This is a genomic window from Kurthia zopfii, from assembly GCF_003143955.1.
GTDB lineage: Bacteria > Bacillota > Bacilli > Bacillales_A > Planococcaceae > Kurthia > Kurthia zopfii.
In genome coordinates this window covers 1-57671 of the sequence record NZ_QFVS01000005.1, presented here as the reverse complement: position 1 = coordinate 57671, position 57671 = coordinate 1, and the positions used below count along the sequence as shown (strand labels likewise).

General features: G+C 37.1%; 58 protein-coding genes and 1 pseudogene (1 of these 59 running past the window's edge). 19 read left to right on the top strand and 40 right to left on the bottom strand.

What is annotated here, in order from left to right:
- A protein-coding gene (locus DF281_RS03320; RefSeq protein WP_109348826.1) for a manganese-dependent inorganic pyrophosphatase crosses the window boundary here: on the bottom strand, window positions 1–789 show its 5' portion. It extends 138 nt beyond the left edge of the window; 789 of the gene's 927 nt are visible here — the first part of the coding sequence; the start codon lies at window positions 787–789; the stop codon falls past the left edge of the window.
- Between the two features lie 270 nt (window positions 790–1059).
- Here DF281_RS03320 and DF281_RS03315 point away from each other — a divergent pair, with 270 nt between their 5' ends.
- Window positions 1060–1857, top strand: a complete 798-nt coding sequence (locus DF281_RS03315) for a GNAT family N-acetyltransferase (protein WP_109348825.1) — start codon at window positions 1060–1062, stop codon at window positions 1855–1857.
- A gap of 51 nt (window positions 1858–1908) precedes the next feature.
- Here DF281_RS03315 and DF281_RS03310 read toward each other — a convergent pair whose 3' ends face one another.
- The 3 genes from DF281_RS03310 to DF281_RS03300 are packed head-to-tail and all read right to left on the bottom strand — an operon-like array spanning window position 1909 to window position 4676.
- Window positions 1909–2382: a GyrI-like domain-containing protein gene (locus DF281_RS03310; RefSeq protein ID WP_109348824.1), complete on the bottom strand. Its 474-nt coding sequence runs from the start codon at window positions 2380–2382 to the stop codon at window positions 1909–1911.
- A 1-nt stretch (window position 2383) separates the two neighbouring features.
- The gene (menC, locus tag DF281_RS03305; RefSeq protein ID WP_109348823.1) at window positions 2384–3493 is read right to left on the bottom strand and encodes an o-succinylbenzoate synthase; all 1110 of its coding nucleotides are present in this window, start codon (window positions 3491–3493) and stop codon (window positions 2384–2386) included.
- A gap of 13 nt (window positions 3494–3506) precedes the next feature.
- Complete coding sequence (locus tag DF281_RS03300; protein WP_109348822.1) at window positions 3507–4676, bottom strand: amidohydrolase; 1170 nt, start codon at window positions 4674–4676, stop codon at window positions 3507–3509.
- A gap of 82 nt (window positions 4677–4758) precedes the next feature.
- On the opposite strand from DF281_RS03300, the gene DF281_RS15060 reads away from it, so the two are divergent.
- Both DF281_RS15060 and DF281_RS15055 read left to right on the top strand, forming a co-directional pair.
- Complete coding sequence (locus DF281_RS15060; RefSeq protein ID WP_370447845.1) at window positions 4759–4887, top strand: nucleoside triphosphate pyrophosphohydrolase family protein; 129 nt, start codon at window positions 4759–4761, stop codon at window positions 4885–4887.
- Between the two features lie 30 nt (window positions 4888–4917).
- Window positions 4918–5067, top strand: a pseudogene (locus tag DF281_RS15055) (MazG-like family protein); the annotation flags it as partial.
- A 119-nt stretch (window positions 5068–5186) separates the two neighbouring features.
- On the opposite strand, the gene DF281_RS03290 reads toward DF281_RS15055, so the two are convergent.
- Window positions 5187–6404 carry an MFS transporter gene (locus DF281_RS03290; RefSeq protein ID WP_109348821.1) on the bottom strand — a complete coding sequence of 406 codons (1218 nt, stop codon included), beginning with the start codon at window positions 6402–6404 and terminating at the stop codon, window positions 5187–5189.
- Window positions 6405–6624: 220 nt separating this feature from the next.
- On the opposite strand from DF281_RS03290, the gene thrC reads away from it, so the two are divergent.
- From thrC to DF281_RS03270, 4 genes are all read left to right on the top strand, one after another.
- Complete coding sequence (gene thrC, locus DF281_RS03285) at window positions 6625–7677, top strand: threonine synthase (protein ID WP_109348820.1); 1053 nt, start codon at window positions 6625–6627, stop codon at window positions 7675–7677.
- Window positions 7674–8576 (top strand): homoserine kinase, encoded by a 903-nt coding sequence (gene thrB / locus DF281_RS03280; RefSeq protein WP_109348819.1) that lies wholly within the window; start codon window positions 7674–7676, stop codon window positions 8574–8576. Before thrC ends, thrB begins: the two co-directional genes overlap by 4 nt.
- A gap of 94 nt (window positions 8577–8670) precedes the next feature.
- Window positions 8671–9087, top strand: a complete 417-nt coding sequence (locus DF281_RS03275; RefSeq protein ID WP_109348818.1) for an Rrf2 family transcriptional regulator — start codon at window positions 8671–8673, stop codon at window positions 9085–9087.
- Window positions 9088–9158: 71 nt separating this feature from the next.
- The gene (locus DF281_RS03270) at window positions 9159–9785 is read left to right on the top strand and encodes an NAD(P)-dependent oxidoreductase (RefSeq protein ID WP_109348817.1); all 627 of its coding nucleotides are present in this window, start codon (window positions 9159–9161) and stop codon (window positions 9783–9785) included.
- A 53-nt stretch (window positions 9786–9838) separates the two neighbouring features.
- Here DF281_RS03270 and DF281_RS14665 read toward each other — a convergent pair whose 3' ends face one another.
- The 3 genes from DF281_RS14665 to DF281_RS03260 are packed head-to-tail and all read right to left on the bottom strand — an operon-like array spanning window position 9839 to window position 11686.
- Window positions 9839–9976, bottom strand: coding sequence for a hypothetical protein (locus DF281_RS14665; protein ID WP_166636056.1), 138 nt, complete (start codon window positions 9974–9976; stop codon window positions 9839–9841).
- Window positions 9977–9986: 10 nt separating this feature from the next.
- On the bottom strand, window positions 9987–10796 hold the full coding sequence (gene zupT, locus DF281_RS03265) for a zinc transporter ZupT (protein WP_109348816.1): 810 nt from the start codon (window positions 10794–10796) through the stop codon (window positions 9987–9989).
- A gap of 11 nt (window positions 10797–10807) precedes the next feature.
- Window positions 10808–11686: a LysR family transcriptional regulator gene (locus DF281_RS03260; protein WP_166636055.1), complete on the bottom strand. Its 879-nt coding sequence runs from the start codon at window positions 11684–11686 to the stop codon at window positions 10808–10810.
- Between the two features lie 117 nt (window positions 11687–11803).
- On the opposite strand from DF281_RS03260, the gene DF281_RS03255 reads away from it, so the two are divergent.
- Complete coding sequence (locus DF281_RS03255; protein ID WP_109348877.1) at window positions 11804–13009, top strand: MFS transporter; 1206 nt, start codon at window positions 11804–11806, stop codon at window positions 13007–13009.
- 22 nt (window positions 13010–13031) lie between these two features.
- Here the strand turns inward: DF281_RS03255 and DF281_RS03250 are convergent, their stop codons facing one another.
- The 10 genes from DF281_RS03250 to putP form a co-directional block, all read right to left on the bottom strand.
- Window positions 13032–13637 carry a phosphatase PAP2 family protein gene (locus tag DF281_RS03250; RefSeq protein ID WP_109348814.1) on the bottom strand — a complete coding sequence of 202 codons (606 nt, stop codon included), beginning with the start codon at window positions 13635–13637 and terminating at the stop codon, window positions 13032–13034.
- Between the two features lie 128 nt (window positions 13638–13765).
- Window positions 13766–14749 (bottom strand): siderophore ABC transporter substrate-binding protein, encoded by a 984-nt coding sequence (locus DF281_RS03245; RefSeq protein WP_109348813.1) that lies wholly within the window; start codon window positions 14747–14749, stop codon window positions 13766–13768.
- A gap of 14 nt (window positions 14750–14763) precedes the next feature.
- Complete coding sequence (locus tag DF281_RS03240) at window positions 14764–15528, bottom strand: iron ABC transporter ATP-binding protein (protein WP_109348812.1); 765 nt, start codon at window positions 15526–15528, stop codon at window positions 14764–14766.
- Entirely contained in the window at window positions 15525–16478 is a 954-nt protein-coding gene (locus DF281_RS03235) for an iron chelate uptake ABC transporter family permease subunit (RefSeq protein WP_109348811.1), read from the bottom strand. Before DF281_RS03235 ends, DF281_RS03240 begins: the two co-directional genes overlap by 4 nt.
- Entirely contained in the window at window positions 16465–17421 is a 957-nt protein-coding gene (locus tag DF281_RS03230; RefSeq protein ID WP_109348810.1) for an ABC transporter permease, read from the bottom strand. Before DF281_RS03230 ends, DF281_RS03235 begins: the two co-directional genes overlap by 14 nt.
- A gap of 485 nt (window positions 17422–17906) precedes the next feature.
- Window positions 17907–18329 carry a hypothetical protein gene (locus DF281_RS03225; protein ID WP_109348809.1) on the bottom strand — a complete coding sequence of 141 codons (423 nt, stop codon included), beginning with the start codon at window positions 18327–18329 and terminating at the stop codon, window positions 17907–17909.
- Window positions 18330–18414: 85 nt separating this feature from the next.
- Complete coding sequence (locus DF281_RS03220) at window positions 18415–19902, bottom strand: peptide MFS transporter (RefSeq protein ID WP_109348808.1); 1488 nt, start codon at window positions 19900–19902, stop codon at window positions 18415–18417.
- A gap of 329 nt (window positions 19903–20231) precedes the next feature.
- Window positions 20232–21497: a GTPase HflX gene (hflX, locus tag DF281_RS03215; protein ID WP_109348807.1), complete on the bottom strand. Its 1266-nt coding sequence runs from the start codon at window positions 21495–21497 to the stop codon at window positions 20232–20234.
- A gap of 236 nt (window positions 21498–21733) precedes the next feature.
- Entirely contained in the window at window positions 21734–22438 is a 705-nt protein-coding gene (locus tag DF281_RS03210; protein ID WP_109348806.1) for a VOC family protein, read from the bottom strand.
- A gap of 71 nt (window positions 22439–22509) precedes the next feature.
- A complete protein-coding gene (gene putP / locus DF281_RS03205) occupies window positions 22510–23991 on the bottom strand; it encodes a sodium/proline symporter PutP (protein WP_109348805.1) in 1482 nt (493 codons plus the stop codon).
- 315 nt (window positions 23992–24306) lie between these two features.
- Here putP and nhaC point away from each other — a divergent pair, with 315 nt between their 5' ends.
- The 5 genes from nhaC (at window position 24307) to DF281_RS03180 (ending at window position 30975) form a co-directional block, all read left to right on the top strand.
- Complete coding sequence (gene nhaC, locus DF281_RS03200; RefSeq protein WP_109348804.1) at window positions 24307–25695, top strand: Na+/H+ antiporter NhaC; 1389 nt, start codon at window positions 24307–24309, stop codon at window positions 25693–25695.
- Window positions 25696–25775: 80 nt separating this feature from the next.
- Complete coding sequence (locus DF281_RS03195; RefSeq protein WP_109348803.1) at window positions 25776–26936, top strand: class I SAM-dependent methyltransferase; 1161 nt, start codon at window positions 25776–25778, stop codon at window positions 26934–26936.
- Window positions 26937–27123: 187 nt separating this feature from the next.
- The gene (gene efeO / locus DF281_RS03190) at window positions 27124–27996 is read left to right on the top strand and encodes an iron uptake system protein EfeO (protein WP_109348802.1); all 873 of its coding nucleotides are present in this window, start codon (window positions 27124–27126) and stop codon (window positions 27994–27996) included.
- Window positions 27997–28001: 5 nt separating this feature from the next.
- On the top strand, window positions 28002–29270 hold the full coding sequence (gene efeB, locus DF281_RS03185) for an iron uptake transporter deferrochelatase/peroxidase subunit (protein WP_109348801.1): 1269 nt from the start codon (window positions 28002–28004) through the stop codon (window positions 29268–29270).
- Complete coding sequence (locus tag DF281_RS03180; protein WP_109348800.1) at window positions 29245–30975, top strand: FTR1 family iron permease; 1731 nt, start codon at window positions 29245–29247, stop codon at window positions 30973–30975. The genes efeB and DF281_RS03180 overlap by 26 nt, the downstream gene beginning before the upstream one ends.
- A gap of 35 nt (window positions 30976–31010) precedes the next feature.
- On the opposite strand, the gene DF281_RS03175 is transcribed toward DF281_RS03180, so the two are convergent.
- Complete coding sequence (locus DF281_RS03175) at window positions 31011–31826, bottom strand: LysR family transcriptional regulator (protein WP_109348799.1); 816 nt, start codon at window positions 31824–31826, stop codon at window positions 31011–31013.
- Between the two features lie 116 nt (window positions 31827–31942).
- Here DF281_RS03175 and DF281_RS03170 point away from each other — a divergent pair, with 116 nt between their 5' ends.
- Window positions 31943–32890, top strand: coding sequence for a TDT family transporter (locus DF281_RS03170; protein WP_166636054.1), 948 nt, complete (start codon window positions 31943–31945; stop codon window positions 32888–32890).
- Window positions 32891–32950: 60 nt separating this feature from the next.
- Here DF281_RS03170 and fumC read toward each other — a convergent pair whose 3' ends face one another.
- Window positions 32951–34333 carry a class II fumarate hydratase gene (gene fumC, locus DF281_RS03165; protein ID WP_109348797.1) on the bottom strand — a complete coding sequence of 461 codons (1383 nt, stop codon included), beginning with the start codon at window positions 34331–34333 and terminating at the stop codon, window positions 32951–32953.
- A 406-nt stretch (window positions 34334–34739) separates the two neighbouring features.
- Here fumC and DF281_RS03160 point away from each other — a divergent pair, with 406 nt between their 5' ends.
- The 3 genes from DF281_RS03160 (at window position 34740) to DF281_RS03150 (ending at window position 38577) form a co-directional block, all read left to right on the top strand.
- Window positions 34740–35360, top strand: a complete 621-nt coding sequence (locus tag DF281_RS03160) for a DUF47 domain-containing protein (protein ID WP_109348796.1) — start codon at window positions 34740–34742, stop codon at window positions 35358–35360.
- A gap of 15 nt (window positions 35361–35375) precedes the next feature.
- The gene (locus tag DF281_RS03155; protein WP_109348795.1) at window positions 35376–36377 is read left to right on the top strand and encodes an inorganic phosphate transporter; all 1002 of its coding nucleotides are present in this window, start codon (window positions 35376–35378) and stop codon (window positions 36375–36377) included.
- A 100-nt stretch (window positions 36378–36477) separates the two neighbouring features.
- Window positions 36478–38577: an MMPL family transporter gene (locus DF281_RS03150; protein WP_109348794.1), complete on the top strand. Its 2100-nt coding sequence runs from the start codon at window positions 36478–36480 to the stop codon at window positions 38575–38577.
- A gap of 154 nt (window positions 38578–38731) precedes the next feature.
- On the opposite strand, the gene DF281_RS03145 is transcribed toward DF281_RS03150, so the two are convergent.
- From DF281_RS03145 to DF281_RS03125, 5 genes are all read right to left on the bottom strand, one after another.
- Window positions 38732–38980, bottom strand: a complete 249-nt coding sequence (locus DF281_RS03145) for a hypothetical protein (RefSeq protein WP_109348793.1) — start codon at window positions 38978–38980, stop codon at window positions 38732–38734.
- Window positions 38981–39324: 344 nt separating this feature from the next.
- A complete protein-coding gene (locus DF281_RS03140) occupies window positions 39325–39933 on the bottom strand; it encodes an alpha/beta hydrolase (protein ID WP_109348792.1) in 609 nt (202 codons plus the stop codon).
- 193 nt (window positions 39934–40126) lie between these two features.
- The gene (locus tag DF281_RS03135; protein WP_109348791.1) at window positions 40127–40591 is read right to left on the bottom strand and encodes a hypothetical protein; all 465 of its coding nucleotides are present in this window, start codon (window positions 40589–40591) and stop codon (window positions 40127–40129) included.
- A gap of 53 nt (window positions 40592–40644) precedes the next feature.
- Window positions 40645–41724 carry an AI-2E family transporter gene (locus DF281_RS03130; RefSeq protein ID WP_109348790.1) on the bottom strand — a complete coding sequence of 360 codons (1080 nt, stop codon included), beginning with the start codon at window positions 41722–41724 and terminating at the stop codon, window positions 40645–40647.
- A 95-nt stretch (window positions 41725–41819) separates the two neighbouring features.
- A complete protein-coding gene (locus tag DF281_RS03125) occupies window positions 41820–43517 on the bottom strand; it encodes a M3 family oligoendopeptidase (RefSeq protein WP_109348789.1) in 1698 nt (565 codons plus the stop codon).
- Window positions 43518–43710: 193 nt separating this feature from the next.
- Between DF281_RS03125 and DF281_RS03120 the strand changes: the two genes are divergently transcribed.
- Window positions 43711–44748: a YecA family protein gene (locus tag DF281_RS03120; RefSeq protein WP_178075284.1), complete on the top strand. Its 1038-nt coding sequence runs from the start codon at window positions 43711–43713 to the stop codon at window positions 44746–44748.
- 39 nt (window positions 44749–44787) lie between these two features.
- Here the strand turns inward: DF281_RS03120 and DF281_RS03115 are convergent, their stop codons facing one another.
- The 11 genes from DF281_RS03115 to DF281_RS03065 all read right to left on the bottom strand — a co-directional run bounded on the left by DF281_RS03115 (window position 44788) and on the right by DF281_RS03065 (window position 53043).
- The gene (locus DF281_RS03115) at window positions 44788–45360 is read right to left on the bottom strand and encodes a YdcF family protein (RefSeq protein ID WP_240605505.1); all 573 of its coding nucleotides are present in this window, start codon (window positions 45358–45360) and stop codon (window positions 44788–44790) included.
- A gap of 112 nt (window positions 45361–45472) precedes the next feature.
- A complete protein-coding gene (locus tag DF281_RS03110; RefSeq protein ID WP_109348787.1) occupies window positions 45473–46186 on the bottom strand; it encodes a YebC/PmpR family DNA-binding transcriptional regulator in 714 nt (237 codons plus the stop codon).
- A gap of 174 nt (window positions 46187–46360) precedes the next feature.
- Window positions 46361–47215: a KPN_02809 family neutral zinc metallopeptidase gene (gene ypfJ, locus DF281_RS03105; protein WP_109348786.1), complete on the bottom strand. Its 855-nt coding sequence runs from the start codon at window positions 47213–47215 to the stop codon at window positions 46361–46363.
- Window positions 47216–47277: 62 nt separating this feature from the next.
- Window positions 47278–47763 carry a low molecular weight protein-tyrosine-phosphatase gene (locus DF281_RS03100; protein ID WP_307725160.1) on the bottom strand — a complete coding sequence of 162 codons (486 nt, stop codon included), beginning with the start codon at window positions 47761–47763 and terminating at the stop codon, window positions 47278–47280.
- Window positions 47754–48302, bottom strand: coding sequence for a signal peptidase I (gene lepB, locus DF281_RS03095; RefSeq protein WP_109348874.1), 549 nt, complete (start codon window positions 48300–48302; stop codon window positions 47754–47756). Before lepB ends, DF281_RS03100 begins: the two co-directional genes overlap by 10 nt.
- A 153-nt stretch (window positions 48303–48455) precedes the next feature.
- Window positions 48456–48725 (bottom strand): helix-turn-helix domain-containing protein, encoded by a 270-nt coding sequence (locus DF281_RS03090; protein ID WP_109348785.1) that lies wholly within the window; start codon window positions 48723–48725, stop codon window positions 48456–48458.
- Window positions 48726–48810: 85 nt separating this feature from the next.
- Complete coding sequence (locus tag DF281_RS03085; RefSeq protein WP_109348784.1) at window positions 48811–49410, bottom strand: lysophospholipid acyltransferase family protein; 600 nt, start codon at window positions 49408–49410, stop codon at window positions 48811–48813.
- A 493-nt stretch (window positions 49411–49903) separates the two neighbouring features.
- A complete protein-coding gene (locus tag DF281_RS03080) occupies window positions 49904–50425 on the bottom strand; it encodes a DUF2179 domain-containing protein (protein ID WP_109348783.1) in 522 nt (173 codons plus the stop codon).
- Between the two features lie 108 nt (window positions 50426–50533).
- Complete coding sequence (locus DF281_RS03075; RefSeq protein WP_109348782.1) at window positions 50534–50863, bottom strand: DUF7662 domain-containing protein; 330 nt, start codon at window positions 50861–50863, stop codon at window positions 50534–50536.
- 112 nt (window positions 50864–50975) lie between these two features.
- Entirely contained in the window at window positions 50976–51983 is a 1008-nt protein-coding gene (locus DF281_RS03070) for a GTPase (RefSeq protein ID WP_109348781.1), read from the bottom strand.
- 85 nt (window positions 51984–52068) lie between these two features.
- Window positions 52069–53043 carry a YecA family protein gene (locus DF281_RS03065; protein WP_109348780.1) on the bottom strand — a complete coding sequence of 325 codons (975 nt, stop codon included), beginning with the start codon at window positions 53041–53043 and terminating at the stop codon, window positions 52069–52071.
- Window positions 53044–53147: 104 nt separating this feature from the next.
- On the opposite strand from DF281_RS03065, the gene DF281_RS03060 reads away from it, so the two are divergent.
- Complete coding sequence (locus tag DF281_RS03060) at window positions 53148–53618, top strand: VanZ family protein (protein ID WP_109348779.1); 471 nt, start codon at window positions 53148–53150, stop codon at window positions 53616–53618.
- A gap of 47 nt (window positions 53619–53665) precedes the next feature.
- Here the strand turns inward: DF281_RS03060 and DF281_RS03055 are convergent, their stop codons facing one another.
- The 4 genes from DF281_RS03055 to DF281_RS03040 form a co-directional block, all read right to left on the bottom strand.
- Complete coding sequence (locus tag DF281_RS03055; RefSeq protein WP_166636053.1) at window positions 53666–54172, bottom strand: GNAT family N-acetyltransferase; 507 nt, start codon at window positions 54170–54172, stop codon at window positions 53666–53668.
- 16 nt (window positions 54173–54188) lie between these two features.
- Window positions 54189–55517, bottom strand: coding sequence for an FAD-dependent oxidoreductase (locus DF281_RS03050; RefSeq protein ID WP_109348777.1), 1329 nt, complete (start codon window positions 55515–55517; stop codon window positions 54189–54191).
- 105 nt (window positions 55518–55622) lie between these two features.
- Window positions 55623–56465, bottom strand: a complete 843-nt coding sequence (locus DF281_RS03045) for a methyltransferase domain-containing protein (protein WP_109348776.1) — start codon at window positions 56463–56465, stop codon at window positions 55623–55625.
- Window positions 56466–56534: 69 nt separating this feature from the next.
- A complete protein-coding gene (locus DF281_RS03040) occupies window positions 56535–57464 on the bottom strand; it encodes a 1,4-dihydroxy-2-naphthoate polyprenyltransferase (protein ID WP_109348775.1) in 930 nt (309 codons plus the stop codon).
- Window positions 57465–57671 lie beyond the last annotated feature (207 nt).

Below are 57671 nucleotides of genomic sequence, written 5' to 3'. Positions count from 1 at the left end.
TACTGAATCATTATTTAAAATATCAGTTACTACGAAGAAGAATAAATCTAATCCTTTATCTGCAATTTCTTTATTTAATAATGCTTCTAGTTCTGATTGGCGACCAAGTACATCGTTTACGTCAACAGCATTTACTTGTGCGATGACAACTTTATTTGCACCCATTGCGAATTCTTTTGCATCAAGTGAAAGTAAGTCTTCTAAAGATTTATCAGAAAGGTCTGCACCTGCTTTAAGCATTGCTAAACCGTATTCTTCTAAGTTAACGCCAGCTTTTTCAGCTAATTCTTTTGCAGCTTTTACATCTTGATCTGTGCAAGTTGGTGATTTTAAAAGTAAAGTATCTGACACGATTGCAGAAAGCATTAATCCAGCATATTTAGCAGGAATTTCGATGTCATGTTCTTTGAAAATTTTATTTAAAATCGTTGCAGTACAACCAACTGGCTCTGCACGGTAGTAAAGTGGATTCGCTGTTTCGAAGTTAGCGATACGGTGGTGATCGATTACTTCCGTAACTGTTACTTCTTTAATATCTGCAGCTGATTGTTGGAATTCATTGTGGTCTACAAGAATTACTTCAGAAGCTTCATTCGCAACTGTTTCGACAAGACGAGGTGCATCAAAACCGAATTTTTCTAAAGCGAAAGCTGTTTCGTTATTTGGCTCTCCTAAACGAACTGCCTCTGCATCAACACCTTGTTGTTGTTTTAAATATGCATAAACTAATGATGATGTAATTGTATCTGTATCTGGATTTTTATGTCCGAAAACTAAAACTTTACTCATATTATAAATTCCTCCTGAAGAAATAGATTTACTTAATTATCGTAAATATTTTACCATATTTAACGCAGAAACAAAATTGAACAATTTTCGCCGAACCTTAAATCCACTTTAGAACAAACAAATGACTTTTTATTCCATTATCTATAGTTATTTGTATTATTTTTCATATTAATTTAATAATTTTTTATGTATATTATTGTTTTTTAGTCATTTAAGCATAGGAATTATGGTATTATTTTGATGAACTACAATCAATGAAGAGGGGTCCAAATGGAAAATAAAATCGAAAACAAATATATTCCTTTAGCCAATTACTTCGAAGCCTCTAAAGAAGGTACTTTAAAGCTTACTTTCGCTGAAGTCGAAACGATTATTGGCCAAAAACTACCGAATGCTGCTTACTTGAATAAGAGTTGGTGGACAAAAACAAAGCCACCATTACAACATTTCCTCTCTTGGACAAATAACGGCTACTTCGTTTCTAAAGTGCTACCTAGTTATTATGTACAGTTCGAAAAACCTCAATTTCAAATTGAGCAATCTGAATTTGCTGACCAAAAAACTAGCACCTATATTATTCGCCCTGCCGAATTAGATGATGCTCGTAACCTTGTAAAATTGGCTCAAAGAGTAAACATAGAAAAAGAAGCTACTCCCCCCTACTTTTTACATACAGCAGAAACAGCACCCATGCTACGAAAACGCATTTCAACTTGGCATGCTAAAAACATTGGACAAGTATTTGTCGCAATCGTAGAAGGTAATATTCAAGGTGCAGTTGAAATAAGCAAGGTTTCACCAAGTTATGCACAACATCGCGCTGAAGTTAAACTTACAATCGCACAAGATTATATTCCGCTAAATATTGATTTATTATTATTAGAATCTGCAAAACGTTGGGCATCTCTTAATAATATTCATCGAATCGAATTATCTGTTTCAGTATCAGATACTGCATTGATCAATCGCTTTGAGCAGTTCGGATTCTTAACTGAAGGAATCAAAAAAGATGCGATTCTATATGATAATCAATATTTTGATGAGCTATTCATGGGCATTATTCTTTAACAAATTTAAAAGGCTTACTTCGCATTTTCAAACGAAGTAGCCTTTCTTTTTTTATTCAATCATAATCCAAATTTGTGAATGCAAATCTTCTGCCATAGGATCTTCATCTGTATATACTTCGAGTTGGAATGCCCCTGACATTTTGATTTCACCCTTTGGCAAAACTTCAGTGAAAATAGATTCAAAACCCTTTTGCATCGTTTCTGGCATCGGTCCAATTAATTCAAATACAGCCCAATTCGAAGCAGGAATCACTTCAGATTCATACTCATCATAATCACCATCTGCAGTCACAGCAATCCAGTAATCCATATTCGTTGGTTGCTCCATCGTGCTTTTACATACACCTAGAATTCCCTCGATTTGACCATTGCTCACTTTCGCTAATTCCCCATCTAAACCAGAAGCATTTGCTGCTTCCCACATTTTCGGAATTTCTTGAAAGTTTTCACCATTCACCGTTGAAAAATTAGCTTTTTTCCCTACAATTTTAAACGAATCCAATGCGACTACTTTAAAATCCATACTACACCTCTATTTCTATTTTTTTAATCGTATACTTTTCATATGCTTCTTCATTGATTGAATAGCCGATTCCAGGCTGTGAAGGTAAGTGAATTTCGCCATTTACGACAACAACTTCAGGGGAAATAAGATCTTCATCAAAATAATGGCTAGAACCTGATGTATCTGCTGGTAATGTGAAGTTTTGTAATGTCGTCAGTGCTACACTATGCGCCCGTCCAATACCGGCTTCTAACATACCTCCACCCCAAAGTTGGAGATCCGCTCTGGAAGCTTCTTCGTGAATCAGTCGAGCTTCCTCAATACCGCCCACACGCGCAATTTTCACATTGAATATTTTACAAGCATTCAACGCAATCGCCGTTTGAGCATCTTTCAAACTGCAAATACTCTCATCCAAACAAATCGGTGTATTCAATTGTTTTTGTAGCATAGCATGATCTAAAATATCGTCCGCCCCTAATGGTTGTTCCATCATCAATAAATTGTACGGATCGAATTTTTTTAAATGCTCCATATCTTTCAAAGTATAGGCAGAGTTCGCATCCACCATTAATGGCAAGTCTGGGTAACGTTCACGAATAGTCGCGACTAACGCTAAGTCATTACCAGGTTTTATTTTCACTTTCACTCTTTTCGCACCATTGCCTAATGCAGCATCAATTTTTTGATAAAGCATTTCTGTCATTGGTTGAAGTCCGATACTAACACCGACATCAATCGCTTGTCGTACGCCACCGATCACTTCATAAAGTGGCTTCCCTACTCTTTTCGCATATAAATCCCAAATCGCCGTTTCGACGGCTGCTTTTGCCATAGAATTTCGACGATAAACTGCAAGTAGTTCGCGTACGTCACTTGGATGATGAATCGCTTCTGTCAATAAAGTCGGCAACATGAAATCTTGCAACATATGATGGCATGTCGCTACCGTTTCTTCCGTATACCACGGGGCTTCAAATGCATCGCACTCGCCATAGCCGCAATTCCCTTGATCGTCGTATGCTTCTACAATCAGAAAAAGCTTATCTTGTACGCTTCCGAAACTTGTTTTAAAAGGGGATTTCATACGCATATTCATCGTTCTTAGAATAAATTTCTTAATCTTCATCTATTTTGCCTCATCAACTAACTGTTGCCATCTCCATTTTCGCCTTTTTCATCGCATGAACGATTGCGCGCGATAAAATATCGACACCAACAATTAACTGCTCTCTATTAAAAGTCATATGTGGATGATGTAATCCAGGAACTACTCCACAGCCTAATCCTAGCATAGCAGCTTTCACATGAGGTCGTCTTTTCGTATAAAAATGGAAATCTTCGCCACCAGGTGTTACGACTTCCTCACCTAGATTCTCCTCACCAACCGCTTCGATAATCGATTGTTTTAAAAGGTCGCGTGCATCATCATCTACTTCCGCTGCTGCAATATCGACCAGCACCTTCTGTGAAATCCGCACACCATACATTTCCTCAATTGCACGAATTCCTCGATCAATCCCTGCGCTCAATTGATCCATCGCCTCATTCGTTTGGGCGCGTGCATCCATCGTCAAGATTGCCTTACCTGGGATGACATTCCCCGCCTCACCCCCTGCTTGGAAACGAGTGACTTTCACCGACCACGGAATCGTAGTGTCGACATGAATGGACTTCAATGCATCGACTAAACTACTACCGATTTCAATCGCATTTTTACCTAAATGAGGTCTTGCCGCATGGGCTTCTTCACCATATATTTCGCATGACAGCATCATAGAAGCGCCGTGGTGTAACGCCGGGCTGAACTCTCCATCCTTTAATTCTTGAATCGGTCTTACGTGAACGCCGAATAAATAATCAATATCATCAATAATTCCTCGGTCAATCATCGCAAGTGCGCCTTGGCCTTTTTCTTCAGCTGGTTGGAAAATGATGCGGTATGTGCCACCATTTTCATTTTGAAGTAGCTCTAGTTCTTCCAACTTTTTCAGCATCATACACGCACCGATTGCCATTGTCATATGTCCGTCATGACCGCATGAATGATTCGCTTTCATCGTGCCTTCAACATCTTGCCATAGTGCATCAATATCTGTTCTAAGACCGATCACAGGCTTCCCTTGACCGGTTTCAACATATAGACCAGGAATGCGATCGAATAAATGAACTTCATAACCTAGCTGCTCCAATAGTTCCGCTAAATATTTCGTCGTATTTACTTCATGCCAACTTTTCTCTGGGTGTTCATGTAAATATTGAAAAACATCATCTAACTTTGGTTTAATTGACTTCAACATATCACTATTCATACGTGATCCCATCCTTTTTGAAAATAACTATCAGTTTATAAATGTTATACTCATTTTAAATATATGGAAAGAAGTGGTCATTTTGCAAACAACAATCCAAGAAATTTTAGCTTTTCGAAAAGAACGTGGTTGGCATACTAACCAAGATGCCCGTAGTCTAGCCATTTCCATCTCACTTGAAGCAAACGAGTTACTTGAACCTTTTCAATGAGTAACAGGTGAAGTTGCACAAGAGAAATATCGACAAGAGATTAAAGAAGAGATGGCAGACGTATTAGTATATTTAGTTGCATTAGCCGATCATATGGAGATCGACTTAGAAAAAGCCATTTCCGAAAAACTAATAAAAAATGCGATTAAATATCCAGTACCCGAAAAAACTAGAGTTTAACGTATTAATCATCATATAGTAGAATTTTCAGATATTTTATATCAAAATAATACAGTTGGTCAACTGTGACACGTAAAAAAGCTGCCACCCTCTAATAAATGGGTCGCAGCTTTTACTATTTAATCGAGTTCAACTTGCTTCGTTTCTTTTCCTAAGAAAATAATCGCGATAATAGCAATCACAATCGCTACTGTAAAAATGGTAAAGATACTTCCTAACTCAATATTTTTAGCAGTTAATGTTCCTACTACTAATGGTCCGAAAATACCACCGATTCGCCCTACCGCAGCTGCCATACCAGCACCCGTTCCACGAATAATGGTCGGATAATTTTCTGGTGTGTATGCATATAATGCACCCCAAGCGCCTAAGTTGAAGAATGATAGGAACATCCCTGAAACAATTAATACAGTTGTTGAATCCGCAAATCCGAAAATTAATGCACTAAATGCCGTACCTAGTAAAAATACGGATAAAACGAATTTACGTCCGATTTTCTCGATGATCCAAGCTGCTAGGAAGTACCCTGGTAATTGCGCCAATGTCATAATCAATACGTATTCAAATGATTGAATCATACTGAAGCCTTTCATGACCATAACGCTCGGTAACCATAGGAACATACCATAGTATGAGAAGACGACCATGAACCATACAATCCATAGCATTAATGTACTTTTCGCATATTCCTTCTTCCATACAGAAGCAATGTTTTTTGCGATTGATTGGCGTTGATCCTTCATTTCTTCATATTTAGGTGAATCTGGCAAACTAATGCGTAAGTAAATTGCATAGAATGCTGGAATCGCCGTTAATAGTAATGCTACTCGCCAGCCATACGCTGGAATGACGAAGTATGAAATGATTGCTGCGATGATCCAACCGCCTGCCCAGAAGCTCTCTAATAGAACGACAACGCGTCCTCTTTCTTTCGGGGCAACACTTTCCGAAACTAATGTCGAAGCGACTGGTAACTCCCCGCCTAGCCCAAGTCCTACGAAAAATCTAAGAACCATAAATGCCGCTAAAGTTGTCGTCAACGCTGACAAACCACTTGCGACCGAGAATATTACTAATGTCCACATAAAAACAGATTTACGTCCGAATTTATCTGCTAGTAAACCAAATATTAATGCACCGAATGCCATACCGATCGAGTTAATACTCCCGATCCACCCCATCTCTTGAGGTGTTAAACTCCAATCAATTGCGAGTGCTGCTATTACAAAGGAAAGAATCCCTACGTCCAATGCATCGAATAACCAACCTAACCCTGCAATGCCGAGTAGACGGTTGCGTGATATAGGTTTCTTCTCTGTTGTTGTTTTAGTTGTCACTTTGAACCCTCCATGTGTCTTGTCACTAGTCTGTACAATACTATACAACTTTTCAAACGATGTGACAATATCTTTACAAATTCAAATTGTTCCGAAAATTTACCTTTTACTATAGATATATCTTCCAAAGTACGTTAAAATGTCTTTTATAGAAAAACAGTTGTCCTTTTAAGAAGAACAGCTGAAATGAAAAGAACGTACAAAAAAGGAGATCATTCATATGTGGAAAGGTTTAATCCAAGAATATAAAGAATTTTTACCAGTGAACGACAATACACCATTACTTACTTTACATGAGGGAAATACACCTCTTATTCATTTAGATACCCTATCAAAAGAGTTAGGAATCGACCTACATGTAAAATATGAGGGATTAAATCCAACCGGCTCATTTAAAGACCGCGGCATGGTTATGGCTGTTGCAAAAGCGATTGAAGAAGGTAGTAAATGTGTCATCTGTGCTTCTACAGGTAACACTTCTGCCGCTGCTGCTGCATACGCTGCTCGCGCAGGAATTCAATCACTTGTTGTTATTCCTAAAGGGAAAGTAGCTGCAGGTAAATTAGCACAAGCTTATATGTATGGCGCCAAAATCATTGAAATTGACGGAAACTTTGATGAAGCTTTACAAGCCGTTCGCGATATTTCTGAAACAACAGATGTTGCGCTTGTAAACTCGGTAAATCCATACCGTCTTGAAGGTCAAAAAACAGCTGCTTTCGAAATTTGCGATCAATTAGGCCAAGCGCCAGACGTATTGGCAATTCCTGTTGGTAATGCGGGTAATATTAGCGCATATTGGAAGGGCTTCAAAGAATATAACCAGAAAAAAGGTACTGCTTTACCGAAGATGTTCGGTTTTGAAGCGGAAGGTGCTGCTGCCATCGTACAAGGCGCACCAATTGCTCACCCAGAAACTGTCGCTACTGCAATCCGTATCGGTAACCCAGCAAGCTGGCATTTAGCTGAAGCTGCTCGTGACGAATCAAACGGTAAAATTGCTGCAGTAACGGATGAAGAAATTTTAAATGCTTACCGCTTAATCGCTTCAAAAGAAGGCGTATTTGCAGAACCAGGTTCAGCTGCTTCTGTTGCAGGTGTTATCCAATCTGTTGCAAACGGCTCTATTCCTAAAGGTAGTAAAGTTGTTGCGATTCTTACAGGTAATGGACTAAAAGATCCTGATACAGCTGTTTCTGCTTCAACTGTCGACATGGTATCTTTACCGAATGATGAATCGAAAATCCGCGAATATATCGAGGGTGTTCTGTGAGTAAAAAATGGTCCATTTCCGTTCCAGGAAGTACAGCAAATCTAGGACCGGGATTTGACTCGATTGGGCTTGCATTAGGTCTTTATTTAAAACTTGATGTACAAATTGCTGACAGTTGGTCTTTCAACCATCACTCTGTACATCTTCCTGAAGTCATTGAAGTGGAAGAACATTTAGTTTATACAGTTGCCAAACAAGTTGCAGAGCGCTATGAAGTAACTTTGCCAGCTTGTCAGGTAGATATGTATAGTGAGCTACCACTCGCTCGTGGATTAGGCAGTAGTGCATCTGCGATTGTCGCTGCGATCGAGTTAGTAAATGTTGTTTGCGATTTACAACTGACGGAACAAGATAAGTGTAATTTATCATCTGAAATTGAAGGGCATCCTGATAATGCTACTGCTTCTGTATGCGGTGGATTAACAATTGGTGCTACATTGCCCGATGGTGAACTTCATATTTTAAATGAGAAAAAATTGGATGCTGCATTTGCAGTTTTCATTCCAAATGTTGAGTTGAAAACGGCTGAAGCGCGAAAAGCATTACCTGATTCATACGAAAAAGGATACGCTGTTCACGCCAGTTCATATGGCAATTTATTAACTGCTTCCCTTTTAAAACACGACTATGCTACTGCCGGTAAATTTATGGAAGCAGATTTATTCCATGAACCATTCCGAGCAAAACTAATTCCAAATTACGAACTAATCCGTACGCTTACGAAAGACTACGGTGCATTCGGAACTTCGATTAGTGGTGCAGGTCCAACTGTCATCTCGCTTGTCGATCGTTCAAAAGTGGACGAACTTGTAACTAAAATGAAGCCTCATCTACCAGATTACGATATTAAAGCCGTATCAATTGATGATGCTGGCATCCAAGTTACAGTAACTGAATAACCTTTTAGAGAATCACGATTCATTCGTTGATTCTCTTTTTCTTGACTTCTTTTTCACCTGTAACTATAATGGTTACAAATAGGTGGTGTGGAAAATGGTTAATAGTCGTTTTTCAGTTGCAATTCATATTCTCTCTTTAGTCGCTACTACAAAGGATTCGAATATTTTAACGTCAGATTATATTGCTGGCAGTGTAAATACGAACCCCGTTGTCATCCGACGCATTAGTAGCCTTTTGAAGAAAGCAGGATTAATTCAATCTTCCCCAGGTATTGCAGGCTATTCTTTAACGAAAGAGCCGAAAGACATACAGCTACTAGACGTGTATCGTGCCATCAATGCACCGGAAGAACTTTTCGCCATTCATGAGCATCCCAATCCGGACTGTCCAGTCGGCAAAAGAATCGAGCATACATTAGAAGTTGTTTATGCAGATGTACAACAAGCGATGGAAAATGAATTGAAAAAGAAAACATTGGCTGATTTAGTCGAGCAACTCTTCTCAGAATGAATAATTTTTTGAGAAGATTTTTTTCACCACGCCTGTAACTAAATAAGTTACAACTACTAGGAGGAATTATTATGAAAATCGCAGTAATCGGAGCAACAGGTAAAGCAGGTCAAAAAATTGTCGCAGAAGCACTTTTAAATAAATTCGATGTTACAGCAATCGTACGTGACGCTTCAAAACTACAGGTTGAAATTCCAGCAATCGAGAAAGAAGTATTATCTTTAACAAGTGAAGATTTGAATCAATTTGATGTTGTCATCAATGCATTTGGCGCACCTTTTGGCCATGAAGAACTACATGTGGTTGTTGGTAAACATTTAATCGATATTTTAAACGGCTCATCAACTCGTTTAATCGTTGTTGGTGGTGCAGGTTCATTATTCGTTGACGAAGCGAAAACAATCAAAGTTGTGGATACACCTGACTTCCCAGCAGAATTCGTTCCAACAGCTTCTAATCAAGCAGCAAACCTTGAAGATTTAAAAGCTTCTTCGATCAATTGGACTTTCGTAAGTCCATCTGCATTCTTTGATGCGGAAGGCGCTCGTACTGGCGAATTCGTCTTAGGAGAAGACCACTTACTTGTGAACGCAAATGGCGATAGCTACATTTCTTACGCTGACTTCGCAATTGCCTTAATAAACGAAGCGATGAACGGTCAATTCATTCAAAAACGCTTCACAGTCGGCTCGAAATAATAAAAGAAATAGCCAAGTGATTCTTAACTTCGAATCACTTGGCTATTTTTTATTTAATCAAGTTGTTTTATTTTATTCGGGAGTAATTCAAACGCTTTATCTACTTTACCAGCTTCTTCACTTACTTCATCATGCCAATCCTTCTGTCCATAAATATGACACATTGGATATTTCTCATTTTTACTCATCATTATTTCCCTCCTACGCTAACAACACTAAACTCGCTGCCATGACCATCATACCGACGACGACACCGTAAATTGATGTATGTGTTTCATCATATTCTCTTGCTGCTGGGAGTAATTCATCGAGTGAGATGAATACCATAATCCCTGCTACCCCTGCAAAAATAATGCCGAACATTGTATCTGTTAAAAATGGCATTAATATTAAATAAGCGGCTACTGCACCAACTGGTTCGGACAATCCTGATAAGAATGATAGCTTAAACGCCTTTTTACGGTCGCCTGTCGCGTAATAGATTGGTACGGCAACTGCTATTCCCTCTGGTATGTTGTGGATGGCTACAGCGATTGCTATCGCTAATCCGAGTTGTGGGCTTTCAATCGCTGACATGAAAGTGGCGATTCCTTCTGGGAAATTATGAATCGCAATTGCCAACGCCGTAAAAACACCCATTTTTTTCAGTTTTGCAAACTCTGCTGCTGTTGGTTCCTGTTGTAATGCTTCAACTTTCTTCACTTCATGTGGATTTTCGCCTTTTGGAATTAATCGGTCAATCAATGCGATTAATAACATACCTCCGAAAAATCCAAGCACTGTGAATGCGTAACCTTTCGTATCACCCAGACTTGCTGTTAATGAATCTTTCGCTTTGACGAATATTTCAACGAGTGACACATAGATCATAACCCCCGCTGAAAATCCTAATGCGAAAGATAGAAATTTCGTATTCGTTCTCGATGTAAAAAATGCAACTAAACTTCCGACACCTGTTGCTAAACCTGCAAAGAGCGTTAGCAAAAGTGCATATATGACTGTTGAATCCACGAATTCACCTCTTATTTTTCTAAATGTTCATTTATAAACTGCATAAATTTCTTCGCTACTTCTGGTAAGTAACGATTTTTCATTGTAACGATTCCTAATTGTCTTTCACATTGAAAATCTTTGATTGAAAGTCGCTTCACATGATAGCCATCTAATTTATGAAGGCTTGGTAATAAACCTACCCCGAATCCAGCTTCTACAAAACTTGCGACCGTATGAAACTCCTCTCCTTCAAAAACAATATTCGGTGTGATCCCTGCATGCGCGAATGCTTTTGTTTGAATTTGTCGGAGCGAGTTTCCTTCTTTAATCGTTATGATTGGTTCTTCCGCAATTTCTTTAATAAAAATGGCTTCTTTCATCGCTAATGGATGATTTGCTGGCACGACGACATACACTTCTTCATTCCATAAACCTTGCCATTCGATATTTAATTCGGTATCTACTAAAGGCGTGAGGCAGAGATCGCACTTCCCTTCACTTAAATCTTCTAAAAGATGTTGGGAATTTCGCTGAATAAATTCAAATTGAATATTCGGATTTTTTTGCTGAAATAATCTTACCATTTTCGAAAGGATTTGTGTCCCCATTGAATGCGTAAATCCGACAAAAACCGTCCCTGAATTAGGTGATTGTAAATCTTGTATTTCTTGTTTTGCTTCTTCGAAAATCGTCGTAAGTGGCAATGTTCTCTCTAAAAATATCCGGCCAAAGCGGTTCAAACGGATAGACCTACCGACTCGATCAAATAGTGGCGCACCAATCTCTCCTTCTAATCGCTCAATCGCTTTACTCAATGCTGGTTGAGAAATATTCAATTTTTCAGAAGCCTTCGTCATATGTTCCATGCGCGCTACTGTTTGAAAATACTTCAATTGTTGTAAATCCAAATGAATCACTCCATTCATAACCAAATCGAATCAATTTTATCGATACAATAAATTGTTTTTATTAATTATACATCACTATACTAGAGTTACAATTACTTTCAATTGGAGGTCCTTCACATCGGTTCTATAAAAAGAGGAACGCGCGCATTTCGGTTCACAACTTTAGCTTTATTTGCGGGTGCATTTAGTACATACGCAAACTTATATATGACTCAACCAGTACTACCTGTTATTTCAGGAACATTTCATGTATCGCCAGCTACTGCTTCCCTTACACTATCACTTACTACTTTGGCATTAGCGGTCTGCATGTTAGTTGTTGGTTCACTTTCCGAAGCATGGGGACGTAAAAACATCATGACTTTCTCCATGGTTGCTGTTGCGATTTTATCGATTGCCATTGCTTTCGCTCCTTCATTCGAATCCCTTTTAACATTGCGCATAATTCAAGGTGTTGTATTTGCCGGGCTACCTGCAATTGCGATGGCGTATTTAGGAGAAGAAATCGAACCATCGAGTTTAGGCATTGCGATGGGGCTTTATATTAGCGGAAATTCCATTGGCGGACTTGCGGGGCGCGTCATAATGGGTTCTGTCAGTGACGTATTCAATTGGCATATCGCCATGTTAACGATTGGTGTATTGAGTTTAATCGTCGCTGTCGCATTCTATTTTTTACTACCTGCTTCGAAAAATTTCAAAGCAGAAAAGCTCGCTTTCAAACCTTTAGTAAATTCTCTATTCTCGCATTTAAAAGATCCTTTTCTATTACTATTATTCGGTATCGGTTTCACACTGATGGGTTCATTCGTCACATTGTATAACTATGTAAGCTTCTTGCTAATAGAGCCTCCATTTAATTTAAGTCAAACGGTTGTCGGCAGTATTTTCATCATCTACTTAGTCGGTACAGTTAGTTCCACTTGGATGGGCAAATTAGCGGATCAGTTTGGCAAATTCCCGATTCTATTCGGGGGTATTTTATTAATGACTTTCGGCGCTACGATTACATTAACGAATAATCTAGCTATCATTTTATTCGGCATCGCCTTATTTACTTTCGGATTTTTCGGCTCACACTCCATTGCGAGTAGCTGGGTTAGTACGCGTGCGACACATGATAAGGCACAAGCATCTTCCCTTTACCTCTTCTTTTATTACACGGGTTCAAGTATAGGTGGAACCTTGGGCGGTGTATTTTGGATGCAAAGTGGCTGGCACGGTGTCATCACTTTAATTCTCGGTTCATTAATCTTTGGGGCCGTATTAACATGGATTTTACACATGAAAGAAAGCAAACAAATAAAAGGTGGAATCGTATAAGTTTTTATACGACTCCACCTCTTTATTTTTGTAGTGATTCGAATGTTCTTTTTCTTCTTTCGTACCAGATGACCGCTACCATAAATACCGCTACGCCAAGCGACCAACCGCTAATGACATCGGAAATATAATGGCGCATGCCAGCAACTCTTGAAAGACCGACGCAAATCGTTAAACCAATCGCGATGAAGTATGCGAACACTTTTTGACCTGTTGAACGGAATTCTGTTAATAAATATGCCAATGTAAGCAAGTACAATGCACCTGTCATCGAATGTCCTGATGGAAAACTATAGCTCGTTAATTGATCTGGGATATCTGGTCGATCACGTTGAATAATTTTCTTCGCGGTCGTATTAATTAAATTCCCACCAGCAATCGTAATCAATGCAAAAATCATCGCTCGAAAATTTTGCGCTTTAAACCAAAGGAATACGAGTAAAATAATCGCCACAATCACGACGAAAATCGGCTCCCCAATATAATGAAACGGCTCTAAAAATGAGTTTCCTCTAAATGTATCAATTCCCAATTGGTCAAATGATTTAACCCAATCGGATTTCAAGTTGAATGCGAATGTTAGAAATATTGCCAGTCCAACAATTCCAATCAAACCTTTCTTTATCATGCCGTCACTTCCTTCTCTACCATGTAAACGATATTCAGTAATACTTGTTTCAATAGCGTACTATATTTGAAAGAATTAAAAAAGCAAGGACTACATATTTATGTAATCCTTGCTCTTATTAGAAATAATTATTTTAAACCTTTTGCTGCGTCATCAACCATTTTAGAAACTGATTCAATACCGCCACCTGCTAAATACCAAGTTGCTGCATCAAGGTAAACGATTTTACCGTTTTTATAAGCATTTGTTTTCTTAATTAATTCGTTTTCTAGATCTTTTTTAACTGAAGTTTTTTCGCCGATTGCTGAATCACGGTCAACTACGAAAAGGATGTCTGGGTTTTGCTCATAAACGTACTCAGATGTAACTGTTTGTCCGTGTGGTACAACTTCGATTTTCTTATCTGATTGAGCGAAGCCGAATACGTCATGGATTAAACCGAAACGAGAGCCTGCACCGAAAGCACCTAGACTACCTTGTGAACCAAGAACGATTAAAGCTTTTTCTTTAGAAGCTGTTGCTTTTTTGTTTAAATCAGCAATTTTCGTATCGATTGCTGCTAATTGAGTTTTTACTTCATCTTCTTTGTTGAAGATTTTACCCGCTAATTCAGTGTTTGCTTTGAAAGATTTCATATAATCTGTAGAATCTACACCTACGAATACTGTTGGAGCGATTTCGTTAAATTCTTTGAATAGTGAGGCTTGACGACCAGAGATGAAGATTACATCTGGGTTTAAAGCTGCTACTGCTTCGAAATCAGGCTCTTTTAAACCACCAAGATTTTTGTATTCAGAACTAGTGTATTTTTTTAAGTAAGCCGGTACTGCATTTTGAGGAATACCTACAACGCGATCTGAAAGACCAAGTGCATCAAGAGTATCTAAGAATCCCATATCGAAAGCTACTACTTTTTTAGCATCTTTTGGTACTTCCACTGTGTTTTTAACTGTTTCTGTTGAGCTACCATCTTTATTTGATACGCCGAAGTTATTTTCTACTTTGATTGTTTCGCCTTTTTTCTCGCCTGATTTTTCGTCCTTGTTAGAACCACAAGCTGCTAAAGCTAATACTAAACACATTAATACTGCTGCGAATGTCCACTTTTTCATTATTAAAAACTCCCTTATTTTGAATTAAAATATACGCAAATTCGACAATTGTCTAATTCCTGAATCGGAATGTCCATGTCGTAAATCTCTCTTAAAGCTTCTGTATTGATGATTTCGTTCGTCGGGCCATCTTTTACGATTCGTCCATCTTTCAATGCAACGATGTGATCTGAATAAACAGATGCAAAGTTAATATCATGAAGTACGATGACAACCGTTTTCCCTAGCTCATCTACAAGCTTACGTAAGATTTTCATAATCTGTACGGAATGTTTCATATCTAAGTTGTTCAATGGTTCATCAAGTAATACATACTCTGTATCTTGCGCGATTACCATTGCGATGAATGCACGTTGACGTTGACCGCCTGACAGTTCATCTAAAAACGAATCTTGCATTTCTACAAGGTTCATATATTCAATTGCTTGATCCACTTTCGCTTCATCTTCAGCCGTTAAACGACCTTTCGAGTAAGGAAAGCGACCAAATGCGACTAATTCACGAATCGTTAAACGAACATTCATGAAGTTGGATTGTTTTAAAATCGAAACTCTTTGTGCAAAGTCATTTGATTTAAACGTTTTTACATCAGATGCATCTAATAATACTTCACCAGAATCGGCATTCATTAATCGACTAACCATTGATAGAAGCGTCGATTTCCCTGCGCCATTCGGTCCAATGAAAGAAGTAATCTTCCCTGGTTGAATATCGACAGTGACCGCATCTACGACTTTTTTCTTGCCAAACACTTTAGATATTTCTTTGACTGAAATCATGATGAACGACTCTCCCTTAATAGTAAGTAAATAAAGTAAATTCCACCGACAAAGTTAATGATGACACTTAATGTAGTTGAGAACGTGAATACGCGTTCTACAATCCATTGACCACCGATTAAAGCAATCATACTGAATAACATTGCACCGGTTACTAAAACCGAGTGTTTATACGTATGGAAGAATTGATATGCTAAGTTCGCAACAATTAATCCGAAGAACGTAATCGGTCCAACAAGTGCAGTAGAAGTTGCAATTAGGATTGCTGATAAGATCAACATTGTTTTAACAACGCCGTCATAATTAACACCTAAGTTGCGGGCATTATCTCGACCAAGTGATAGCACATCTAATTCGCTCATCTTCGTCCAACCGTAAGCGATTGTAACTACTACAATTACTAATGCGATCCAGACAAGGCTGACGTCGACATTGTTGAAACTAGCGAACATTTTATCTTGTACATTCATGAATTCATTCGGATCAATTAATACTTGAAGGAATGTCGTTAAACTTCCTAAAAGTGTACCGACGATAATCCCTACGAGAAGTAGGAAGAAAATCGGCTGACCTTCTTTTCTAAACATGAAGCGATAAAGTATGAGTGCAAATCCAACCATTCCGACTAACGAGATAAAGAAGTTCACTGTCGAGTTAGCTGCTGCAATATGTGCAGAACCTAATGTGAAGATAATCAATGTTTGCAGAAGCATATACATCGAATCAATCCCCATAATACTCGGCGTTAAAATTCGGTTATGTGTAATCGTTTGGAATGTCACTGTTGCATAAGCGATTGCAATACCTGTAATAGCCATTGCTAGCACTTTCATCAGTCTTCTTGGAAGAGCGTAATGATAACTTCCGTTTAAATCTTGAAAAACATATAACAATGTTGCCACTACTACGAGTGCAAGCATTATAAGTAACTTAGTTTTATTGCTTCGCATATGCTCTCCCCCTCATTAATAAGTAAAGGAAGATGGCACTGCCAATCACGCCTACCATCAAGCTGATTGAAATTTCATAGGGATAAATAATTACCCTGCCGAGAATGTCACAGATTAATAGGAAAACTGCCCCCAGCATTGCTGTGTGTGGTAAAGTCTTAGCCAAATTATCTCCTTTATATAAAGAAACAATATTTGGTATGATCAGGCCAACAAAAGGAATAACTCCGACAGTTAGCACAACCGATGTTGAAATAAGCGCTACTAACACTAAACCGAAGTTCACAATACGTTTGTATTTGATCCCTAGGTTTTTAGCGAAGTCCTCACCCATACCTGCAACCGTAAAACGATTTGCATAAAAGTATGCGATGATTAGGATTGGAACACTTATGTACAATAATTCATAACGACCTTTTAAGATTGTTGAGAAGTCGCCTTGCAGCCATGTAGATAAGTTTTGAATGATGTCCATTTTATATGCGAAGAATGTCGTGATTGAGTTCAAGATGTTACCAAACATCATACCGATTAACGGAATGAAAATGGCATCTTTGAATTTAATACGATTTAAAATTTGCATGAACAGGAATGTACCTGCTAAAGCAAAAATAAATGCTACTACCATTCTTTCAAGCATTGTCGCATTGACGAAGATCATCATCGAAACAAGAATACCTAATTTCGTCGCATCAAGCGTACCTGCAGTAGTAGGTGATACGAATTTGTTTCGACTTAAGCTCTGCATAATTAAACCCGCTATACTCATACCAACTCCAGCGAGAATAATCGCTATAAGTCTAGGTACTCGACTAATTAAGAAGATTTGTGTCTTCTCTGAATTGAAGTCTAGTAAATCTACTGGTGATATGCGGCTAACTCCCACGAATAATGAAAGAACCGATAACAATATAAGCGCTATAAATAGATATCTTTTCTTCATCATAAATCCCCAATGCCGTCATAGATTTGAGTAAATTAGTAATTGATAACCAATATCATTTACTCACAATTTCCATTATAGCACGCACAAATAGCATTTCAAGGTTAAATGACAATGATTATCATTTATCGGACTTCTTTACTACGTGTAAAATTCATAATTTCTTACTTTAAACGTTGATATATCGGTATTTATTTATTTTTCCTTTTAAATCGTTTTTACTTAAAAAAATTTATTCTCTCAGTCGGAGGTGTAAAGAAGTTCATGTTTGTAACATATAGAAATAACGAAGGCTTTCCGCCGACAAGTGGCGCACTATTTATTGCCACTGTGAGTTGCAATAAAGGATTGCTTCTCACTTGTTTTTCGGCAGGAGTCCTCGTTATTTCGTTCATTCACGACAACATTTGATTCAAAACCAAAATCTCTTTTCTTCTATTTAAATGCAAAATAAGTCAGATGTGTTCACCTGACTTATTAAACAACTACTTATTTTTTTCAACAATGTGAAGAAGCTTTTCAAATTCATTTGATTCCGTCACTTTATAAAGATCGTCGTGCGTTTGTGTCGGGATTTTAATGTAACCTTGATCATAAAGAAAGATTTGGAATGAGCCACCGCCACCTGATGCTATTAAGATGGAATAATCCTTCAACCCTTCTACATGTTTCTTCTTCACATTCATCTTTTGTAGTAATTGCAAAATCTCTTTTGAATCATCCACACTTACTTCGGAAATATTGTCGGATTTTGAAATTTGCGCATTCACTTTTACTTTAGAAAAATCTACTTCACTTAATAAATCATGCGCCAATGATTTCTCCTTACTTCCTATTAAATAGAATGCAGCACCTAAAATAACAATGAGTGCTACGATACTGCTTATAACCATCGATTTTTTCTTCATTCCCATCCCCCTTTTACATTATTATACAATTTTTCCCACAAAAAAGAGAGAATCACTTTAAAAGTGATTCCCTCTATTAATTTTATTATTTAATCGTACCCATTTTTCTAGAAATCCATGGGCTAATTAAGATCATGATGAAGAATAATACAACTGCTGCTCCTCCAAGGTAACCGAAGTATTGAATTTCAGTTACTTTGTCGAATACTTTCGCAAATTGCGCATTCAATGCTTGTGCTGCAGTACTTGTTAAGAACCATAGTGACATTGTTTGTGCTGCGAATGCTTCTGGTGCAAGTTTTGTCGTTGCTGAAAGTCCTACTGGTGACATTAATAATTCACCGAATACAACTAACAGGAATGAACCAATCAACCAGAAAGGACTAACCAATGATTGACCATCTGATAATACTGCTGGAATGATCATTAGTAAGAATGATAGACCTGCGAATAATAATGAGAATGAGAATTTAATTGGTGTTGATGGTTGACGATCGCCCAATTTCAACCATAATGCAGCGAAAATCGGTGCAAAGATGATGATGAATAATGGGTTTAAAGATTGGAACCAAGCTGCTGGAATGTTATATGAACCAACTGATAAATCAGTACGACTCTCAGCATAACGCGCTAAAATTGTTGAACCTTGTTCTTGGATTACCCAGAACATTACCCCTGTAATGAACAGTGGAATATAAGCTAATAAGTGTGAACGTTCTTCTGATTTTGTCTTCTTAGATGTGAACATCCAAATGAATACGATAATTGGTGCTAATAGACCAACAACTGTGAAGAAGTTTACGACATTACCAATTGTAACCCAACCTTGTGAAGCTGCTGCTGCAACAAGAATCGCAATTATGACTAAAGCAATTAAGCCTTTTTTCAAGATGTTTGAGCGTTCTTCTGCTTTTAATGGGTTTGTAGGTTTAACACCTGCAAGACCTAAGTTTTTCTTCTCAGTTAATTTGTACATTACTAAACCGACTGCCATACCGAATGCAGCGATCCCGAAACCTGCGTGATAGTTATAGTTCTTTTGAACAGCACCTACCACTAATGGTGCAATGAATGAACCTAAGTTGATCCCCATGTAGAAAATACTGAAACCTGCATCACGACGATTATCTTCTGGTGCATAAATATCACCAACAACTGATGATACGTTTGGTTTAAGTAACCCTGTACCTAGAATGATGAATACCATTGATACGAATAGCATTGTTATGCCACCTGGTAATGCTAAGCATAGGTGACCGGTCATGATTAGAATACCACCCCAGAAAATCGTGCGGCGTGTACCTAATAGTCGGTCGGCTACCCAACCACCAATAATACCTGACATATAAACTAATGAACCGTAAATCGACATGATTGATGTTGCAGTAGTCTTATCAAGTCCTAGACCACCATTTGATACAGTATCATACATGAAGTAAAGCAAGATCGCTCTCATACCGTAGTAAGAGAAACGCTCCCAGAACTCTGTGAAGAATAGGCTGAATAAACCTTTAGGGTGTCCGAAGAAGCCCTTCTGGGGCACTGATTTAACAATTTCTTCTTTTGTTGCCATATTAACTCCCACTTTCAATTTCTTAAATAGTCAAAAAATTTTATTTGCATACCTTTTTTTAAAAAAGAGTATGTCCATTATATACACACAATTTCATTATGTCAAAAATTAGAAAATAGTAAATTTTCTGAAATTAATACTTAAATATTTTTAATGAAAACGCAACCATTATTGATATACATAGACTCAATAAAGTAATTTAAGTCTTATAATTATTGGGTTTTTCTTTTTGGAAATCTATAGTGTCCTCCTTAAAAATACATACCAGACAAAATAAAAAAGAAGCATTCTATAACATACCCTGCAATAGAATACTTCTAACATAATTTTTAAACGATAAATTCTTCGATTTTTTGTTTATGCTCAAGCTTCACTTCTGCTCTCACATATGTGCCTTCTTCTTCATATTTCGTCTCTTTAATCGCTGCTTTTTCATTTAAAAATGAAACTAAATCGCCGCGCTCATAAGGAATGCACATTTCTAATAACTCATAATCATCGAATACTTCTTTTTTGATCATTTCAAGTAATTCATCTAGACCTGCACCCTCTTTTGCGGAAATCCAAATGCTATTATTATTCACATGTGGATACGGGGCGTCTGCTCGGTCTGATTTATTGTATACATATATAGTAGGAACTTCTTTCACACCGACGTCTTGTAACGTTTTATTCGTTACTTCCATCATATAATCGCGATCTTCATTTGAAGCGTCTACAACATGAAGTAATAAATCTGCATCTCGCGCTTCTTCCAATGTAGAGCGGAATGCCTTCACAAGATGGTGAGGTAGTTTACTAACAAATCCAACTGTATCTGTTAATAGGAAGTTTTTATTATCTTCAAGGTCAATCTGTCTTACAGATGTTTCAAGCGTCGCGAATAACATATCTTTTTCAAAAACCTGTTTATGCTCCTCGTCACTTGTCTTCGCCAATAATTGATTCATGATTGTCGATTTACCAGCATTCGTATAACCAACTAATGATACGACCGGCACACTGTTTTTACGACGTTGTTTACGCTGTGTCTCACGTTGATCTTTAATCGCTTCTAAATCGCGACGAATTTTCGTAATTTGTTCTTCGATTTTACGACGATCTAATTCTAGTTTCGTCTCACCAGCACCACGGTTGGCAAAACCGCCGCCCGTGCCACCACCTTGACGTGATAATGAATTATACATACCGACAAGTCTCGGTAACATATATTGCAGCTGCGCAATCTCCACTTGCATTTGTGCTTCCTTCGTTTTAGCTCTTCTTGCGAAAATATCTAAAATTAACATCGTGCGGTCAATAATTTTACAATCTAAACCTTCTTCTAAATTACGAATTTGAGCAGGTGATAATTCCGCATCAAAAATGACTAAATTTGCATCCATTGCTGCATATAGATTTTTCACTTCTTCTGTTTTACCAGTTCCTATATAATGTGACGCTGTTACGCGGTCTAGATTTTGCGTAATCGTACCAACAACTTCTACATTTAACGCTTCTGCTAAATTTCCTAATTCTTCAATTGAATAGTCAAAATGAGGGTCATGTTTTACATTTACCCCTACTAATATTGCTTTTTCTAATAATTCGTCCAAAATACTTCCTCCTTTAATTCACCATTCGACAAAAGACATCCCTAAAAATTCCATAGAAAAAAGGACAGAGCAAACATAGGTCTACTCTCTCCTTTATAAAAAATGGCTCTCAAAATAATAGAAGACGTATTCCGCCGTTAATGATGGGTTATTTAATTTTTTCATCATTGTGTCGAATACGAATAATCATTTCGAAAGCCCCCCGTCCTATTAATTAAGGTAATCCTATCATATCGCTACTCAATTGTCCAAGACTTCACTACTTCCACCGTTTGTAGACGTTCTTTCTCATCATTCGATTCGATAAATTCGAACTTCGTATTCGAAAGCTTCAACTGATTGTCTTTGAAAGGTAGTGATAGTAATCTTGACCATTGCGTTAGCTTCTTCTCCACATCATGTACGTGGAATTTACATTTATTAATTGTTAGTTCTTCATTTGCTTCTTTCACAGCACCACTTTCACGTAAAGCGCTATAACGTTCTTCCGTATCCTTCTCCCATTCAATGAAAAAAGGATAAGGCAAACTTTCATCTACTTTTTGATCGATGAATAACATCTTCCAACGAATAACTTCACCATCCGCCGTCTTTCGTTCAGACGGTAATACGCCACTCGTTTTGTAGCCCATTTTTGAAAAATACTTATCCATTTGCTCCAAGTTGTCAGAACGTAAACAAATAGAAGCAAATCCATCGCGATCGTCCACATCATAAAGTAATTGTTTAATTAATGGATGATTCGTATGTCTCGCTTTTTCTAAATCTTCTATTGAAAGCCATTCAATATAACTCGACTTTGTATAAAATAATGCATTATGCGTTCCCCATTGCAAATGCTGTCCACCAATTACTGGATGAACTTTTTCAATTTCGACTTTCTCCACTACTTCTTCTGGACTTCTTTTTGTGAAATAAACAACATGATCTAATTCAAACATTTATGCCACCCCTTATTTGTGAAAAAGCCTGTAGCTCTATTAAAGTCTACAGGCCGTTATAGGTTATTACCCTATTTTTCTCTTTCTAGTGTTTCCAATGTTTCATCATACTCTTTTTCAATTTCAGCATTAAATTTATACGTAATTAAACTTACGACAATCGCTACTATTAGGCCTGTCGCAAATCCTGGTACGATTTCATAAAGTGCATCGTGGAGTGTTTTCACAGAACCCCATACGTAAGCTACAATTGCACCAGATGCCATCCCCGCTAATGCGCCCCAGTTCGTTAACTTTTTCCAATATAATGACAGAAGAATAACTGGACCAAATGCAGAACCAAAACCAGCCCATGCGAATGCTACTAATGTAAGAATTGTACTGTTTTGATTCCAAGCTACCCATAATGCGAATAATGATACGGCTAATACCGCTAATCTTCCCATTAATACATAGTGCTTGTCTGAAGCATTTTTATTAAATACTGATTTATAAATATCTTCAACTAGTGCAGATGAAGTAACGATTAATTGTGAAGAAATCGTACTCATAACCGCAGCTAAAATTGCAGCTAACATAATACCCGCTACTAAAGGATGGAATAAAATCTGACCTAAAGAGATGAATACGGTTTCAGGATTCTTTAGTTCTAACCCTTGTTGCTGATAATAAGCTACCCCTACTAATGCTGTACAAACTGCACCAAATAAACTTAAGAACATCCAACCGATTCCGATACGACGAGCTGATTTGGTCTCTTTCACGCTACTAATCGCCATGAAACGTACGATAATATGTGGCTGACCGAAGTAACCTAATCCCCATGCAAGTGAAGATACAACACCCGCTACTGTCGCTGTTGCGAAGAAGCTTAAGTGGTCTGGGTTTACTTCTTTGATTGATTCAACTGTCTCACCAATTCCGCCAGTTAAGAATAATCCTGCGATTGGCACAACAAGTAATGCTAAGAACATGATCAACCCTTGTAAAAAATCTGTATAACTTACGGCTAAGAATCCACCGAATAATGTATATGCTACAACTACTGCTGTAACGATTAATAAACCTGTATGATAGCTATAACCAAATGAACTTTCAAAGAATACGCCACCAGATACCATCCCTGATGAAACATAGAAAGTAAAGAATACTAAAATAATAATTCCAGATACAATTCGTAGTAGTTTTGAGTTATCTTTTAGACGACTGTCTAAATAACTTGGAATTGTAATTGAATTGCTTGAAATTTGTGTGTACACACGTAATCTTGGTGCTACTAAACGCCAGTTAAAGTAAGCCCCTAGTGTTAAACCTACTGCGATCCAACCTTCTACTAAACCTGAAGCGAATACAGCTCCTGGTAACCCCATTAATAACCATCCAGACATATCTGCAGCACCAGCACTTAATGCGGTAACAGCAGGTCCTAAAGAACGGCCACCTAACATATAATCTGTTAAATTAGATGTTTTTCTAAATGCATACCAGCCGATTGCCAGCATAGCAATCATATAAATAATGATCGCGATTAATTGATACGTATTTTCCGACATTTCTCTTCCCCCTTATCTTCTCTATTCACTGAATTTTACAATAACTAATCCTGTGATGACACCTATCCAAACCTTTATTGCAGTATATAAAAAATACTTTTATGGGTTAAATTGGTACGTAAAGAATAACATAGAATGACTTAAAATGCATGACTTCTTTTTACTTTTTTCTCGAAAAATAAACTATTTACTATTTTCCTCATACAATTTAGTTAATAACTATTGACTAACTAGCATAATGTCGTTAGTATTTAGGTAACTTCAATGCGTTGAAGCAAAAAAGTATTTAGCACACTAATTTAACGGAGGTACATTATGTTTAGAATTCAAGCGAAAATCGCTCCTTCTATTATAGAAGCTCTATTTATGATTGTTTTAATCATCGCAACAATGAGCTTAATGATTATGAAATTTGATGCTCCACCACATATACCAATCCTTTTCTCCATCTTAATCTTATTATTTTATGGACTTATAAAAAAAGTAAGTTTTAAAGATTTAGAAACCGGGATGATGGAAGGCTCAAAAGCTGGACTTGGAGCAATCTTCATTTTCTTCTTCATCGGTATTTTAATTAGTGCATTAATGATGGGTGGTACAATCCCCACATTAATCTACTATGGTTTTGAAACAATTACACCTCATTATTTCTTTGCGGTTGTGTTTTTAATCGCGTCACTTGTAGGTGTTGCGGTTGGTAGTTCACTTACGACTACAGCTACAGTCGGCGTTGCCTTCATCGGAATGGCTTCTGCGATGGATATTTCATTAGCGATTACAGCTGGTGCAATTGTATCCGGTGCATTCTTCGGTGATAAAATGTCACCATTATCAGATACGACGAATTTATCTTCATCCATTATGCAAGTCGATTTATTCGATCATATTAAAAATATGTCTTGGACAACAATTCCAGCGCTTGTCATCTCAACAATTCTGTTCGCCATCTTGTCTCCAAGCAAAGAATTAAAGCAAACAGATGCAATCGAAACATTCCAAACAGCATTAAATAGCACTGGTTTAATCCATTGGTACTCATTAATTCCACTTCTACTATTAGTAGTTATGGCGATTAAAAAAGTACCTGCAATTCCTACTTTAGCAATTACTTCATTCGTAGCAGTCGCAATTGGATTAATGATTCATAGTTACGCTTTCGCTGATGTTGTAAAAATCTTATTTGAAGGATTCGTCTCAACTACTGGCGTTGTAGATATCGACAAATTACTAACACGTGGAGGCCTTGCTAGTATGTTCCCGACAATCGTACTTGTTCTTCTAGCATTATCAATGGGCGGCTTACTATTCACTCTTGGGATCGTACAAGCGATTTTATTGAAAGTTGAACATATTTTCCGTAGCACAGGTTCTGTTATTACAGGTGCTGCCGGTACAGCGATCGGTATTAACACTTTAATCGGTGAGCAATACTTATCGATTTTATTAACTAGTGAAGCTTTCCAAGATCAATTCAAAAAAGTCGGGCTTCATAATAAAAACTTAGCTCGCGTTGTAGAGGATGCCGGTACAGTCGTAAACCCACTCGTACCTTGGAGCGTATGTGGTATTTTCATCACAACTGTTCTTGCGGTTCCTACTACTGAATACTTCATGTTTGCTTTCTTCTGTTTATTATCGCCAATCTTGACGATTTTATTCGGCTGGACAGGCAAAACATTAACTTACTTACAACCTAAAAAATAACGGTTCGCCGCTCACTCCTTCATTTCTAAAATGTGATAAACTAACTCTAGTTTAAAACGTGAAAATGAAGGAGTTTTTTTATGGAATATCAAGAAATGTTAGACCAGATAACGGAGCGACTTTTAGATCGCCAACTAATCCAAGCAACAATTAGTCAACCTCGTATGAAATCAAATGACTTAAAAAGAATAAAACTAAAACCAATCGAATTAAAAGGTGCATATCATATTCAAGTGGAATACCAATTTGAACGTATTTTAAAACACGAAAACATTCCGCTAGAAAATATTGCTGAAAAACTAGCGACATTCTTCGAAGACTTCCGTCAATTACAAGGTGATTTCTCGACAGAATCAATTCAAATCCAATTATCTAAAAAGAATAAAGTTCTTTTTAAATCAACTAAAAATGCAGCAGTCAAAACAGCGAACTTATCGCATAATCGTAAAAAACAATATTTACTAGATCCCGACGTTGCGCATCCATTCCTAATCCGCTTAGGTGTTCAAAGCGAAGATGGTAAAGTGAAAAAACAAAAGTACGATAAATTTAAACAAATAAATCGTTTCATCGAATTCATTGATGACTCATTAGACTATTTACCAAAAGACCGTACAATCCGTATTCTCGACTTCGGTTCAGGTAAATCATACTTAACTTTTGCGTTATATCATTATTTAAAAGTAATGAAAGGCTTAGATATTCGTGTCACTGGCCTTGATTTGAAAAAAGAAGTCATCGAACATTGCGCCCAAATTGCGAAAGATTTGAATTATGATCAACTTGAATTTTTAGTCGGTGACATTAATGATTACAACGAAGAATCAGCTGTAGATATGGTCGTAACACTACACGCATGTGACGTCGCTACAGACATGGCTCTCTCTCGTGCAGTGAAATGGAATGCACAAGTTATTTTAAGCGTTCCTTGTTGCCAACATGAGCTGAATCGACAACTGGAAGCTTCACTATTGGACATCATGCTTCAACATGGTTTAGTAAAAGAACGATTCGCTGCACTTGCAACAGATTCAATTCGCGCGGAAATTCTCCAACTTGTCGGATATGATGCACAGTTATTAGAATTCATCGACATGGAAAATACACCGAAAAACATATTAATTCGAGCTTACAAAACAGGAAAACAACCTTCTCCAGAACAGAAAGACCGTTATCATGCTTTCACGCAATTTTTAAATGCGAAACCATTTTTAGAAAATGAATTAAAGGAATACTTATAATAGGAAAGAGTCATACAATTGTCGACATCCAAACTCTATTTTTACCGATTTATTCGTGATACACTTTGTAAGAAACCTGAATAAAACTGTAAAAAAATATGCGATTTCGACATCTCCTATTGACCTTTCAATTGATAATGATTATCATTACAAGTATCAACTAACCTTTTCAGAAAGAAGGATCATAATGAAATCAAAATCAATCTTAGCAGCTATTCTATTAGCTGGTTCAGTATTAACAGCAGCTTGCGGTAATTCAGATGAGTCTAAAAAAGAAGACACGACTCCAAAATCGGAGCAAACTTCTAAAAAAGATGAAGTGAAATTAGAGAAAGAAGTTGCAGCTTACAAAGAATTCGCAATGGATCAACTTGATCAATTCACTACAGAAACTGAAGCATTCGTAACTGCTTTTAAAGCTGGGGATATGGAAAAAGCAAAAGAAATCTATCCTAAAGCTCGTATGTTCTTTGAACGCTCTGAACCAATCGCTGAAAGCTTTGGCGACCTAGACCCTCGTATTGATGCTCGTTTAGCAGATGTTAAAGACGAAGGTAAAGGTGAAGAAGAATGGTCTGGTTATCATAAACTTGAGTATGCACTTTGGGTGAAGAAAACTACTAAAGGCTACGAAAAAGTGGCAGATCAACTTCTTGCTGATTCAAAAGAGTTACGTGCGCGTGTAGAAACAGTTGAAGTAAATCCTAAGTTAATGTTAAACGGCGCTGTCGATTTACTTAACGAAGTATCAACTTCTAAAATTTCAGGAGAAGAAGAAATATATTCTCATACTGACCTATATGATTTCAAAGCCAATATTGAAGGTGCAGAAAAAATCTTTACGATTCTAGAAGATTCTATTAAAGAAAAAGATCCCGCATTAGCAAAAGATCTTACTGAGAAATTCAAAAATGTAAATGATTTATTAGCAAAATACGAAACGAAAGATGGCGGTTATGTATCTTATACTAAACTGACAAAAGCTGATACAAAAGCTCTATCTGAAGCCGTAAATCAACTTGGCACACCATTAGCTCAAATGGGAACAATCATGGAGTGATTTAGATGACCGAAGAAAAGAAAAATGGCGTAATGGACAAAAAAGTCTCACGTCGTAACATGCTCAAAATGACAGGAATTGGCGCCGCTGGTATAGCTATCGGCGCTTCTGGCATGGGCGGAATCTTATCAACTTTTGGTAAAGATTTCGTTGCTGAAGATGACGATTCTACAGCAAAAAATAAAGTTAATTTCTATGGCAAAAATCAGCCTGGGATTACAACTCCTGCGCAATCAAATATTTACTTTGCCTCATTAACTGTACTAGTCAAAACGAAAGAGGAACTTCAAAAGCTTTTTAAAGATTGGACACCAGCCGCTGTAAAATTAATGAATGGTGAGAAAATCGCCGCTCAAACAAATGACATGGTGCCTCCTCCAGATACAGGTGAAGCAAAAGGTATGGACGCTCAAAACTTAACTTTAACTTTTGGTGTAGGACCTTCTCTTTTCAAAAAATTTGATTTCGGTGATAAAAAACCAGCTGAATTAAAAAATCTCCCACACTTCCCTAAAGATCAAATTGAGGAAAATTATTCTCATGGGGATATTTGTATTCAAGCATGTGCGGATGATGCGCAAGTTGCTTTCCATGCGATTCGCAATTTAGTTCGGATCGCTTCAGGCAGAGTCACAATGAAATGGTCACAAGCAGGATTCAATGCTGTACCAATGACGGATGGGAAACCTGGTACACCACGTAACTTATTCGCATTCAAAGACGGCACTGAAAACCCTCGTGGTCAAGCAGATGCAGATAAAGTTGTTTTCGCTCAATCTAGCGAGACGAAATCTTGGCTAGTTGGCGGTTCTTATTTAATCGCTCGTCGTATCCAAATGCATTTAGAAACTTGGGATCGTACTGCTCTTGATGAACAAGAAGCTACTTTTGGTCGTCATCGTGATAGTGGAGCGCCAATCGGAAAAACTGGCGAATTCGACGCAATGGAAATCGATCGTAAAGATGAAAAAGGCGAGCTAGTCGTGCCTGACACTTCACACGTATTTTTAGCGAAATCCGTTAAATCTCGTTTATTACGTCGTTCATTCTCATATGCCTCAGGTGTCATTGATTCAACTGGCGCACATGATGCAGGGTTATTATTCATCTCATTCCAAAAAGATCCGAAACAATTTATCGAAATTCAAAATAGCTTAGGTCGCATGGACAAAATGAACGAATACATCACTCATAGAGGTAGCGCAGTATTTGCTTGCTTCCCGGGTGTAAAAAAAGGAAGTTTTATAGGTGAAGCATTATTTAGCACGCTTTAGTTCTCTATTATTAATTGTCTCACTTGTTTTAATGACAGTAGCTCGTCCTGTATCAGCCGCACCCGCTAATGATTACAGCCACTTCTACATCTCAATCAGTGATGCAATTATGAATTCCAAAAAAGATGATCAAAATAAAGTAGACGAAGCTGTATTTACTTTCAAAAAAGATTGGCAAGATTCTAAACGTAAAAGTACACCTGCAGTTGATGCGGTCAATGATGCTTTAACGAATGTGGAAGAAGCCAGAGGTCACGACAGTCGTCTAAGCGCTCTTACAGAACTTTCAAAATCTATTTCTAATTTAGAAAAAGATGAAAATCCTGTTGATGAGAAAGCGGAACGAGCTGCCTTTTTAAAAACGATGACACCTGGTTTAAATAAACTAGAAGCTGGCCTTAAAATGAAGGATTCTGAAAAAGCATTAGAAGCTTATACTGAATTCAACCGTTTTTGGACTTTAAACGAAAAACCAATCCGTAAATTTGATATGGGCGCTTACGGTCATATCGAAGTTCAAATGTCATTTTTACGAATGGAACTTGCGAATGACAAACCGAATTTCAACACATTAGATGATACGTTCAAAACACTTAAACAAGGTGTTGTAGACTTCTCAAATGGGAAGGAAGTTGGAACTGTCAAAAAAGGCTATTCTCTTGATTCATTAATCGAATTAATTGATGAAGCGAACCAAAATATCGATGATGAAAAATATGCAGATGCTTCTGCAAACATTAAAAAATTCATTACGATTTGGCCAAACGTTGAGAGTGATATTAGTACAAAGAACGCTTCACTTTACTCAAGTATCGAAGGAAATATGCCCGTTATTGCAAGTGATTTAATGAAGGATTCAGTTAAAGTTGAAGCCATTCAAAAACAATTGAAAGACTTTAAACAACAGATTCAATTAGTACAAGGTGATCAAAACTATACGATGTGGGATGCTGCACTGATCCTATTACGTGAAGGTCTTGAAGCATTATTAATCATCCTTGCATTAGTTGCTTTCCTTAAAAAATCTGAACAAGAACATATGGCGAAGTGGATTTATATCGGAGCTGGTGTAGGTATTGGTTTAAGTGCAATTGCTGCGATTCTTATGTCGACATTCTTCAACTCAGATACAGTCGCTTCAAGCCGTGAAATGATTGAAGGTTACATCGGTCTAGCCGCTGCTGCTATGATGATCGGTGTCGGTATTTGGATGCATAGTAAATCAAGCGTCAAATCTTGGAATGCTTACATCTCAAAACAAATGAACCACGCTATGTCGAAACAATCGGTTTGGGCAATGGCTGCCATCAGTTTCCTATCTGTTTTCAGAGAAGGTGCTGAAACACTCATCTTCTATGCAGGAATCGCGCCTAAAATGTCGACAAGTCAGTTTGCATTAGGGATTGCCATCGCTGTTGTCATTCTAGCAGTTGTCGCATTTGTCTTATTAAAAGTAAGTGATAAAATCCCTGTACATCGCTTCTTCGCAGTTGCGACTGTCTTAATTTATGTCCTTGCCTTTAAAATTATCGGTGTGAGTATCCACACATTACAATTAACAGATCGCATGAGTACGAGCGTAATATCTGGTTTACCAGTTTATCCACAGATTGGTTTCTATCCAACTTGGGAAACGATTGCTGGTCAATTCATTTTATTACTTCTTGTCGTTGGAACGATCTTATTCAAACGTAAAAATAAATAACCAAAAGGACTTCAGTGCTGCTGAAGTCCTTTTGGTTATTCTAAAGAAAACTGTTCTTCAATATATTTATTCAATCGATTAATCTCGCTATTGTCCGGATGCTTTCTCGTCACACAGTAGAAATATCTACGATAACCTAGTTCTACATCATAATCCAATGCATCACCGAGTGATTCCCTCGATAAAATCGTCTTCCCAATCCCTGCTCTTAATAATTCGACAATGACCGTATTTGAATTCACTTTTAAGATCGGCAGATGAATATTCTGTTCTTCGATGAAGCGCTTATTATAATAGTAAATGCCTGATTCTTCTTCACGCATTAACCATTGCTTCGCATCATCAGCACCAGCTAACACAAGATGATCTTCGAAAATAGCAAAGCGGTTGAATGAGTCATGAACGAGTGGTTTTTCGATAAAACCAATATCCGCTTCATGTTGATCCATTAACTCCACTACTTCATCCGAATTCACCTGTTTGATTTCAAAAATAATCGTTGGAAAGCAAGATTGAATTTGCTCGAAAATTTTTGGTAGAAAATTTGTTGCACAAGTATTCGAGCAAGCGATGACACATTTCTCCCCTTTTACTTTCACATGTTGCAACTGCTCCAACATAAAATCCCATTCATCTTGCAAAGTTAAAAGTTGGCTATATAAGAAATCTGCTTCTTCTGTTGGCACGACTTGTTTCGGCCCTTGTCTAACAAATAAAGTGATTTTCAATTGCTCCTCCAATTTCTTCAATTGGACGGAAACAGTCGGTTGAGAGATGAATAATTGATTCGCAACTTCAGAAAAATTTCGTATATTATATGCTTTCATAAATATTTCAAACCGTTGAAACATATAGCTCGCCTCCGTATTATTATATTTCGTAATAGTAATGATACTAATGATTTATTTTTATTATAATAGATTTCATTTTATAATAACATTATCAAATAAGAAAAGAGATGGTCATAATGACATTCATTAAAAAAATTCCTATTCCAATGGCCGGCTTAATTTTAGCAATCGTTTCTCTTGGTAACTTTATGATTCATGAAAATCTAAATAATTTTGGAGCTGTACTTGTCTGGGGTGGTATTTTCCTTATCATTCTATTATCAATCCGAGTAATTACCGATTTTGAAGCAATTAAAAATGACTTTAAAAACCCGATGATTGCTTCCGTTTCCCCAACATTTACAATGTCACTTTTCGGCATCGCCGCTTATTTACACCACTTCGAATCACTTGTTACTTTTTCAACGATTCTGTGGTATTTAGCGATTGCCCTACATTTAGCCTTTATGGGTTATTTCACTTATCAATTCGTAATTAAACGTGATCTAACAATTCAAAGCTTATACCCAAGCTGGTTCATCACATATATTGGCATTGGTGTTATCGCTTTTACATCACCAAACTTCAATCTATTCGTCGGAAAAGTATTTTTAGTGCTATGTATTATTAACTACTTTGTGCTTGTACCACTTATGTTATATCGCGTATTCCGTACAAAATATGATGAACAACCTACACTACCTTTATTAACGATTTTAACTGCTCCAACATCTTTATTCCTTGCAGGATTCTTATCAATTGCTGCAAATCCAAATCACGGTTTTATTGTAGTTGTATTAATCATAAGCCAATTGCTTTATTTAATCGCTTTATATTTCTTGAAAAATATCGTGAGCTTATCATTCTACCCAAGTTTTGCGGCCTTTACTTTCCCATTAGTAATTACTGCGATTGCTGCGAGCTTAGCGAATGATTTATTAAATATTCCGTACTTTAATATTATTGTAGATGTTGAAGTATTCATCTCAATGGCGGTTACTTCATTCGTATTCATCCGTTATATGATGTTCTTAACAAACACTACTCTTGCTCAGAAAAGTGCGGCTCTGCAACAAAGTAAATAGTTTTTCAAATGAAAAATCCCTCTACAGCATGTACATGTGTAGAGGGATTTTTACTATGTTTTAAAATTTGATCATTTTGCTTGGAACAACCCACTCATTAAATTGTTCTTCTGTTAAAAGGCCTGATTCAAGTGCAGATTCTTTTAATGTAAGACCTTTTTTATGAGCGTTTTTCGCAATCTTAGCTGCATTTTCATAACCGATATAAGGGTTAAGAGCTGTTACTAACATTAGAGAGTTGTTTAAGAAATGTTCTAATTTATCTTCATTTGCTGTAATGCCTACTAAACAATGTTCATTGAAACTGCGAATCACATCTGCTAATAGTTCAACTGATTGCATGAAGTTGTGTAAGATAATTGGTTTGAATACATTCAATTCGAAGTTACCTTGTGATGCAGCAAAACCGATTGTTGTATCATTACCCATTACTTGTACTGCTACCATCGTAACGGCTTCACATTGTGTTGGGTTTACTTTACCTGGCATGATTGAAGAACCAGGTTCATTTTCAGGAATTGAAATTTCGCCAAAACCAGAACGTGGACCTGAAGCTAACCAACGAACATCATTAGCGATCTTCATTAAATCTGCTGCTAAAGCTTTCATTGCACCATGTGTAGTTGTAATTTGATCATGAGAAGTTAATGCATGGAATTTGTTTGGAGATGGAATAAATTCTAGTCCAGTCTCTTTAGAAATTTCAGCTACTACTTTTTCATCAAAACCATCTGGTGTATTTAGACCAGTACCAACCGCTGTACCACCGATTGCTAGTTCACGCATATTCAATGCAGATTCTTTAATCATTTTTTCAGACGCTTCGATCATGTATAACCAGCCGCTAATTTCTTGACCTAAAGTTAATGGTGTCGCATCTTGTAAATGCGTACGACCGATTTTGATTAACTGCATGAATTCTTCTGATTTCGCTTTTAATGTTGCTTTAATTTGTTGTAAAGCAGGCACTAAATTACGTTCTACTGCGATGCAAGTTGCGATATGCATTGCTGTAGGGAATGAATCATTTGAAGATTGAGATTTATTGACATCATCGTTCGGGTGTAGACGTTCTTCAGAGCCTTTAGCTTCTAAATATTCATTCCCTAAATGAGCGATGACTTCATTTACGTTCATATTTGTTTGTGTACCAGAACCAGTTTGATAGATGACTAGTGGAAATTGATCGTCCCATTTTCCTTCTACGATTTCGTCAGCAGCATGGGCAATTGCCTCTGCTTTAATTGCTGATAAAGTACCAAGTTCTACACTTACTTTTGCCACCGATTTTTTTAAAATTGCATAGCCATGAATAAAGTCGATTGGCATATGATCCGAACCGATACGGAAGTTTTGTGTGCTTCGTTGCGTTTGAGCGCCCCATTTACTATTTGCAGGTACTTTGATTTCACCCATGGAATCATGTTCAATACGATATTCCAAGATATTCATCTCCGTTTCTTATATACATAAAAATTTGATTTGTTACACTTCTATGATACCGTTTTCTCAAGTTCTTGTCCTTTCATCTGTTTGAAGTAAGACTAAATGCATCTTGAATGAGATTATTCCTTCCTTTTCTCGAAATCTTCGAAAAAAGCTTTGGAAAATGTCTAATTTTTGAACGGTACGTTTTCTCATTTACACACAAGAATACGCTTTCTTCCTATATAAATAGATGAACTTGAACAAGTAATTGAGAATTCCTGTTTTTGTATGTTACAAGATTGTAAAGATTGTTTACTTTCAAAGTTTTTTTTATGTAGATATACGGTCATTTTTGCTATTATTATAGTTGCGTTCAAAAAAATATACATGGTTGATCTAGATAATCTATAGGAGGATTCACATGTTTAGCTCAAAAAAAGAAGACCCATTCTTCGCTGCATTATACAAAATTGCCGAGAATATTAATAAGTCAGCTCACTATGCACAAGATTTCAAAATCACTAGCATCGTTGACTTGAAAGAGCTTAGTGTTACTTTAAAAAAATACGAAACTGATGGTGACAAATTAATTCATGAATTAATTCAAATGTTAAACAAATCATTTATGACACCAATCGAGCGTGAGGATATCCTTGAGCTTGCTGTTCGCATGGATGACATTATTGATGGCATCGAAGGTTGTATCGCCCACTTCGAAATGTTCTCATTAACTGAAGTTGATGATTATATGCGTGATTTCTTAAAATTCATCACATTAAGTACAGATGAAATTGTCGCTGCTATGAAGCATTTATTAAATCGTAAACTTTTAAATATGCGTGATCACGCGATTTTAATTAAAGATTACGAACGTAAATGTGATGAAGTATTACGTACATCAATTAAACAATTATTCTTACATGAAAAAGATCCAATCCGCATCATCCAATTCAAAGATATTTATGAACAACTTGAAGAGGTTGCCGACTACTGTCAAAACGTAGCCAATACGATGGATACAATTATCATGCGAAACGCATAGGAGTTGTCATAATAAATGGATACTGTCTTTCTATTAACCGTATTAGTTGTTATTGCTGCACTTTCTTTTGATTTCATCAACGGTTTCCATGATACGGCAAATGCCATTGCCACAGCCGTTTCTACACGTGCTTTACCGCCTAGAGTGGCTGTCGCAATGGCCGCTATAATGAACTTTATCGGTGCGATTACTTTCACCGGCGTTGCTACGGCAATCGCAAAAGACATTGTAGACCCATTTGCCCTAGAAAATGGCGTTGTCATCATTCTTGCAGCTTTACTTTCAGCTATTATTTGGAACTTAGCTACATGGTACTTCGGTATCCCATCTAGTTCTTCACATGCGTTAATTGGTTCTCTTGCAGGTGCGGCGATTGTCGCTGGCGGACTTGGTGTTATTAACTTTGAAGGTTTTACAAAAATCATCAAAGCCTTATTATTCTCACCATTTATCGCAATCATCATAGGTTTCCTAATGATGTCACTGTTCAAAGTTCTCTTTAAAAACATGAATCTTTATCGTTCAAATAAAGGTTTCCGCCGCGTACAAATTTTCACTGCGGCACTTCAATCATTCACACACGGTACGAACGATGCTCAAAAATCGATGGGTATTATCGCAATGGCTTTAATGGCTGGTGGTTACTTATCGGCAGATGCCGGTGTTCCGATGTGGGTTCGTATTGCAGCTGCTACAGCAATGGGACTTGGTACTTCAATCGGTGGATACAAAATCATCAAAACTGTTGGTGGTAAGATTATGAAAATCCGTCCAGTAAATGGGGTTGCGGCTGATGTATCTTCAGCAATGATTATTTTCGGCGCAACTCAAATTCACTTACCAGTATCGACAACCCACGTAATTTCTTCTTCAATTATGGGTGTTGGCGCTGCGCAAAATGTGAAAGGTGTTAACTGGGGTGTGGCACGTAACATTGTCATCACTTGGATTATTACTTTACCAATTTCTGCAGCAGTGGGTGCTTTGATCTTCTTATTTTTCAACCTATTCTTATAATAGAAACGATGAGCTTAAATGCTCATCGTTTTTTTGTATGAAAATATCTTATTATTCAGTACACTAGACATAGCAGTACGTTTCAGAAAGGTGGGCAAACATGGCTCGTTATTCACAATTCATCACAAAGCACGCAAAAGCATTAGTCGCTTTTTGGGTCGTCCTCATTATAGTCGGTTCATTCTTTGCGATTAAAATCCCCGAATACTTAAAAGGCGATGGTTTTAAAGTAAACGCTGAACATCAAGAAGTTATGGCACAACTGAATAAAAATTTCGATGTACCGACAGATTCCATACTCGTCGTATTCGACAAAAACTCTGATGCCACGATTAAAAAAGCTCTTGAAAAAATCGAGAAAAATGAAAAGTCGATCGATTCCATTCAATCTCCTCTCGACAATAAAAAGCAATATTCACCAAGACTCTCTTATGCCGTATTAAATTTTAATGATACGGATCAAGATTTAAGTCCAATTGTAGGAAACTTACGCACGTTAACAGAAGATATGAAAGGAGTCGACTACACGGGTGGTCCTGTCATTTCTAAAGATATGAATGCTGCTAGTCAAACCGATTTAATGCAGGCAGAAATGATAGGCTTACCAATTGCATTGGTCGTTCTGTTACTCGCTTTCGGTTCTGTTGTCGCGGCTGTACTTCCTATTTTAATTGGTGTTGCGACAATAATTACAACATTCTTCGTCATCTCACTCATTGGCGATTCTGTATCACTCTCAATCTATATTTTGAACATTATCCCAATGCTTGGATTAGCGCTTAGTATCGACTTTTCACTTCTATTAATCAATAGATACAAGGAAGAAAGAATGACGAAATCTATTGAGCAATCGATTCAAATTGCCATTCAAACAGCAGGTAAATCGATCATCTTCTCCGCGATTTGCGTCATGATTGGATTAGGTGCGATGAGCGTCATTAAAGTAGAGTTGTTCCAAAACATCGCACTCGGTGGGTCGATTGTCGTATTCTTTGCGGTTATTACGGCTTTAACGCTATCACCAGCCGTTTTAATGCTACTAGGTGACCGAATCAACAAGTGGACGCTGATTCGCGTAAAACCATCAGCTACGTCACGATGGCATGCTTTCGCTACTTTCGTTATGAAAAGACCTATCATTGTCGTCATCGCTTCCTTCATTATTTTAGGCGCAATGATGATTCCGATTAAAGATATTAAGCTAACCATTCCACAAATTGATGCATTACCAAAAACCTTCGATGCTCGATCAGCCTATGAAAAATTAGATGATGAGTTCAAATTAGGACAAGAAACAACTGCCTATGCACTAGTCGAAAGAGATGGTGGTTGGAAAAATGATGATGGTCGAGAAGAAATTCTTAAATTACAAAAGTCATTAGAAAAAGACCCACTCGTAAAAGATGTTCAAACGCAGTTTTCAGCGACTGATTTGAAATCGGTTAAAGAATGGAATCAAGCAAGCCAATTGCCACAAATGAAAAAGACATTCACAACTGCTCAAAATGCTTTTATTCATAAAGACCAGTTGATGATGCCAATTACTTTAAATGTTGCGGGTGATTCTGCAAAAGCTCAGCAGTGGGCGCGTGATTGGTCTTCTGAGAATTTCAAATTAGCAGGCTCACCAAAATATAACCAAGAAATCTTCGATGAAATCAAGGATCAAATTGTCAAAGCATTATTAATCATTGTCATTTCGACGTTCATTATTTTACTCATTGCATTCCGTTCGATTTTAATTCCTCTGAAAGCAATTTTGATGAATATTATCGGACTAACTTCCGCATTTGGTTTGCTCGTCTATGTATTCCAATATGGACATTTTGGTTTAGAAGCTGGCACAATCGTCTTAATTATCCCAGTTATCACTTTCTGCCTCGTATTCGGTTTGAGTATGGATTATGAAGTATTTCTAATCTCACGCATACAAGAAGAATATTTAAAAGAAGGTAATAATACGAAAGCGACAATTGATGGGCTCACGCAAACGAGTAAAATCATTACTTCAGCGGCGTTGATTATGATTGTTTTAACAGGTTCATTCGCTTTCACAGATATTATGCCTGTGAAGCAAATCGGTGTCGGTATTGCCATAGCAATCGCCATTGATGCAACGATTATTCGTTTACTACTCGTTCCAAGTCTTATGAAATTATTCGGCGATTGGAACTGGTGGTTACCATTTAAGAAGAAATAAATAAAAGGTATGCAACTGTTAAAAGTTGCATACCTTTTTTACGTAAGAAGAATAGTGAACCCATTAACGCTAGTAGACCGCCGAATAATGTCGTTGCACCAGTTCCTTCACCTGGACCAATTGGATCTAGAGGATCAATCGAACCATCATACTGCTACAAATCATTCGCTCCTGTTGTTGCTTCTGGTTTTACAGCTTCTGAACTTTGTAAATTTGTCTCTGATGACTCATCTACTTTATCCTTCAATAAAGGAATGACAAGCTCTTCAGTCGGCTTTTCAGTTAATGCCTCTAATGTTTCTACTTCGTTTAACTCATTCGTTTCTGCACTTGCCATTATTGGCGCAATGACTGTACCTAATAAGAAAATTCCTGCAGCGATTTTTGGACTTTTTTTATTCAATCAGCTTACTTCCATTCCAATATTTACCTATCATTCCCCGCGACATATGTTATTAAACAATTTAATTGTTATAGTTTTATTAATCATTTGTTTTTAAGCCTTTTTTTCTAAAAAATAGAATGCCAACGAAAAATAAAACAATCCCCATTAACAACGGAATCCATTCTAAAGAAAAGTTCATTTGATCTGTCCTCCTTCGTTTCTCTCACCACTAAATTTTAAAGTGACTTAATATATGTATCTTTCATTTTCTTTATTCATTTCATAACAACCTATTCAAAATATACCCATTTACATATTTTTGAAAACAAAAAAGACTACCCATGAAGGATAGCCTCTACTCATTATTTAAAATTCGTCGTGTACCATTTTTTCGCTGAAGCAACTTCATCCATCGTCAATTGATGACCATGTTGATGCCAATACATCTCAACTGCTGATCCGGCGTTTTCTAAATGTGCTTTTAAACCTTGTGATTGATCAATTGGACACATTTGATCATTCTCGCCTGCACCAATCCATACTTTCAATCCAGTTAAATCAGGAATTTCAACATCATTTCTCGGAATCATTGGATGATGCAAGATAGCACCTTTGACAATTTTTCCGATTTCAAAGAAGAAGTTCGCAGCAATATTTGCGCCATTCGAATAACCAACTACGATTACATTTTGACGATCAAAGCCATGCTCTTTCGCAGCTTCATCAATGAAATCTGCTAATTCCTTCGTACGTAATGTTAAATTATCTAAATCAAAGACACCCATTCCTAGACGTTTGAAAAAACGCGGCATGCCATTTTCAGACTCGCTACCTCGCACGCCTAGTAATGAAGCCTCTGCATCAATCTCTCTACCTAAACCAAGCAAATCCTTCTCGTTTCCACCTGTACCATGTAAAAGTAATAACGTCGGTGCTTGTTCATTTGAACCTTTAATAAATACATGTTCCATTTTAAAAAACCTCCTCGATATAATTATCTCGAATTCAAGATAATTATATAAGAAAAAAGCTAGTTCGTCAATGAACTAGCTTTTTGCATAAAATAGTTGTAATGAGATGTAAATTGCTATGACTGACATGATGGTAATACCTACAATTGCGATGGTTACTTTTTTACCTGACATAGAATCACCTCAAACGTGATTATTTAGATTTTTTGAATCCTTCTTCACGAAGATATGCTTCTGCATCTTCTTTCGTACCGAAGCTTTCTTCCAAATTAAATGCATGGTATACATTCCAATATGGATCTTCTTCCACAAGAAGTAATTGATCATTGCTAGCATTTCTCCAGCTTTCTTCAATAACAACTTCAGCTTTTGGCTCGTCTACTTCAGAAAGGTACATAATAGCATCTTCAATCACAGCAATTAATTCCTGCTCTGAAAAATCACGAATGTTTACAAGTCCACGATCATCAGCATTATACGCTAATAAATCGCCTACATAAACAAAACCATTACCGTTCGGATGTAATTTTTCCACGACTATTGTTTTCTCAAACTGACTTCCTTCGAAGTGATAGTTTACACGTTTCATTGAAATCGATTTTTCAGTAAGCTCTGAAAAACGACCAATGATTTCTTTCTTTTGTTCAAATGTTAGCATAGTAAGCTCCTTTAAAATCGGTTCTTATCAGTATAACATTACTAGCAGTTTTATTATATTTCTTTTGTGACGGCTTTTTGAATCGCCTGTCTTCGTTCATATACATTTTTCACGATGACTTTGATGACTGCATAGAACGGTACACCTAGTAGAATCCCTAAGAATCCAGCGATATTACCTGCAGCTAAAATAATCGTAATAACTGTTAGTGGGTGAATATCTAATGTTTTACCCATGACATTCGGTGTAATTAAATTACTATCAATTTGCTGCGCAACAAGTGTTACGACACATACCCAAAGTGCTGTCATCGGACTATCTAAAAATCCAATAATTAGCGCTGGTATAAAGGCAATCCACGGCCCGATGAATGGAATAATATTCATGAAGAACGCGAAAATTACTAATAGTAATGCATAATCAATGCCAATAATTAAATAACCAATGAACATGATTGTCGCTAATAAGAAACTAATTAAAATTTGACCTTGAATATAGTTTTTAAGAACATCATTCACGTCTTTAATTGTTTTCTTCACCCATTCACGACGGTTCCCTGTGAATAGATTGTAAATACGTGGCGCAAATTTCTCATGATCCTTCAACATATAGATGAAGAAGAATGGAATTAAGATTAGGACGAACGCCCAAGAAACAATGGCAGAAATAACATCTACTAAAAACTTACTCGTTAAAATCGCATATTCTTTCACCGAGTTAATTGCTGAGCTGATTGCATCCTGTACTTGGTCTGGCAAGTTATCACGATGTTCCAATACGTATTTCGTCCATTTCGAAAATTCATTCATCAATCCAGGGAAGGCTTGAATAAAGTTATTCAATTGTACCGAAATCATCGGCCAAATAAACGAAATGAAAACCGTAATTGCTCCAATTAAAATGGCAAGAATTGAAGAAATACTCGCCCAACGCGGGAACTTTCTTTTCTCTAAAAATCTCTGTAGAGGCTCTGTAATATAAAATAGTACCCCACCAATTAATAACGGTGTGAAAATCGCACTTAAAATAACCGCTAGTGGGTAGAAAATATGTTTAATTTCAATAAAATACTTCGTAATTAAAAGTAAAATTAAAATTCCAATACTCGCTTGGAACCATACCTTTTTTGTCAAACATCATCACTCCATTCATGTACATTATTATATGCTATTTCCAAACTTTATGAAATAAAAATAGCCATCCACTTAGAGAATGGCTATTTCTATTCTTATAATTGGTCGTCAGCAACTTGATCTAAGTACGCTTTGATCGAAGTTAGTACATCTTCTAAACAACCTTCTTCAAATGGTGAAGTTAAGTTAGCCTCAGCTACTAGCTTCGTAAATGACATCGAACCACCAAGTGAACATAGGTGAAGATAGTCTTTCCAAGCTGCTTCATGATTCTCTCTAGAGCGTTTCCAAAATTGGAATGCGCAAACTTGAGCTAATGTGTAGTCAATATAATAGAATGGACTCGCATAAATATGGGCTTGGCGTTGCCAGAAAGCGCCACCTTCTAAATAGTCATGGCCGTCGTAATCACGATGCGGTAAATATTTCGCTTCGATTTCTTTCCAAGCAGCTTTACGCTCTGCTGGTGTTAATTCTGGATTTTCATAAACAACATGTTGGAACTCATCCACTGCTACACCGTACGGCAGGAATAGTAGCCCTTCTGCTAAATGTGAGAACTTATACTTCTCGGTATCTTCTTTGAAGAATAGTTCCATCCAAGGCCATGTAAAGAATTCCATACTCATTGAATGAATTTCAGCTGATTCATAAGTCGGCCATAAGTATTCTGGAATACCGATATTGCGGCTAGAATATACTTGGAATGCGTGACCAGCTTCATGCGTTAATACATCAATATCACCTGATGTGCCATTGAAGTTTGAGAAAATATACGGTGAATTGTAATCTTCGATGAAAGTACAATAACCGCCGCCTTCTTTCCCTTTTTTAGCGACTAAATCCATTAAGTCACGATCTTGCATGAACTTGTAGAATTCATTCGTTTGAGGAGATAGCTCTTTGTACATTCGAGCACCTTGCGCCTCAATCCACTCAGGATCACCTTTTGGCGTTGCGTTCCCTGTTGAATAGATGAAACCTTCATCATAGAAACGTAACTTGTCTACGCCGATACGTTTTGCTTGGCGCTCACGTAATTCAGTCGCATACGGTACAATCACGTCGCGGATTTGATCGCGGTAACCTTTGACCATTGAAGCATCATAATCTACACGATTCATGTGAATATAACCTAGCTCAACATAGTTTTTGTAGCCCATTTTCACTGCTTGTTCATGGCGTACTTTTACTAATTCATCATAAATACGGTCAAAATCTGCTTCGTGCTTCGCATAGAAATTAAAACGAGCTTCTGTCGCTTCTTTACGAACTGCGCGATCCTTTGATTCAACGAAAGGTCCTAATTGCGCAACTGTGTAAACTTCACCTTGGAACTCAATTTCAGCTGAAGCTACTAATTGTGAGTATTCTGAAGTTAATTTATTTTCTTTTTGCATTAATTCGATTAGTTCAGAAGAAAAGCCTTTGATTTGGTTATCTGCTAAATCAAATAATTGCGTGCCATACTTCTCTTCTAGTTCTTTACGGAATTTAGAAGAAGTTAACGCTTTATAATATTCTGTTTCGATATCTTCGATGATTGGTCCATTCTCATCTAAAAATTCACGTTCTTCGCGGTAATATGTATCATTCGTATCAATTGAAGCACGAATATATACTAAATTCCCCATCGTTGAATAATGATTTCTAATTTTATTTACTTCATCAATGACAGCTGATTGTTCTTCAACCGATGCTGCGCCATTGAATTTTTCGATTAATGCTGTTAGCTCATTTTTAATACCCTCTATATCCGGTCTTGAATATTGATATTCGTTAAATGTAATCATTGAATAATCCCCCAATTCTAACTTTTCGAAATTCGAAATACTTTATTATATTATTGATGATTTTTTGCATAATTGCAACGAATTCGTTACCAAATACTCTCAAATAACGAAAATAAGCACTGATAACTTATATTTTCCTCTGATTTATGCTAATCTATTTCTATGTCTAATTTTTAAAGTGAGGTGCTCGACATTGATAGGTCGAAATGATCCATGCCATTGTGGTAGTGGAAAAAAATATAAAAAGTGTCACGGCAAAAATGCTGATGGCAATGTTCAACAATTAATTACAGATGAATTAAATCGTATTGAGCGTTCTTTCATCCAAGAAGTGAATCCTGCGGCAAATCCCCAAATTAATCAGCGTTACCAAAAATTCTTCGCTGAACTTGGTAAAGTTTTCCCAGACTTCTTAATCAACGCAATCAATATCGAAACTTTCGTATACATTGACGAAGCTGCTCATTGGCAAGAATATATTGCTAAAGAAGCAGAATCAAATATGCGTTCTCAAGTAAAAGAAATCATTGAAAACTGGCAAAACCCACGTTTCATTCTTGCTCATGTAGAATCGTATGATGCGCAACAAATTACGATTTTAGATTTAGTAAACAACGAAACATACCAAATCGCTGGTACTGCAGAAGGTAACACTCCTGGAGAATGGATTTTCGGGATCGCATTACCTGATTCACGCCAAGGCGAAAACGGTTTACTAGTGAAGAGTTCTTCATTATTCATTCCGAAAACAGATGAACCAGCGAAAGATGAAATTCTTACACTACTTAAATCTGGTGTTACAGACTCATTTGAACTGTACAAAACATTTGCACACTCTGCATTAGCTACTCCAGAAGGCGAAGAAGAAATTCCTGTAGCCGCTGAAACAGCTAAAGTTGAAGAAGCTCCTGTTGCTAAAGAGGCACAACCTGCTTCTGAAGAACTTTCATATAATGACGAAGTAATCGCAGCAGTAAACAAATATGTTGCTGAATTCAACTTAGACGCTACTACTTTCTTAACGAAGCTTAATGACTTCTTATCTACTGAAGCAGTTAAAGCTAAAAAACCAGAAACAGTTGCTGCTAGTGCGATTCTTGCTGCACAAGCTACGGATAATCTTCCAGAAGGTGGATTATCTAAAGTAAAAGATGTTGCTGAATACTATGAAGTATCTTCATCATCATTAGCGAAATACCGTAAACAAATTACGGAATTCCTAGAAAACTAATAAAAAGTCGACTTCAGTTTTAATTGAAGTCGACTTTTTTTATTTGAACCATAATACGATTTTTTGAGCGATTAATCCAAATCTCTCACGAACTCGCACTTTGAATTCGATTATTTTCGGAGTTGGCGCAGCTACAACATCTGCCTCCAAGTGGAAATAATCTGCAATCATTTGCGCACGCGCTAAATGGAAATCATTCGAAATAATCGTTACTTTTTTCTCTGTCAGCGGTATGCTTTTCATCGAATATTTTATATTTGTGAAAGTCGACGTTGATTCATTTTCCTCAATCAATTGGAACTCGGATAGCCCTCGATCCATTAAATACTTCTTCATGACAGATGACTCTGTCGCATCTTCGTCATCACCTTGCCCACCTGATAGTATTAATTGTGTATGTGGATATTTCACCGCATAATCATAGGCAGCATCTAAACGGTATTTCAATGCCCTTGAAGGGACTGCACCTTTATTCACTTTTGCACCTAGAACGATCGCGTAGTTAGTCGAACCATCCGCAACAGGCGCTTCTCCTCGCTTCAATAAATAACTCGTGAAAATCCAGAAAACGATCAATAATACCGCGAGCAAAATCAGGCTATTTTTAATCATGTGCAAATTTCATTACCTCCCGTACTTTACATATGTGAACGAAACAATTGCCCAAGTGTTCCTTAAATAAAAAAGAGCCGACAGAATAAACTGCCGACCCGATGTGAAAATTTTATAACTCGACGTTATGATAAACTTCTTGAACATCTTCTAACTCTTCAAGAGCATCAATCATTTTTTCGAATTGTTCTTTTGAAGCATCATCTAATTCAACTTCATTTTGAACAAGCATTGTAATTTCTGCAACGCTGAATTCTTCAACACCTTCTGCTTTTAAAGCGTCTTGTACTGTTGAGAAATCACTTGGTGCTGCATAAACAATTGTCGTACCTTCTTCTTCAAAAACATCACGAGCATCCAAATCTGCCATGATTAAGATTTCTAGTACTTCATCTGCTGTTTTGCCTTCCATTGCAAATACTGCTGTACTATCAAACATATATGCAACTGAACCACTTACACCCATGTTACCGCCATTTTTATTAAAGGCTGTACGCACTTCTGCCGCTGTTCTGTTTACGTTGTTCGATAATGCATCTACGATTACCATTGAGCCATTCGGTCCAAATCCTTCGTAACGTAGTTCTTCGAAAACCTCGTCTGTATTACCTTTTGCTTTATCAATTGCACGGTCAACAATATGTTTTGGTACACTGTAAGTTTTAGCTCTTTCTAAAACTACTTTTAATGCACTGTTCGACACTGGATCTGGTTCCCCAGATTTTGCCGCTACATAAATTTCACGACCAAATTTCGCGTTAATTCTACTTGTTGCTGAATCTTTTGATGCTTTTTTCTCTTTAATATTATTCCACTTACGTCCCATGAAGTTTCACTCTCTTTCAAAATTAGAATATCTTTATATGACGGCAGTTGGACTGTCGCCCGACTTAATGACGAGCCAATATTTCACTGTAACATTATACACTATCCTGTCAAAAATTCCTATACTTCAAAATTAGAGTAATGCTACATAAAGTAGAAAAGTAGTGAAATATGGTTATAAATCACGTGCGTTGAATGTGTCACCATTTCTTAAATCACCATATTTGAAACCACGTTCAAGCCATTTCATACGCTGTGCTGACGTACCATGTGTGAATGAGTCGGGTACGACATATCCTTGCGCTCTTTTTTGTAAAGTATCATCACCAATTGCGTTTGCGGCTGTTAAAGCTTCTTTAAAGTCCTTTTCATCTAAATAGCCTCGATCTTGAACATGTTTGGCAAAAACACCCGCATAGTAATCCGCTTGAAGCTCCAGTTTTACGGATAATTCATTGTATGCTTTTTTCGAAACTCGTCCATTTTGTGCATGAACTTTCTGCGTTTGTCCAAGTAAAGTTTGGACATGATGACCTACTTCATGTGCAACTACATACGCCATCGCAAAATCACCCGGTGCTTTATATTGCGTACGTAATTCATCATAGAAACTCAAATCAATATAGAGTTTTTGGTCGCCTGGGCAGTAAAATGGGCCAACCGCTGAAGTCGCATTGCCACATGCTGATGCAACTGAATTTGTATATAAAACAAGTGTTGGATCCTTATAAGTTTTGCCTTCTTTTTTAAAAACATCATGCCATACATCTTCTGTATCGGCTAATATGACTTGCACGAATTCTGCGATTTCCTCTTCTTCCTTTGAGGGTTTGTAATCGCCCGCTGTTTCTGTTTTCACCTGTGGCGTATTTGATGTCCCGCCTAAAATATCGCCTGGATTTCCACCCATTAATGTATAAATAATAACTAAAATAATTCCGATTCCACCAATTCCGCCGATTGTTGCTGGCGCTTTTGAACCTCGACGATCTTCTACATTGTCACTTTTTCTTCTATTTTTCCATTCCATTGTATGACCTCCTCACTTCTTTAACTCATACCCGATTTTCAAGATGAAAAAAGCTAGGAAAATTAATTCCCAGCCATTCGATCATCCAGAATTTTCTCCAACAATACTTCACAACCGTTTCTGCAAAGTTGGTATGTTTCTTCAAAATCACCTGTGTAATATGGATCCGGTACATCCATCGGTTTAACGGTTAAATCTAGAAAGCGAAGCACTTCCGATTTATTTGAAACGTCCACCATTTGTAAGAAATTACGCACATTACTCGCATCCATACAAACGATATAGTCATACAATTGACCATCTTCTTCAACTACCGGCCGGCTAAACATACCTTCTGTCGAAATTTGATGTTCCATTAGTTTCTGACGTGTACCGCGATGTGGCTGTTCTCCTTCGTGAAGGCTGCTCGTTCCTGCTGAATCGACTTGGAATTCGTTAGAAATACCTTTTTCCTTCAAAAATTGATTGAACACAGCTTCTGCCATCGGTGAACGGCAAATATTCCCTAAACAGATGAATAGTACTCTTGAAGGATTTATTAATTCCAAGGGAAGAATTTGAATGCAACTACACCGCTAATTGCAGATTTCTTAATAAAGCCATAATCACGGCCATCGCTACTATTTTGACGATTATCCCCTAAAACAAAGTAAGAATCTTCAGGTACTACTTTCTCGCCTGTTACGTCTTCCATTTTGAAATCTTCCGTGAAGTTAAGACCATCTGCTTTGTAATCTTTCACATGGTCGCTTTCATATGGTTCATCATACTTTTTACCATTGATGAAAAGCTCATCATTTTTCACTTCAACATGATCTCCCGGTAAGCCGATGACACGTTTAATATAGTGATCATCTTCTACTGGCGATTCAAATACGACAACATCGAAACGTTCAATTTTACTTAATTTACTAATGATGACACGATCATTATCATGATAAGTATTTTCCATCGATTCACCTTTTACAGTTACAGGAGCGAATAGGAATTGACGTACACCAACCGCCACGATTATGGCGATTAGAATCGGCCATACCCATGACATAAGCTCCTTCATCTTCGAAGGTTTATTTTTTACTTCTTCCATCTTCTCATCACCCATCATTTCATTTTAAAGCCTCATTAAATATTACAGTTTCTCTCAGCCTTAATCAATATATACCCATGATTCAAGAAAAAAAGACATCCCGTTTGTGAAAAAATACAAACAGTTTGTCCTTTTTAGTCGATATGTAATTGATTAGTTTAAGTCTGAAAGATGATGATCTGTAATTCCAAGAACTTCATACACTTTTTGCAACGTAGACTCTCGTACTTTCGTATCTCCACGTTCAATACGGCTAACCGTTTTCTGCGTCACATTCGCTCGCTCTGCCAACTGTGATTGTGTTAATCCCACTGACATACGCTGCTTGAAGATGATTTGACTACGCTTCTCCGTCATTAATTCTAGTGCTGATTTTTCTACTAAAGTATTCCCATTCTGTTCAAATATGTCAACTGATACCATTACACTACACCCCTATTATTTTTTATGGTTCCCCAACCTTTGTAACTGTAACTAAATCAAACTCCCCTTGAATTTGACTAGCTCGCTATTTATTATTCATCTCTTGTTGTAGTTGTTGCTCTAATTCGATCATACGCTGCTCTAAAAGCTGCGTATATTCCTCACGACCTTCTTTGCCTTTTGCATCTACATAGATCGGATCACCGAAAATGATCGCTCCCTTTGTGCGTGCAAAAACATCTTTAGGTGTGTTCGGCCCAATATAAGCTGCTGGAATGATAGGAGCTTTTGACAATTGCGCAATCGTAATCGCACCTTGCTTTAGACTTGAACCTTCCGAATTTCTTGTACCGCTTGGAAAGATTCCGACGATCTCATTATTTTTAATTAATTGTCTAGGCACTTTAATAACACTTGGCCCCGGGTTGTCGCGATCGACAGGGAAGGCATTCATTTTTGTAATAAACCAACCTAATGCTTTGTGATCGAATAATTGTTTCTTCGCCATGAAATGAATCGGCCTAGGATGGACAGCAATTCCTAAATTCAACATATCAATCCAACCAGTATGCGTACATGCAATAATGTAACCGTCCTCTGCCGGTAACTTCTCTTTGTCGAATACCTTCACTTTGTTGAATAAGCCTAAAAACCATCCTACTAAAATCGTTACTACTCGATACATATTAATCTCCCTCTAAATCTGTTTATTGACCTATTTCTTGATTCATTGTTTGTAAAATGTGAAACGATGAAATTTACGTCATAGTTCATTATAAACGATGATAGGAGACTTTGGCTCGCATAAATGAATCTGATATCTATTTTCCCTTAATCCCATTGTAAAATAAAAACTGTAAAATGTGTACTGAATGTACAAAAAACGTTTAAAATTTTTTATTTATTCAAAATCTTTATTGTTTATTCCCTTATAAATCGACAAAAATCTAATGTTATCAACTTATAAACTCAATTATTTCATTTCTCCATAAAATACTTCGTTTTTAGAAGTATCTCATTTTTTGTGTTTTTGGAGAGGACTTTTTGTTTAAAATCTATCATTGCACACATTAACCAATCGATTAACATCATAGATTCCTATCATTTATAAATAAATTCATCCTCGTTTTTCCGAATCGCCTCCTTATAAATCAACACTATTTAAGTCGAATCTTTTTTTATCTTGCTGATTTCATCTGTTTCACTAAAAAACCACCGTTTAATTTGCTTGGTTCGTACGAAATAATAAATGCTTTTGGCCACATTTCTAAAACTGTATTTCTTAATTTCTTCTCGTTTTTTCGTTTTGCGATTACGCGCATGCAGATTTTCTGACCATTTTTGCCGTCTGCTAACCACGATGTCACTCCATAGCCTTTCGAACGTAATTCATGGACAATTTCTGCGTCTTCTAGATTAATAATGATTTCAAAAAGAACATATCCTAAAGCTAGTTTCTGCTCGATCAAACTACCAACAAAAACACCTAATCCCCAGCCTAGACAGTATGCCGCCATATTCCACGGATTGCTCAAGTCATCCAAAACCATTGTTAATCCCATTAAATAAATAAAAACTTCAACGATTGATAAGAGTGAGGCAACGCGTGGAAACCCCTTAATTACCATAATTAATCGCAAAGTTGTCAAAGTCATGTAAGTTACATTAATGATAATAATGAGTATGATTGTTTCCAACATAGAATTTCCCCCTATTAAACAAATCATTATTGCTTATTCCCTCACTTTCCATTAATAAACAAAAAAACATCAGGAGGGGCAATGGATTGTAATTGTCCTCCTAATGTTTCAGATGATTTCTTTAGTTGGTGGAATTTTTTTCTTCCGTGTATTTTTATATCTCTTTTTCGTTAAAAGCTGTGAAGATGTCTTCTGAAAGATCACTTCCTCACCAAAAATAACATCTTCAACGCGGAAATTCGCTTCGATCCATGCCGCAGACTGCACGTATGTACCGCTCCGTGTGTTGCCCCACCATGCGCGATGCTTGTAAGCTGACGTTGGTAACTTATTGCAGATTATTTTTTCAATTTCTTCAAATTTCACAGTGACGATTCGTTCGGTTTGGTTGCGGAGAAAATCAAATAAAGGCGCATACTTTCCTTTGATCGTATCCATTTACATCCCCCTTAATTTTTAATTGATTAGTCTATATTAACATAAAATGATTTAATTTTCTAAAAATTCTAAATATAAAAAGGGGTAGCCCGAAGACTCCCCCATTTTACATTTATTTCTTTTTCTTTTTTTCCTCTTTTAAAAATAAATCATAGAGTGGTTTGAGTGATTTCACATCTAAATCAATATCGCGCTCATGTGCGTATTTCACAGCGTAGCCTAATGAAATCGTCATTGCGGCCGCAACTGATCCACCCGCAACTGAACCTGCTCCTGGTACGACTTTGATCACTTGGCGGAAAATCGTTTTACCGATATTCCCGACGATCGTTGCGATGACCATTTCTTTCGCACGATCCTTTGTAATCGGCTTATCATATAGTTTCGATAGTTTAATCATCATCGCTACTTGAAGTGCTGTTAGTGGTCCAAAATCTGCTCCCGGTAAAGGTATTGCACCGATTGCGGCAGCAGATGCACCAGAAGCTAAAATCCACTTTTTCGCAGTGGAGGACTTATCTGCCATGTACGTCGCCATCAGTACGTCCTTTTTTTCTTTTTCAAGCACCGTCAAAATCTTATCTTGTAGCATCGACATATTCTCACCAGTGCGCGATGAAATTGGAATGACTGGATAATTATAAGCTGTGTGATCTTGAATATACTTCACTAATGTTGGGATATCATCCGCAGCATCAATTTTATTCAAAACGATTAATATATCTTTATTTACTTCACGAATTTGTTTTAATGTTTTCAATTCTGCTTCAGATAACACGGTACCTGCTGCATTTAGGAAAAATAGAACGACATCGGCTTCTTTAAAATATTGCAAAGTTTGCTTAGAATTTTCACTGACAATATCGTCTAACCCAGGTGTATCAACGAAAACGATTTTATCTTGTAACGAATATTTTTCAATCGACACTGTTTCGCCAGGCTTCGCGCCAACTCTCGCCACTTCCTGTGACATTAGTCGATTAATTGTTGATGATTTCCCTGCATTTACGTCGCCAATCATCGCGATTAAAATTTCTTGCTCTAATTGTTCATTTATTTCTGCTGACTTTTCAGCGAATATTTGATCGAACTGCTCGTCTGTAAAAGGTTGATTTTTCATACATACCAGCTCCTTCATGTATATTACGAATCCAAATAAAAAAGATGCCCTAATTAATAGGACACCTTATATACGAAAAAGTTGCTTATTTAGTTTCAGCGTATTCTTCAATTTCTTTTGCATATTTATTTAATGATGATGCCGATACATCAAAATGCTCCGCAATCGCTTTTACAGTCGTATCGATTTTTTCGAAATAACCGTGGTCATTCCCAAAACGAATCGCTCCAGCTGCAATGGCTACTGGTTTACGAGCTTTCGGTTGTTTTTCAACAACGAAATCCTCTGTCAATTGAACGATTTTCGAAGAATCTCTTTGCATCTCTTCTAAATAATCTACCATTTTCGCAAATACTTCTGTTTCGAAATCTGTATATTCATTACCTTCAAAACCGTTTGCCGCAAGTGCTTGCCATAATTCTAATGCATGCTCTTTCCAGAACTTCTCCTCTTCTTGTTCAGTTGATTTGATGAATGATTTAAATACATCTGATTGATCAACTGGGAAGAAAATCATACTTGATACTGAGATGAATTTATTCGCACGTCCTGTTGGATCTGGTAATGAGAAGCAGAATACATGTACATTTTCAGGAATTGGTCTGTCGCCTTCTCTACGCAGTTCAAACACTTCTTTTGAATAAATATTTTCAACTGTCATGTACAACTCATCTACCGCTGTAACTTTAGCGAAAATCATTTTCGGCATCGTCCACATGTCTAAAACTTCTTTCGTTGCAGGACGAATTGTATCTTTCACAACTTTTTCTAAATAGCTTGTCCAAATATCTTGGCGTTCGTGGAAGAAGAAATAGTCCATCGCAATTGCTTCAATTAAATCTAGCTCTAATGAATCGCCTAATGCTTCATTCCATTTTTTCACGACATCGTGGTAACTTTCATAGTCATTACGTTTCGGGAATGTATCATAGAAAGTTTGTAGTACTCTTTCTACTTCTTCATCTAAAACTTCCGCTACTGTAATTACCTCTTTATTGGCGCAACATTTTTTATATTTTTTACCGCTACCACATGGGCATGGGTCATTTCTTCCAATCATATTTCACGACTCCTTCTAAATCTTTATGTTGTACTACTATAACATTTTTCATAAATCTACGCTTAATCATGTAAAAAAACTGTGATTTATGCTATTTTTTATATATGAAAAAATACATTCCTCTCGCTCTACTTGTCGTAATTATTTTCATTTCCTCAAGCCAGAGTTATGAACAACAATCAATCGTTCCTACACTCCAAAAACTTTTTCCGAATCAACCTTTGCATGGTTTTTTATCACAGTTTAAAATTCCTTATTGGGGCATTACCGTTTCAGTTGAAGAACGAGGCTATTACTATTTCTTAGAATTTTTAATCCGTAAAGTGGCGCATTTACTGTCATTTGGAGCGATTGCAATTGCTTTATATATTGCATTGTATCCAAGAAAATGGCGTTATTTCTATGCGATTGCTATTACATTTTCACTCGCAGCAGCAGATGAATTCCATCAATCCTTTACTTCAGGACGTACTGCGACGATGTCAGATGTATGGTTAGACTCTTTCGGCGGGTTAGTATTACTGACTTTATTCGTCATAATTCTGCGTCCTTTTAGAAAAAAAAAAAACCGTTGAATGATGAGTTCCTTCACTTGAAGGCTCTGTTATTCAACGGTCTTTTTTTATAAAATTAATGTCATTAAGTATTCATCAAAGTATGTGCCATCTTGTTTCATCGATAGCTGTTCTGTTCCGATTATTTCAAAGCCTAATCGTTTATATAATGCCACTGCTGGTTCATTCGTTGTGACAACACTTAAATTCAATTTTTCTAATTCGGGATTCTTACGCGCATCTTCAATAATCTTCTTCAGCAATGCTGAACCTGCGCCAGTTCCTCTCGCTTTTGAAGATACATAAACTGCTTCAATATTTGCTCGATGTGACATTTTTTCAGAATCCTCTTGAGAAAGTGTCGCTGCGCCTACTAATTCGCCATCTAAAAAGACCCCATAGAAATCTTTTAGATCACCTTTCGTCACTTCTTTCACTTCATCAATTGGATTTTCAATTGCCATCGCTTCTTCGTATGACATACCAAATGCATCAGGTACATCAAGTAATGCTTGTTTTCGTAAATCCCAATATTCATGTGCATCATTTTCGGTTAAAATTCGGATTTCTAACATCTTCGTTAACTCCTTTTTATAACTGTCGTTTTGCCATTTTTTGAACTGGGTCCCATACGCTATTAAACGGTGGCGCATAAGATAGGTCTAAATCTAGTAACTCGCGTAAGCGCATTTGATGGAATAAAGCGACCGCTCCTACATCTATTCGCTTGTCGACACCGGCTCCACCAACGATTTGGAGTCCTAGAAGTCGCTTGCTATCCTTCTTCCAAATCATCTTCACGAGCATATCTTCTCCACCTGGATAGTAGCTCGAAATATTCGTTACTTCTTTCGTACTTTCTTCGTAATCGAAGCCTAGTTCCTTCACTTCTTTTTCATTTAAACCGGTTTTCCCGATCGTTACATCAAAGAATTTTAAAATAGAACTTCCGACGATTCCAGCAAATGTTTCTGCAACTCCTGCCATATTCAATCCAGCAATTCTACCTTGTTTATTCGCTGTTGTACCGAGTGGAATATAGTCTGCTCGCTGCTTCATACGGTTGAAATGTTGCGCACAATCACCCGCCGCATAAACATTTTTCACCGTTGTTTCTAAATGTGGATTTACACGAATCGCGCCATTTTTTGCGAGTTCAATTTTGTCACCATCTAAGAAATCAGTATTCGGTTGAACGCCAATTGCTTCAATGACAAAATCAGTTGGATAATGTTCTTTAGATGTTTGAATCCCATCCACCCAATCCGTTCCCGTGTAACGAACCATCTCTTCATTGAAGACGATTTCGATTTGATGTTTATAAGCTTCTTCATGTATTTTCTTCGCCAGCTCGCTATCCAAAAAGCTTGCCACTTGCCCACTTCTTAATAAGATCCGTACTTTTTTGCCGATTTCACTAAGTGCTTCCGCAATTTCTAAACCGATATAACCGCCACCGACGATCGTCACTTGCTCGACGTTTTTCACCTCACCGATTATGGCTTCCGTATCAGGGATCGATTTTAAAGAACGGATGCCTTTTAACTCTCTACCTTCCATTTTCAGCTTCACTGATTTAGCACCAGTCGCAATTAATAATTTGTCATACTGGATGGAAAATGGTTCACGCGTATTTGTAAAAACACCTGACACGATTTGTCTGTCTGTATCTACATTCGTAACTGTATGCATCGTTCTCGCATCAATATTATATTTATCTCTGAATACTTCTGGTCTCCGTGCAATGACTTCCTCCGTTGAGCCGATTCGCCCATCGATTACGTAAGGCAATCCACATTGTCCGTAAGAATAATTGTGACCACTTTCTAAAGTAGTAATATCCGCTTGGGGATCATGTCGATAAATCTCCATCGCCGCACTCATACCCGCTGCGTCTCCGCCAATAATTACATATTTCATCGTCTCACCACCTCTCTACTCTTTACCCATGAAATTTCATAATTAAAACAAAAAACAGTTGTCTAACCCTATCTATAATAGAATTTAACAACTGCTTCCATATTATTATAACGTACCGATTAAAATTTCTACATCAATAGTGATTTCTGTCAGCTTCACATCATCCATTTTCTGTTCTTGATGCCAGCCCATTGGTGTCATATGCGCAAGTAGCGGTACAAGTTCTGTGGATATCTTCTTCGTTGCGGTTACGCGTAAAGTATCCACATGTGGAAAACTTTCTTTGAAACGCGCGACCGTTTTGTCATTCGAATATGCTTCCTTTTCTGATTGTGCATAAAACTGTTCTCGCAACTCTTTTAAGTAACCACTTTGTGGAACGATTTTAATCACTTTGCCATTTGGTTTAAGTAATCTTTTGAATTCATCATAATTCGCTGGAGAAAGGATATTTAAAATGACATCGAAACTATTCGAAGCAAATGGACTTTTCGCTAAATCGCCAACAATCCACATAATTTCGCTATAGTTTTTAGCAGCTGCTAAAATGCCTTCCTTCGCGATATCAATACCTGCTGCGGCCATTTCACCAGTATAGAAATCCTTTAATTTTTGTAAATGCGTACCTTCACCACAACCTGTATCCAACACATTGATTGATGCTTTTTCTGTTGGTAAATGACGTAAAATCTCCTCATACATCTGTTCATATAGCATCGCATCGATAACCTTTTTGCGTGCTTCAAAAAGGGATTGATCATACATTGAATTCACTTGATGCGTCAGCATATTCATATAACCTTGCTTCGCTAAATCAAAACTATGATTATTGTGGCATACAAGTGTTTTATTTTCTTTTAAAGTCATGTCACTTTGACAGTGTGGACAACTGAATACATCAATATTTCGTTGAATCCAAACAGCACTTTTTTCTTTTTTAGATAACATTCGAAAACTCCTTTGCAATAAAAAGAAAGGGACGGTTCATGCCCTCCCTTTCGATTTACTTCTTACTATTTATTTTAACAAGTAGTCGATCACTAAGCCAATTGATAATAAAAATCCGAAAAATGTATTTGTTAGCGCAGTAGATTTCATCGCTAAACCTTGTTTCATCGGAATTCCTTCACCTTCATTGAAGTTTTTAATTGCTGCGATTGGTTTTGGTACACTAACAAGTACGATTAATAACCAAGGGCTCACAATTCCTGCAATGACTAAGCCAATAATCCATGCATATGAAATGATGAATGAAGCGGCTAGTAATTGAATCGCTACTTTACGACCTACTAAAATCGCTAAAGTTTTACGTCCACCGACTGTATCTTCTTTAATATCACGAATATTATTCGACATATTTATTCCACCAACTAAAATTCCAAGTGGAACAGATACTAAGAAACTTGTCATACTAACAGTTCCTGTTTGAATGAAGTATGAAATTAAAATGAATCCAATGCCCATGCATAATCCTGCAAATAATTCGCCGAATGGTGTGTATGCGATTGGTGCTGGACCACCTGTGTATAAGTAGCCGATTAACATGCCGACAATTCCGATCACTACTAACCACCAACTAGAACTCATACAAATGTAGACACCTAGTACGACAGCTAATCCGTAAAGGACTAAAGCAAATGCTAATACAGAAGAAGGTTTCGTACCATGACGAACTAGTGCGCCACCGATTCCCACTGAATCTACTGTATCGAGACCTCTTTTGAAATCATAATACTCATTAAATAAATTTGTTGCGATTTGTAAAAATAATCCGCAAACAAGCATTGCTGCGAATAATAACCAATTAATTGTTACATCATTAAGCGCCAGAACAGTACCTAAAATGACTGGAGCGAAAGTTGCTGTTAACGTATGTGGGCGTGTTAATTGCCACATTAATTTTGCAGTGCTGATATCTTCAACAGCTTGCGTTGATTTTTGAGACATAACTTACTTCCTTTCGTTCTATACTCTAACTATATTATATTACATGATTCTGTTGAGAAATACTAAAGTTGAAATTGTTTGTGAACTACTCGCCACTTAGCTAAACCTTGCGGTTCTTCACGCTTGAAGTGGGAGCTTCTTGGGAATAGAGCGTACTTGCAAGTGTATTTCTTTACTTGCAGCGGTTTCTCTTATTTGACCGAGCTA

What these genes read in the sequence shown, in the direction of transcription:
- DF281_RS03315 (WP_109348825.1), top strand. Translation starts at nt 1,060, where the DNA reads ATGGAAAATAAAATCGAAAACAAATATATTCCTTTAGCCAATTACTTC.
- DF281_RS03040 (WP_109348775.1), bottom strand. Translation starts at nt 57,464, where the DNA reads ATGTCTCAAAAATCAACGCAAGCTGTTGAAGATATCAGCACTGCAAAA.
- DF281_RS03050 (WP_109348777.1), bottom strand. Translation starts at nt 55,517, where the DNA reads ATGAAATATGTAATTATTGGCGGAGACGCAGCGGGTATGAGTGCGGCG.
- DF281_RS03270 (WP_109348817.1), top strand. Translation starts at nt 9,159, where the DNA reads ATGAAAATCGCAGTAATCGGAGCAACAGGTAAAGCAGGTCAAAAAATT.
- DF281_RS03085 (WP_109348784.1), bottom strand. Translation starts at nt 49,410, where the DNA reads ATGTATCGAGTAGTAACGATTTTAGTAGGATGGTTTTTAGGCTTATTC.
- DF281_RS03245 (WP_109348813.1), bottom strand. Translation starts at nt 14,749, where the DNA reads ATGAAAAAGTGGACATTCGCAGCAGTATTAATGTGTTTAGTATTAGCT.
- DF281_RS03250 (WP_109348814.1), bottom strand. Translation starts at nt 13,637, where the DNA reads ATGATAAAGAAAGGTTTGATTGGAATTGTTGGACTGGCAATATTTCTA.
- DF281_RS03230 (WP_109348810.1), bottom strand. Translation starts at nt 17,421, where the DNA reads ATGAAGAAAAGATATCTATTTATAGCGCTTATATTGTTATCGGTTCTT.
- DF281_RS03160 (WP_109348796.1), top strand. Translation starts at nt 34,740, where the DNA reads ATGTTTAGCTCAAAAAAAGAAGACCCATTCTTCGCTGCATTATACAAA.
- DF281_RS03235 (WP_109348811.1), bottom strand. Translation starts at nt 16,478, where the DNA reads ATGCGAAGCAATAAAACTAAGTTACTTATAATGCTTGCACTCGTAGTA.
- DF281_RS03075 (WP_109348782.1), bottom strand. Translation starts at nt 50,863, where the DNA reads ATGGATACGATCAAAGGAAAGTATGCGCCTTTATTTGATTTTCTCCGC.
- DF281_RS03195 (WP_109348803.1), top strand. Translation starts at nt 25,776, where the DNA reads ATGGAATATCAAGAAATGTTAGACCAGATAACGGAGCGACTTTTAGAT.
- DF281_RS03240 (WP_109348812.1), bottom strand. Translation starts at nt 15,528, where the DNA reads ATGATTTCAGTCAAAGAAATATCTAAAGTGTTTGGCAAGAAAAAAGTC.
- DF281_RS03220 (WP_109348808.1), bottom strand. Translation starts at nt 19,902, where the DNA reads ATGGCAACAAAAGAAGAAATTGTTAAATCAGTGCCCCAGAAGGGCTTC.
- DF281_RS03310 (WP_109348824.1), bottom strand. Translation starts at nt 2,382, where the DNA reads ATGGATTTTAAAGTAGTCGCATTGGATTCGTTTAAAATTGTAGGGAAA.
- lepB (WP_109348874.1), bottom strand. Translation starts at nt 48,302, where the DNA reads ATGGAAGAAGTAAAAAATAAACCTTCGAAGATGAAGGAGCTTATGTCA.
- DF281_RS03135 (WP_109348791.1), bottom strand. Translation starts at nt 40,591, where the DNA reads ATGCTAACATTTGAACAAAAGAAAGAAATCATTGGTCGTTTTTCAGAG.
- DF281_RS03055 (WP_166636053.1), bottom strand. Translation starts at nt 54,172, where the DNA reads ATGTTAGAAATCCGAATTTTAACCGAAAATGATGCACATGAATATTGG.
- DF281_RS03225 (WP_109348809.1), bottom strand. Translation starts at nt 18,329, where the DNA reads ATGAAGAAAAAATCGATGGTTATAAGCAGTATCGTAGCACTCATTGTT.
- menC (WP_109348823.1), bottom strand. Translation starts at nt 3,493, where the DNA reads ATGAAGATTAAGAAATTTATTCTAAGAACGATGAATATGCGTATGAAA.
- DF281_RS03065 (WP_109348780.1), bottom strand. Translation starts at nt 53,043, where the DNA reads ATGATTGGAAGAAATGACCCATGCCCATGTGGTAGCGGTAAAAAATAT.
- DF281_RS03090 (WP_109348785.1), bottom strand. Translation starts at nt 48,725, where the DNA reads ATGGTATCAGTTGACATATTTGAACAGAATGGGAATACTTTAGTAGAA.
- DF281_RS03110 (WP_109348787.1), bottom strand. Translation starts at nt 46,186, where the DNA reads ATGGGACGTAAGTGGAATAATATTAAAGAGAAAAAAGCATCAAAAGAT.
- DF281_RS03125 (WP_109348789.1), bottom strand. Translation starts at nt 43,517, where the DNA reads ATGATTACATTTAACGAATATCAATATTCAAGACCGGATATAGAGGGT.
- DF281_RS03150 (WP_109348794.1), top strand. Translation starts at nt 36,478, where the DNA reads ATGGCTCGTTATTCACAATTCATCACAAAGCACGCAAAAGCATTAGTC.
- DF281_RS14665 (WP_166636056.1), bottom strand. Translation starts at nt 9,976, where the DNA reads ATGATGAGTAAAAATGAGAAATATCCAATGTGTCATATTTATGGACAG.
- DF281_RS03060 (WP_109348779.1), top strand. Translation starts at nt 53,148, where the DNA reads ATGAAAAAATACATTCCTCTCGCTCTACTTGTCGTAATTATTTTCATT.
- thrC (WP_109348820.1), top strand. Translation starts at nt 6,625, where the DNA reads ATGTGGAAAGGTTTAATCCAAGAATATAAAGAATTTTTACCAGTGAAC.
- DF281_RS03155 (WP_109348795.1), top strand. Translation starts at nt 35,376, where the DNA reads ATGGATACTGTCTTTCTATTAACCGTATTAGTTGTTATTGCTGCACTT.
- nhaC (WP_109348804.1), top strand. Translation starts at nt 24,307, where the DNA reads ATGTTTAGAATTCAAGCGAAAATCGCTCCTTCTATTATAGAAGCTCTA.
- DF281_RS03140 (WP_109348792.1), bottom strand. Translation starts at nt 39,933, where the DNA reads ATGGAACATGTATTTATTAAAGGTTCAAATGAACAAGCACCGACGTTA.
- putP (WP_109348805.1), bottom strand. Translation starts at nt 23,991, where the DNA reads ATGTCGGAAAATACGTATCAATTAATCGCGATCATTATTTATATGATT.
- DF281_RS03175 (WP_109348799.1), bottom strand. Translation starts at nt 31,826, where the DNA reads ATGTTTCAACGGTTTGAAATATTTATGAAAGCATATAATATACGAAAT.
- efeO (WP_109348802.1), top strand. Translation starts at nt 27,124, where the DNA reads ATGAAATCAAAATCAATCTTAGCAGCTATTCTATTAGCTGGTTCAGTA.
- DF281_RS03170 (WP_166636054.1), top strand. Translation starts at nt 31,943, where the DNA reads ATGACATTCATTAAAAAAATTCCTATTCCAATGGCCGGCTTAATTTTA.
- DF281_RS03300 (WP_109348822.1), bottom strand. Translation starts at nt 4,676, where the DNA reads ATGAATAGTGATATGTTGAAGTCAATTAAACCAAAGTTAGATGATGTT.
- DF281_RS03115 (WP_240605505.1), bottom strand. Translation starts at nt 45,360, where the DNA reads ATGATTAAAAATAGCCTGATTTTGCTCGCGGTATTATTGATCGTTTTC.
- ypfJ (WP_109348786.1), bottom strand. Translation starts at nt 47,215, where the DNA reads ATGGAATGGAAAAATAGAAGAAAAAGTGACAATGTAGAAGATCGTCGA.
- DF281_RS03275 (WP_109348818.1), top strand. Translation starts at nt 8,671, where the DNA reads ATGGTTAATAGTCGTTTTTCAGTTGCAATTCATATTCTCTCTTTAGTC.
- DF281_RS03045 (WP_109348776.1), bottom strand. Translation starts at nt 56,465, where the DNA reads ATGTTATCTAAAAAAGAAAAAAGTGCTGTTTGGATTCAACGAAATATT.
- efeB (WP_109348801.1), top strand. Translation starts at nt 28,002, where the DNA reads ATGACCGAAGAAAAGAAAAATGGCGTAATGGACAAAAAAGTCTCACGT.
- DF281_RS03070 (WP_109348781.1), bottom strand. Translation starts at nt 51,983, where the DNA reads ATGAAAAATCAACCTTTTACAGACGAGCAGTTCGATCAAATATTCGCT.
- DF281_RS03080 (WP_109348783.1), bottom strand. Translation starts at nt 50,425, where the DNA reads ATGTTGGAAACAATCATACTCATTATTATCATTAATGTAACTTACATG.
- DF281_RS03210 (WP_109348806.1), bottom strand. Translation starts at nt 22,438, where the DNA reads ATGTTTGAATTAGATCATGTTGTTTATTTCACAAAAAGAAGTCCAGAA.